Raw genomic sequence first — 57671 nt, forward strand, 5'->3', positions numbered from 1 at the left:
TCGGCCCCGGCTTCGGCCCTGGCCCCGGCTTCGGCCCCGGCTTCGGCCCTGGCCCCGGCTTCGGCCCCGGCTTCGGCCCTGGCCCCGGCTTCGGCCCCGGCTTCGGCCCTGGCCCCGGCTTGGGCCCCGACCCCGGCCCCGGCTTCGGCCTCGGCCGCGCCCCCGGCTTGGGCCCCGACCCCGGCCCCGGCTTCGGCCTCGGCCGCGCCCACACCCCCGGCCACATCCCCGCCCGTAGCCGAGGCCCTGGCTACGGCCCCGGCCGGGCCCGCGGCTGCCGTCTCGCCCCCGGCCACGGCCACACCCCCGCCCACGGCCACACCCCCGGCCCGAGCCCCCCAGGACCCCTCCTTCCCGCCCCCGCACGGCTGCCCCGCCGCCCCCGGCGACTTCACCGGCCGCGAGGCCGCACTGCAGGAGGTCCTCGCCGTGCTGGCCGCGGGCCAGGACGTGGTCGTGAGCGGCGCCCCCGGCACCGGCAAGTCCGCCCTGGCCCTGCGCGCCGCCGAACACGCCCGCCCCGCCTTCCCCGACGGCCAGCTCTACGCCGACCTGCGGGACGCGATCGGCATGCCGCGCCCGCCCCGCCAGGTCCTCGGCTGGTTCCTGCGCGCCCTCGGAGTGCACGAGCACCGCATCCCCGACGGCATCGACGAGCGCACCGCGCTCTACCGCACCCTCCTCGTCGGCCGCCGCATGCTCGTCGTCCTCGACAACGCCGCCGACGACACCCAGGTACGTTCCCTCCTGCCCGGCGGCGGCGACTCCCGTACCGTCGTCACCGGCATCCGCCCCGCCCTGGCCGGCCTCGCCGGCACCCGCCTGGTCCGCCTGGGCCCGATGACCCCGGCCGAGGCGACCCGCTTCCTCGCCCGGATCACCGGCCCCGACCGGCTGTCCGCGGACCCGGAATCCGTCGCCCGGGTCGCCGAGTACTGCGACCGCCTCCCCCTCGCCCTGCGCATCGCCGCGGCCCGGCTCGCCGACCGCCCCCACTGGCCCGTGGCCCGCCTCGCCGACCGGCTCGCCACCGAGGACCGCCGCCTGGCCGAACTCCGCATCGGCAGCCTCGACCTGGCCGACGCGATGCGCCCCGCCCTGGACGGCCTCGACGGCCCCACCGCGGCCGCCCTCGACGCGCTCGCCGCCACCGCCCCGCGGATCCTCACCCCGGCCGACGCGGCAGCCGTCCTCGACCTCCCGTACCAGGAGGCCGAGGACGTCCTCGACCGTCTCGCCGACGCCCGCCTCCTCGAACCCGGCCCGCACACCGACGGCGCCGTCCCCCGCTACCGCCTGCCCTCCCTGGTCAGGCTCTTCGCCCGGACCCGGGTGCCCGTCCTCTGACCTCACCCTCCCCACGTTCCTCCCGCGGCGGCCCGGTGGTTCCCACCGGGCCGCCGGCGCCGTGCCCCGGCCGCCGTCAGCCGCAGCCTCCGGCGTGCCCCTCGTCCAGCCCGTACGTCGCTATGTAGCCGTTCTCCGCGGTGCCCCGCGCGGCCAGTTCGTTCAGCGCGTCGACGTAGTCCGCGAGCAGATCGGCCCACGGCGTCCCACTGTCGCGCAGCAGCAGTTCCTGGTCGATCGCCGCGCTGTTCTCGATGTCGGTCAGAATGTCCAAGGGGTGCTGGACCTGGGGGGTCTCGAACATGTGCGTTTTCCTCCTGTCGGATCCGGGCCCCGTTCAGGTCCCGCACCAACAGATTCGGATCGGCCCCTATGGACGGTCTCCATTCCGGCCCGCACCGCGAATACAGCTGCGCCATAGAAGGAATATGGGGGACCGCCCCACCCTTCCCCCATGGACAAGAACGCGGACCGGAAAGCCCCCACCCCCCTCACGGACGTGGTGATCGCCGGCGGCACCCTCACCGCCTGGATCGCCGCGGCCCGGCTCGCCTCGGCGTTCCCCGACACGGTCCGCATCACCGTCCTGGAAACCGCCGACCGCCCGTCCATACAGGTCACAGCGCTGGCGCCGACCGCGCAGCGTGATCTCTTCGACCCGCTCGGCGTCTTCGAAGACGAATGGATGCGGGCCGCGGACGCCTCTTTCAGCGCCGCCGTCAAATACACCGACCGCTCCGCCCCGCACACCCACGTCTACGTTCCCCGCAGCAGCCCGCTCCCGGACTGCGAGGGATTTCCGCTTTCCGACGCATGGACCCTGCGCCGGGCCTGCGGACAGACCGTGGAACCCGCCGACCGCGCCTGTTTCCGTGAGCCCCCGCTCATGGACGCGAAGAAATCACCGCGCTGGCTGGACGGCCGGGCGGCAATTGCCTACGGCTGGCACGCGGACACCACGATGCTGACCCATTTCCTGCGCGTGAAAGCCGTCCGTACCCGCGGCGTCCGGCTGCTGACCGGCGACCTGCTCGGCGCCGACCGGGACGCACACGGCAGGGTGACGTCGCTGCACACCACCCGCGGCACCCTGGCCGCGGACCTCGTGCTGGACTGCACGGGCGAGTCCCGCCTGCTGATCGCCGGCGTGCTGGCCGAACCCTTCACCGACGAGACCGGCCTCGTCCCCGCCGACAGCACCGTCACCCTGACGGCCCCTCACGACAGCGCCCTGCACGGCGTCGAGCCGTACACCACCGCCACCGCCACCCCCGCCGGCTGGACGTGGCGCCTGCCCCTGCTCGGCCGCTACGGCGCGGGCCTGGCCTACGCGAGCGCCCGCACCACCCCCGACGAGGCGGCCCGTCAGCTGCTCGACACCCACGGCGCGCGCGACACACCCGCGCGAGCCGCCCACACCCGCCACCGCCCCGGCCGCCCCCGCCGCTCCTGGGTGCACAACTGCGTGGCCCTCGGCGCGGCCGCCGGCCTCACCGACCCCCTCGCCGAGGACCACGCGGCCACCCTGGACCTGCTGGACCGCCTGATCCGGGACTTCCCGTCCCCCGACCGCCCGGACGCCCCCGCGGCCCGCTTCAACCGGGCGGCCGCCGCGCACCACGAACGCGCCCTCGACCTCCTACGGCTGCGCCACCCGGCCCGGCACCCCCTGCCCCTCTCCGACACCGCCCGGGCCGCACTCGAAGCCCACCGCGCAGGCCTCTCACCGACCCCCGACGAGCAGCCGCTCCGCACCCTGCTGACCGCCTTCAGCCCCCGTACGGGCGGCCCCTCCCCGGCCCTCGCCCGCCACCCCGCCGCCCTGCGCGCCGCCGAGGAGCACTTCACCCGTATCAAGCGCCACCAGCACACCCTCCTGGAGACCCTCCCCACCGCGCACGACTACCTCGCCCGCCTGCACTCCCCGCGCACCCACCGCACGGCACGGTCAGCCGAACGCGGCCCCCTCCTCCTCGCCCTGCCCACGGCCGCCGACTAGGGCGCCCTGCGCGCCCGGTCGACTCCGCCGGGAAGGCCCCCGAACGGCCCCGCTCCGCCCCGGCCCGCCCCGGCCCGGACGCGCGAGCCCGACCGGACCTACAACCAGCCGCGTCTCGTGGCGTTCACGCCGGCCTGGAACCTGCTGGCCGCGTCGAGTCTTTCCATCAGGCTGGACATCATCCGGCTCACGGTGCGCGCCGAGATCCCGAGGTTGCGGGCCGCGGTCTCGTCGGTGTCCCCGGCGGCGACCATCTCCAGCAGGGCGCGTTCCGTGGGCGTGCACCCGTTGTCGTCGGAGGGTGGCTGTTCCCCGAAGGACGTCCCCGTCGACCAGCACAGCTCGAACAGCGCGCACAGGGCGGTGATGATGCCGGAGCTGTGCACTTCGAGCGCGCCCCTGCGCGGATCCTCCGGGTCCAGCGGCAGGATCGCGGCCCGCCGGTCCACGATGATCATCTGGATCGGGACGGTGGGCACGGTCCGCATCTGGCCGCCGTGCTCGATGAGCCACCGGGCGTAGGCGAGCGTGTCCGCGTCGTTGCGGAAGCTGTCACGGCACACCGCCCGGATCTTCACCCCGCGCTCCAGGGCCTGTTCGTTGAGCGGGGTCGCGGCGTTGCGGGCGTCGGGCCGGTGCGCGCCACCGGGGTTGAGGGACAGGCATTCGAACTCGGTGGTCCGCTGGAGTTCCTCCAGCCGCGTACGGACGGCATCGAGCCCTTCGAGCCGCGTGGCGCTGTCCGACATGCGCGTGCCCAGGTGCTCGGCGGCTATCGCGGCTATCTCCGCGCGCGTGGTCTCCACCTGGGCCAGCCGTGCCGCGAGGTCGGCCTCGGCGCCGGCCAGCAAGGTGGCCAGACCGACGTCGGGACTCACCGGACGCAGGCTGCCCCCGCGCTGGTCGGACGGCTTGAGCAGGGCGAGCGCCGCCAGTTCGTCGAACGCGGCGCGCACCACCTTCTCCGGGAGCCCGGTGTCGGCCGTCAGATCGGCGACACCGTGGTCGGGGTTCTGGAGCGTTGCCCGGTAAACGGTCTCGGCATGGGGTGTGAGTCCGAGTAACTGGAGCATGTGGTCTCCCTTCGGTCAGGACCACCGGTGGACGAAGGCTTTCGCATGGGCATGACGTCTTCAACCCCGCAATCCCCGTAATCCCCGCCAGGCCCAGCACTGCCCGGCCGCCCTGCCCGTCACGGTGATCACACCGTGCTCCCGCTCCGCGCCCTCCCGCCCACGGGACCCGCTGCCGACGGCTGCGGGAAGGGGACCTCGCCCGAGGTGGCGTCTCTCCGCCTGGCGATTTGACGCCGGTCTGTGCCTGGTGACACCGCCACCGCGGTGGGACAGGCTTATGCCATCGAACGCAACACCCCACGGACCGGGGTGAAAGCGACAGTCAAGGAAAAAGCTGCTTCTGAAGGGTGGAGTCCGTCATGTCCCGGGTCGCCGCAGTCCTCCTCTCGTCCGCCGCTCTCGTCGTGGCCGTCGCCACCTCGGGCGCCGTCGCCCAGGACGCATCGGGCGCCGGCCGTACGTCCGCCGGTGACGGATTCGGCTGGGGGACGAACCAGGCGGTCGTGGCCGACGACGGCTTCGGCTGGTGGACACGGCAGGCGGTGGCGCCGGGTGACGGGTTCGGCTGGGTATCGCCCCAGGACGGGACCGGTACCGAGCGGCCGGTCTGACACGGGCGCCGACGGCGGACCGACGGCGGGCCGATGGCGCGAGGGCCCGAGATCGCCATGCATATGATCACCATGCGACTGGTCGGCTCCCGGGGAGCGACAGCCGCCCCCGACGACCTCAGGGAACTGCTCACGGCCCAGTTCGACCCCGCGGACCGCATCGAGCACCTCTGGGCGCGCGCCGGCCACGACCAGATCGACCTGGTCCTCTTCGTCCTGGCCGACTGCGAGGCCGAGGCCCTGCTGACCGCCCGCGCCGCGTGCCTGCGCGCCGTCGAACGCGCACCACGACTCACCGCCTGGCACCTGTCGGACACCGCGGACGGAGACGGCCCCCTACCCCGGTGACCGCAGCCACCTCCACCACACCCGCCCCGCGGCCCGCGCGTCGGCCATCACCACGTTTGGCACGAGAGAGGAACCCACCATGCTCGAAACCGCTGACGCGGCGCCGCGTACGGCGCTCGACCGGACCACCGCCCGCCGCCACATCGGGACCTTCCAGGTGCCCGACGACGTCACCGCCACGGAGTTCTCCCTCCCGGGAGCCCGCCTGGAGACCACGAACGTGAGCGAGAGCGACGGCACCAACGGCGTCGTCCGGGTGACCCGCATCTCGAACGGCCCGGGCATCACCGACTACGTCACCCACGAGAAGGACTTCACCTACTCCTCCTACGGCATCCACGTGGGCCAGGACGACCGGCTCACCTTCTTCGGCGAAGGCCAGCGCATCACCGTGCACCTGATCGACTGCCGCGAGGACTCCCCGCAACTCGGCGACGAGATCACCATCGAGATGGCCGTCTCGCCCCACCGGGTCCTGATCATCCCCAAGGGCGTCGCCCACACCCTCGACGGTCTCGGCGGGGTCGTGACCCGCGACGAACCCGTCTGGTACGCCGACCAGAACCCGGACTGGGAACCGGACAACGACCTGGTCTCCTTCCTCCGCTCCTCCTCCCGGGCGCCCGTCGTACGGACCAACCGCCACGAGCTGCCGGTCGCCGCCCACCTGCTGCTCTCCCGGATGTCCCAGCAGACCAACTCCCAGGACCAGGGCGCCTACGCCGCCCGCTACCGCGTCTCCATCGGCGGCAGCACCACCTACGCCACCATCCGCCCGGCGTGGCGCGCCGCCGAGACCGCCGACGACGGCAACGAACTGACCTCCCGCAATAACTTCGTGCTGACCGGACCCGAATCCTTCACCGTCGTGCCCTCCACGGACAGCTGCACGTCGGACGTCCTGGAAGCGGACCTCGACGCCGGCCGCGGCGACGGGGAAACGACCGGCGGACGGTACGTCCGGCACGAGTACTCCCGCCGCCGCCTCACCTGGCTGGCCGGCAGCACCGACGCACGGATCGAGGTGGTGACCGCGGACGGCGAACACTCCGTGATCCCCCTCGGCGACCCCACCATCGGGGTCCGCGTCCCCCCTGGTACCTGGTACCGGTTCGCCGGAACCGGCCGCGTCTGGCTCCGCTCCGAGATGGAAGTCCTCGACCTCGAACCCTGGGTCCTGGACCACCCCCTCGGACGCGACGTCATCACGGCCGACCCCTCCGGAGCCGGTCCCAGCAGGCCCGAGCAGGACGGCGACCGCTACCTGCCCGGCCCGGCTCTCCACGCGCTGGCGCGCATGGAAGCCAAGGCAATGTCGCTCACCCGCTGAAGTCCGCTGCGGAACCCTCCGCAGAACCGTCCGCGCACGAGCACCCCGCGGACGCCACCGAAGGACCCAACGAAGGGAACGCACCATGTCGATCACCAGTGTCGAGACCACCGCGTGGAAGACCGAGCTCGCCGCCATGTCCGGTGACGTCACCGACCCCGCCGCCCGCGCCGCCCTGGAGAGCCTCACCTCCGCGCTGGAGCCCTACTTCGAGACCCCCGAGTACTTCCGCAGCATCCTCGGGAAGATCGCCCAGGCGATGATCGACGCGGACACCGAGGAGCAGATCACCTCGCGTGCCTACGGTGACCTGGAGGAGTTCAAGGCGGCCCTGCCCGAGGGCGTCGTCGTCACCACCGTCTGAGCACCGCAGTAGTCGTTGGGGGGCGGGCGCACCGGTCCGGTGTGCCCGCCCCCAGGCATCTTCGGAAAGGAACGCCGCCATGTCCGCTCTCCCCAAGCCGCACCTGATCATGACCAAGACGCGCACGACGGGCGAGGAGTCCGGCCTCCCGGGAGCGCGGCACATCCGGTCCTCCCGCAACGACCGTCCCTACCACTACATGGTGCACAGCCCGCACTTCGCCTACGAGGAGTACGCGGTGCACCTCGGCCAGTACGACCGGCTGTCCTTCTACGGCCCGGCCGGCGCCCCGCCCGTGACCGTCCACCTGTACGACTGCCGGTCGGACTCCCCGGAGTACGACCGCAAGCTGGAGATCGACGTGCCGGCCGACGGGTCGTGCGTCCTGGCCGTCCCGCCCGGCTACGCGCACTGGTTCGAACGCCTGGAGACCGTGACCACCCGCAACGACTACTCGCTCCACGCACCCGAGGACCCTTCCTCCGCGTGGTCGCCGTTCGACGACAACGCCACCTACGCCGTCACCGACATGAACCGCTCCCGCCCGCGGGCCGTCGCCAACACGGTCGAGCTGCCGACACCGGCCCAGTTCCTCGTCTCCAAGGTGGTGTCCCGCAGCTGGCTCGGCGGCGCCACCGAGCAGGGCGTCGTCGCCTCCGCGGAGATCGGCGGCGAACTCCACCGCTACTTCATCGACCGGGACCTCGCCGGGCAGCAGCCCGACCTGCCCCGGTCGCAGCTCGCCACGGTCAACGCCGCGGTCGGTTCCTACCAGTCCATCCGTGACGACTCGTACGGCATCGGCTCCAACGTGGAGAACGGCCTCGCCGACACCATGGTTCACGACATTCCCGAGGCCTGGCCGCCCTGTTTCAGCGCCCATCCCAATCTCACGCTGAAGCTGTCCCCCCTGCTGTACGACAATCCCGAGATGGAACTCCAACTCATCGACCGACGCGCGGACTCCCCCACCTTCGGGGCCTCCCAGGTCCTGCCCTTCCCGCGGGACGCCCGCGTCGTCCTGACGATCGAACCCGGCGTCCTCATGCGGGCCCGCGGCAACGGCACCCTCCACTACCGGGTGGAGTACGAGGTCCACGACAGCGGCGGCGCCCGCCTGCCCGAACTGTTCGTCCCCGTCCCCGCCGGCGGACCGCTCCCGACGTTCGAGGCGCCGGGCTCCGCGCTCCCGGGCGAGGTCGTCCGAGAGCTGGCCTACCGATGACCACGACGGAACAGGGCCCGAGGGCGGCCGGCCGCACCCCGCTCACCACCCCGTCACGCTGGCTGACGCTGCTGCTCGTCGTCTTCGCCTTACTCGTGCTGTCCCGCTCCATGAGCGAGGGCATCTACGACATCGCGTTCGCCAACCTCGCCCTCGACCTCTCCGGCCTGGTCAGCACGGTCGGCCTGGTCTACTGCGTGGGCTACGGCGTGGAAGTCGTCGCCTCCGTGGCCGCCGGCCCCCTCCTGGACCGGGGCAACCCGAAGTCCGTCCTCGTCACGGCCTATCTCGTCAAGATCGGCGTCTTCGTCCTCATCGGGATCGGCTCCACCTTCCTCTCCTCCCACCTGTGGGCGATCGTCGTGGCCGCCGCGACCGTGGACCTCGTCCACCACATCGGGGAAATGGCCCTGTTCGTGCTCCTGCCGAGGATCCTCGACGCCAAGACCCTCGTCCGGGTCCAGGGCATCGGCGGAACCATTCGTTCCGCGAGCGAGCTCCTCGCACCGGTGGTCGCCGGCCTCGTCATCGCCCTCATGCCCGGCTCCCGCGCCCTCCTGGTCGCCGCGGGCCTCCAGGTCCTCGCCCTGGCCGTCTTCGCCGCCTTCGTCGCCGTAGTGGCCCGCCGGCCCAAGGCTGCCGACCCCGACGGAACCGACGCGGCGAACCCCGCACCCGAACCGGACACCACGCCCGAGCCGCTCCCGTCCCGCCGCGTCGTCGCGAAGACCCTGGCCACCAGCCCCGCCTGGCGCCGCTTCCTCACCTTCCACGCCCTGACCGTGCTCGCCCTCTCGACGGTCATCCTCTCCCTGCTGTCCCTGATGAGGGAGACCTTCGACATGTCGCCGGCCCGCGCCGGCTCCTTCCTCGCCTTCTCCACGATCGGGGCGATCATCGGCGGCCTGGCCGTCGCCAAGGCCGGCCCCGACGGCATCTACACCAGCCTCCGCTGGGCCACCGCCCTGGCGGGCGCCGGCACCCTGACCGCGGCGCTGTTCGGCCGGACCCAGTGGATCCTCGCGGCCGCCCTGATCCTCTTCGGCATCGGCTTCACCGTCTACCTCAGGTCCGCCGGCCTCCTCGTCCAACTCCGCGCCCCCGCCAACCTCCTCGGCACCTGGCACGGCCTGCTCGACGCCGTCATCCGCATCGTCAGCGCCGCGGCGATCCTCGCGACGGGCTTCCTCTTCGACCGCTTCGGCGGCAAACCGGTCTACCTCGCCTTCGGCGCCCTCCTCCTCCTCACCGCCGCCCTCTGGTCCACCTTCGGCCCCCAAGACCGCCACCACCTCAGCACCACCCCCCTGCACTAGTTCCAGGTCTGCAGGCGGCTGTTGTCGCAGGGCTGCTGGACGGCGAGGGCCCCGTCGCCGTGGCCGTGGATGGTCAGGCACTTGCCGGAGTTCGCGTTGACCAGGCTCCACCCGCCTCCGGGCTGGGCCTGCCACCGCCAGCTCTGCGTGGCCGACCCGTTGCACGTCCACTGGTTCGCGGTGGCGCCGTTCGCCACGATGTCGCCCCGGATCTCCAGACATTTGCCGGAGTCCATGTGGACGATCGTCGTCCACCCGCCGGGGTTCGTGGTGGTCCACTTCTGGCTGGAGGAGTTGTTGCACGTCCACTGGTTCGCGGTCGCCCCGTCGTGGCCCAGGCTGCGGCGGATTTCCAGGCACATGTTCGTGGCGGCGTTCACCCACGTTCGCAGCCCGCCCCCCACCACGGGCGGCGGGGGCGTCGTCGGCTCCGGCTTGGGAGCCGGGCTTTTCGACGGGCTCACCGGAGCGGGGCTGGTCGGCTCCGGCTTCGTGGTCGGCTTGATGGCCGGCTTCGGCTTGGCCTGGGGCGTGCTGGTCTTCGTGGGCGCCGCTGAAGGGGCCGTCGTGGGTGTCGGCGCGGGTGCGGGAGTGTCGTCGGCAATCCGGTTGTAGCGCAAGGCCTTGTACGTGCCGGCGGGGATACCAGCGATCTTGGCGGCGTTGAGGCTGCCGGTCGATTTGTTCGTCGGGACGCGCTCGTTGCTCTCCTGGTAGAAGCTGAAGGTGCCCTTCTTCTGGTCGATCCAGTCGGCGAAGAGCACCACGTGGTCGGGCGAGTTCAGGATGTCGCCGGGGCGGAGCTCGGAGGTGGGTATCGGCGTCGTCAGGCGCGGCAGGGTCAGCGTGGTTTCGCTGTCCGGGAGCATCCAGGCCATGGAGACGAATCCGGAGCAGTCCGTCCTCCAGCCCGTGGTCGGGGGGAAGTACCTCTTCTGGCTGTACGGGACCCGCTGGTCGACCCAGGACTGGGCCCGCCGGATCACCTGCCCGCGGGTGACCGGGCCTCCGCCCTTCGAACGTTCCGAAGCCGCCGCCGTGCTGACGATGCCGCTGGTCTGTTCGCCGGGTCCGGTGGTCGGTGCCGTGACGAACGCGGCGATGAGGCAGGCCGGTACGACCGCCACCGCGACGGTCACGGGCATACGTATTTGAGACAACTGGACTCCCCCTGGTGGACGGCTGCTGCCGGGACCTGTTCTGTGTCGCCTGGAGCCGGTATCGCGCGCGGCAACGGTTCACGGACGGGCGTCGGGCCCGGTCCCTGGCGTCCCAGGTTGGGTAGCGGAGGGGATGACCGGTGTCCGGTACGGCATATGGGCAGGTCGCGTGCGTGCCGGGGGCGGACAAAGGGATTGTCCGCGGACAACACAAGGGGGAGAAGTGACCAAGGCAGGGCGCCCTCAAGGCGACCCGAGAGGGGCGACCGAGGCGGCCAACGATCTGGCGCGGTTCCTTCGGGATCTGACCGACGGCATGAGTCTGCGTGTGCTCGCCGAGCGCTACCCCGGCGGCAGGACCATGTGGGGTGACTACCGCTCCGGGGCCCAGATCATTCCGCTTCCCCGGCTCAACACCGTGATCAAGGACCGGGTGCCCGATGCCCGCGGGCAGCAGATCATGCTGGCCAAGGCCCGCGACCTCCACGCCCTGGCCTTGACCGCCGAGGCCGAGCGACCCGCAGTGGGACTGGACGAAGCACTGGAGCGGGCCAAGCAGGACATCGCCGAGATGGGCCGCCTGATCAAGGCACTTCTCGCCCGGATCGACGTGCTGGAGGAAGAAGCGGCACGCCAGCCGTCCGACGCGGGGCACACCGGCGTTTCCGGCCGCCCGGTGGCCGCGATCGCGGCGCAGCTCGACGTCCTGCGCGAGCACGTCGCCGAGGCCCGCCGGGTGCGGGACGCGACACTGGAGGCGTACGGGGCGGCCCAGTCCGAAGCCGGCGAGGAGCCCGGCGGCGAAGAGGGCGCCGGCGCGGGCGGCGAGCTCGTCGGCAGTCTCGCCGCGCTCCACGACACCGCCGCCCGCCGGCAGGACGCCTTCCGGGTATGGAACGCGGACAGCTCGTCATCGGACCCGGGAGCCGTTGGCGCCGACGCGTCGGCGGAGCCGTCCAGTGGCCCCGGTGGCGCGGGGGAGACCGAGGACGGCGGCGCGGACGCGGACGACCATCGTGGCGGGGCCGTTGCCACGGGTGGCCCGGCCCCCGGGGTCTCCGTGGAAACCCAGGACGGACCTCACGGTCAGGACGGGCCTGCGGGCACCCCGTCGGCCGGGAAGGACAGCGCCCAGGACTCCACCGAAGCGAAGGCGGAACCCGCCGGCACCGAACCGGTGCAGGAGGACACCAGGCGCAGCGGGCCGCGGCTGCCGGCCGGCATCGGCCTCGCCGTCCTGGTCGCCGCCTGCGTGATCGGCGGCATTACCATCGCCGCCTACCAGAAGGGGCACGCGGGGGAGCGCAGCCCCGAAGCCCGCCTCAACACCCCTGCCACGCCCGGCAAGGGCCCCAGCACACCGGCCATCGAGATCCCCGCGCCCCGAACCTCCGGGCCTTCAGCCGAAGCGACGACCACCCCGTCGCCGCCGGGCCCGACGGGAGAGGAGGCCACCCCGACCCCGAAGCCGGAGCCGCCGAGCCCCGCGCCTGGGGTGACGCCGAAGGAACAGACGCCGAAGGCGCAGACGCCGAAGCCGGCACCGCCGCCGGCCGTGGGGGGCGGGCTACGGACCTGGGCGAACGCGGGAACCCAGATGTGCCTGGAGATACGTCGCAGCGCGGGGGAGGACGGCGCGACGGCGAACCAGTGGACGTGCAACAACTCCTCCAGCCAGAAATGGACCACCACGAACCCGGGCGGGTGGACAACCCTGGTGCACATGGACTCGGGCAAGTGCCTGGAGATCCGAGGTGACTCCCGCGACGACGGGGCCAGCGCGAACCAGTGGACCTGCAACGGATCAAGCGGGCAGGCGTGGCGCTGGGCAGCACAGGCCGGTGGCGGCTGGAGCCTGGTCAACGCCTCGGAGAAATGCCTGACCATCCGGGGCCAGGGCGACGGCGCGCTCGCCGTCCAGGAACCCTGCGACGGCAGCCCCCTCCAGACCTGGAACTAGGCCGTCTCCAGGCGGGCCGGACCACCACTGCGGGCCTCCGTGTCCCCGGACAATACGCATTGTCCAGTCGCTGAGCTGGGGTTTCGCCGTCCGGACCCGTGGACAACGGGGGCTTCCCCGCACCTTGGCATCCAAGCCGTCAGACACACGACGCAGGAGGCCAAGAGAAATGAATTCCTTGTTCCGTCACCACGACACGGGTCGGGGCGCAAGCGCCCACCCTGTGCCGGCTGCTCGCCGCAGGCCCGCACGGATCGCCGTCTGGTCCCTGGTCGGCGCGCTGGCCGGCGGCCTGGGCTGGGCGACCGCCCTCGGCACCGGATCAGATGGACCTGAGGCCCGGAGCGACACCGTGGCCGTGGCGGCCGCCTCCGGGGAAAACGCGCCGGCCCTGGCGTTGGAGACGATCGTCGCCGCGGGAAAGGCCGTCTACGCCCTCTCCGCAGACCACCAGGGCGTCTACGAGTGGTCCTCCGACCGGGCCAACTGGCTCAAGGTGCGCGGCGCCACCAAGAACCTCTACGCGGGCGGTGACGGCGTCTACGCAACCGACCAGGCCACCGGCGACATCACCAAGTACGACGGCGAACCCGGCCGGTGGACCCGCATCGGCGACCCCGGCCACGCCTTCGTGGCCACGACCACCCACGTCTCCGGCGACAAGAGCTTCGACCGGCTCTTCGGCATCAGCCCCGACCGCTCCGGGGTCTGGGAGCACACGGGCAAGGGCGACGCGGCCTGGACCAGGATCGGCGAACAGGCGGCCAGCCTCTACACCATTCCCGCCGAAAAGGTCAGCCTGACCGGCATAAAGGCCGTGCAGGACCTCGAGAAGCGCCGCAAGAAGGGGACACTGTTCGCCACCGACCCGGTCACCGGCGACATCCGCAAGTACGACGACAAACCGGGCCAGTGGACCACGATCGGCGGACCGGGTGCCGCGTTCGCCGTGACCGACGAGAACCTCTACGGCCTGACTCCCGATGGCGGCGCGGTGGTCGAGTACGACGTCGACCGCAAGAAGTGGAACCCGGTCGGCGGGCCGGCCGGAACCATCCTCGCCAGTAACACCCTCTACTCCACCAACCGCGAAACCGGTGACCTCTACAAGTACAACGGCCGTCCCGGCCTCTGGAACCGAGTCAGCGGACCCGCCGCCGCCTTCGTCACCACCGGGGACCTCCTCTACCGCCTCGCCCCCGACAAGCGCTCCGTCCAGACCTACAGCGGCGACGGAAGCAACGACAAATGGCGCGACCTCCGCGCCCCGGCCGCCCCGGCCACGCGGGAGGAGAAGCTCGCGCGCCTCGACAGCCTGGTCCAGCCCGGAGACGCGGCCTTCAACGACTGGGCGCGGGCACTGGGCGCGCACCGCACCGGGGAGCCCGACCGGTACGAGTTCGACTGGACCACGAACAAGTGCAACGAGCCCGCCCCGAACATGATCAGCGACTTCGACTTCACCCTCGCCTGCATCCGGCACGACTTCGGCTACCGCAACTACAAGGACCTCCAGGGAGAAGACACCTTCAAGCACGGTCCGGACTGGAACGCCCCCAAGGACCGCGTCGACCGCATCTTCCAGCAAGACCTCCACACGATCTGCAACGCCGTGACCTTCCCCCGAAACCACACCGCCGCCGAGCGCAAGATCTGCAGGGAGACAGCCGACGCCTACTTCGCGGCAGTCGTAGCCGCCGGCTGACGAGGTCCGCGGTCCACCCCGAGCGGTGAACCGCGGCCCGCGTCGCCCAACGCCGGACGCGCGGGAACCACTACCCGGTCACACCTCAGGATCCAAGCCACCCACGGGTGGGGTTGCGGCCGGCGAGGTGAAAGCGGTTCATCGGCTGCTTCCAAACGGTCCTCGGACGCGCGAGAAGTTCTGTGGGGCCCGGCGCGGTGCGCCGGGCTCCAGCAGCCTGTGAAACGGCCCTTACGTCAGGACCGGCCGGGCTGTCGCTGGAGGTGACATCGACATCGCCCACGGCCTCCGGCACCCGTCAACGACCCGTAGTCTCAACCCCAGCAGCCGGCCCTACAGAGCCCCGACCCGATGCAGACGCTGCTCCTGGCCCTCGTTATCGCATTGGTCCTGGGCGGCACGAGCTACGCGTGCATGGCGCACCCGTCGTTTACGGCCTCGATCGCGGCGGTCGAAGGGGTCGGCTCCGCCCCGGCCACGGCATTCGCCGTCGCGATCCGCCGCCGTGACATGCCCCGGCCCACGCTGGGGATCCTGGGAGGCCGCCGCGGCACCGGGAGCTGGGGTACACGCGGATCCTGCTGAGCTCTTCCCGCTGTCGTCATCTCCGACGAGCGAACGATCACGACATCTCCGCCGGAACCAGCGGGCCCCCGCTGGAGGTCCGCGATCCGGCCTGGGACCGTAAGGTGTGCCGACTCGGGCAGGCGCTGCGGCTCACGCCAGGCGGCTTGTCCTCACAAGTCAGGCGAATCGACTGCTCAACGACTTGTGCGCCGCTTCATGCGCCCCCATGCCGCTCCTCAAATGCGCCTTTGTGCACCTTCGTTCAAGCGCGGAGGAAACTCGGGTGGAAGCGGTCCACCTCGTGCAGAAACCGCATGTGAGATGGGGTCCTCGCTCATCTTCCGGCAGCAAGTGACTCCGGGTGATACGGGTTTGGGGGAACAGGTCACCGCGAGTGAAGTCATGACGTTGACCGGTCCCGGCACCTGCACGGACATGCGAACCGGTAGGCTCATCCCATCTCTCTTCCGGCGGTGCTGCCGGTAGGCGACTTAAGGGCCAACCGGCCCTATTCCGCCTATGGAAGGGAGCGAGTCGGATGACCGACTCCGGATGGTCGAAGGACCGGGACGACGAAGTTCCGGACCCGCAGGGTCAGGGCGATCCCCCGGCTCCGACGGGCCGGGAGGACGATGAACCGAGCCGGGGCCCCTCGGAGCCGGAAGGTATCTCGTCGTCGCGCTGGTCCTGGATCCTCCGAGCTGCAGACATGCTTCAGCTTGTGAACCAGATACTCGACCTGCTCAACGGCAACGGCGGATGAGGTAGTAGCCTCACCCGCCGCCTGATGCCGAACCGGCGCGGACCCGCGTTCGAGATTCCCAGTCATGGACGCGGGTCATTCTCTTGTTCGGCAAGTAGTCACATTCCAACCAGGCGCTGCGAGGAACGTGTTCCCGCAAGCATCCCGCTGATGGGACGACCTTGCCGGTCGTACACCCCTCAATGGAACACGTTTTGACCCTAAGCGATACCCCAGCTGGTCCGTGACCAGGGCGAACGCTACCGATAGCACCTACGAGTGAATCCTAAGGCGCCGAGTTGCTCCTAAACGGTACCTTGGCCTCTCCGGCGGAGCCATAGGGGGGAGGCGTCGATGGCGCGTGGAACGGCCAAGTTCGCCCCAGACATCCTGAAACAGTTACGCGCGAGTAGGCAAGTGGACGGCCGGCTGCTCAGCGCCGCCGACCTCGCCGAGCGCCTGAAGACCTCCAAAGCCCGAGTGCTGGCCTACGAAGCCGGTACCTCGACCCCCGAACCCGGTCGCATCATTCAGATTGCCCAGGTATTCGCGGTACACCCTCGTGAGTTGTACGAGCCGAACAGAGTCCAGCGGGAGCAGATCAGAGATCTCCGCTGCTACGCCGGTCTCACCGCCGACGAACTGGCCAAGTGCCTGAACATCAGCCGCGCTGCCTACCGGGACATCGAACGCCATGCGACTCTCCCGGTCCGGGACGACGGCACCCTTCCCCTTCGCCTTGCCGAAGCGCTCAAGATCCCACTACCGATGATCCATCGCGCCCTGGACAACCACCCCGTGGCCCAGCAACGCCGCGAAGCCATAGCCGGACATCTCCAGGAGATCTTCGCCCGAGCTTCGGAGGCGTACAGGCCGGCTGTCGTCAACCCCGACGAAACCGCCCTTCTGGCCATCGCCGCTCTGCTGCGACGTCCGGCCAGCGTGGTCTGCCGCCTGGTGAACCATGAGCTCAACAACTACCGCTTTCGTCTGAAGCGCCTTGAGATCGCCCGCCTCGACGAGGCTTATGCGCAGACCCCTCGCTTCGCAGCCGACGCCAGGAAACGAGCCAGTAGGACGAAGGACATCATCAAGGCCCAGCCCCTTCACTCCGCCACCGTGCTTGTGCGCTTCCTCGCCGAGGCCATGACGAGCCAACAGTGGCGCATCATGGTGACTGTCCTGGAGCACGGACATGTGTGGGTGAACAGTTCCCCCTCTGACGAAGAGGCTGCGGAGGCGTGGAGAGGGCTCTCGGCCCGCGGATTCGTAGTTGCCGAACTGGAACGCCCTTCGGGCGAGCCTTCACGCATGTTGATTACCCAAGAAGGCTGGGACCGCTGTGTGGAGCACGCGGCTCGTTACGGCTGCCTCTACCCACGCATTGCCGCGCCCCCGCCGCTCCGAACCCCGCCCAGACACCTCGCCGTAGCCGCCGCTGCTCGCCGCCGTCAAAGATGACAACAGCACCCTGTGAAACGGACGGCGGCTCCCGCACCCAGGGACTTCGCGGAAGCCGAGTGGTTCGATGGGTGCGGGGCTTCTCCTGGGGCAGCGCCGCAGGCGCAAGGTGCCGTAGAGGGCTGCGGCGGCGCTGATGACGCCGATGAAACTGCTGTCTCCGACGGCGAGGTAGATGCTCGCGCAGGTGGCCAGGGCCGAGACGAGCTCAGACCTTGGCAGGGCCTGGTGCTGGTGGCACGGGATAGGTGTGCGTGGCCCCCGGCTCAAGCCCACCACTGTCGAGTGGTACGTGAAGGATCAGAGGAGCTGGCCCGCTCCACCCTGGGCTCGGCCAAGGCGTCGAGTTGCGCCGGGTGGAGCCGTTGGAGGTGCTGCTTCCGGCTGACGATCCCCACCCGGTCCGCACCGCCGGTAACAGAGGGTGGGCTGCGGGACGTGCTGAGTGCTGTTCGGGGGGTCATTGGATGAGGGTTCGTAGGGCGGCGGTGCTGGCGCCTGCGGTGGTGAGTCCGGCGATCACGGCGGTGGCGGGGTGGGTGCCGGTGAGGGCGGTGAGGCCGCCGATGATGAGCCCGAGCACGAGTGCGGTCAGCAGGACCACGGCCGTGCGCAGGGGGAGGAAGGCTCCGTTGTCGGCCGGGGGCGGGGTGGGCTGGTTGTTCTGGTGGGTTGTCATGCTTCGACCCTGGAGCCGTTGGAAGTGTTGGCCGGCACGGGGCGAACACAGCGGATGACAGTCGATCAGAGAGTGTTCACCGCGGTACATCTGGCTTGTTCCGCGGAACAGGGCCGCTCCCGGTCCGGGCTGTTCCGGGGTGTTCGCGAAAGTTCCCTACTGTTCCGTCGGCAGGCCTTTACCCTGCTGGACAGGCACCGGCAGGGGGGACACCGGCGTGATCGACAGCACCGACGCGGGACAAGGCACGGACACTTTCAAGGCCGCCCTCGCCGAGCAGGCACGGCACCTGCGCCGACTGAAGGTGGAACGCGGCAACCCCTCGCTACGCCGGATCGCGTTACGGGCGGCGCGGATCAGCAGCGGGACGGAGTTGCCGATCGCCACGCAGAGCACGGCCTTCGCCGGCACGCGGTTCGTAAGCGTCGACAAGATCATCCTGTTGGTTCGGACCCTGATGTCCTGGGACGCGGACGGCGAGGAGATCTCCGCCCCGGCCCGCACCGACCCCGTACTCGACGAATGGCGCAACCGGTGGCGCGCGACAGCGGAACTACGCCCGGGCCGCCGGAACGGCGCTGCCCCAGCCCCCGCACCCCGAGAGGGCGATCCGACTCTGGCCGGCGAGGTGCTGGCGGGCCCCACGGCGGCTGGCGTGCCCCGCCAGGGTGGCCCGCCGCCGCGGCCAGGATCATCGCTCGCGGTCAGAGCGCTCCTGCACGCGGCCCGGGCAGGAGCGCTGGCATTGCCGCCCCTGCGGACCGGTGTGGTGTTCTCGGTGGCGTTTTCGCCTGATGGCTCGCTGCTGGCGACCGCCACCTTCCACCCCAGCGGTAGCACGGTGCGGTTGTGGGACCCGGTTACCCGCACCCTCGTCCGAGGCTCGGTCACCGACCACAAGGCTGCGGGATTCTCGGTGGCGTTTTCGCCCGATGGCTCGCTTCTTGCGAGCACCGACTTCGAAGGCATGGTGCGGTTGTGGGACCCGGTCACGTGCACCCCTGTCGGAGACCCTCTCACCGGTCACACTGACTTTGTGCGCGGGCTGGCGTTCTCTCTTGACGGCTCGCTTCTTGCGAGCGGCGACAGCGATGGCATGGTGCGGTTGTGGGACCCGGTCACCCGCACCCCTGTCGGCGACCCCTTCGCTGGCTTCGACGGCATGGCGAACTCGCTCGCGTTCTCTCCTGATGGCTCGCTGCTGGCGATCGCCGGGGCAGATGACGACATGCGGTTGTGGGACCCGGTCACCCGCACCCCTGTCGGGGACCCTCTCACCGGCCACGTCGGTGAGGTGGTCGCGGCGTTCTCGCATGATGGCTCGCTGCTGGCGACCGCCGGCGCCGATGGCATGGTGCGGTTGTGGGATCCGGTCTCCCGCACCCTTGTCGGGGAACCTTTCACGGGCCACGACGGTGAGGTGGTCGCGGTGGCGTTCTCTCCTGATGGCTCGCTGCTGGCGACCGCTGGCGCCGAGGATGGCACGGTGCGGTTGTGGGATCCGGTCTCCCGCACCCCTGTCGGTGAACCCTTGGCCACCCGTCACAATGCGGCGGTTACGGTGTCGTTCTCACCTGATGGTTCCCTCCTCGCGGCCGCCAGCTTCGAAAAGAGGATCTTCGAATCCGAAGACAACCCAGAGATCGACAAGGACGCCATCGAGGATCTCGGCGTTGTGCAGCTGTGGGTGGTTCCCGGCGATACCCCGTAGGTGCCCGCAGCTGGCTGGCGTGAGCGGCCCGCCCCATGCTGAAGGCGGTCCGGGGCATCGAGCGCCCACGTACACGCGGATCCTGCTGAGCTCTGTCTCCAACGGCGAGGTAGATGCTCGCGAAGGTGCCAGGAGGGCGGAACCGGGTGCACCAGCGTCGCCGTCGGCGAACTCTAGGTCATGGGCGAGTACTAGCTCTGGCCCGTTTTCCCTATAACTCGCGATGTCATCAAGAGTGTGGCCTGGCCGCGCCACGATTGACGATCATGAAAGTGCCCCACGGTGTGGGACAGAAATGAGGGGGCAATGGGCATCGTCGGAGACAGCCTCGATCGGGCCGGACAAGCGCACAGCACCCGTCCGATCCCCAAGTCCGCGGGCGCGCAGATGCGGTACTTGGTCCGCCAGGAGTAGAACACCAAGGCCGTGGCCGCTCTCCTGGGGATCTCGCAGCGCACCGTCGAGCGGTACGTGAAGGACCAGATCAAGCAGCCCAAGCCAGCCCTTGGGGAGCGCATGGAGGTCGAGGTCCGGCGTCGCTGGCAGCCCCTGGTCCGCAGGCGCGCCCGGGAGCGGGCCGCGAAGTCCACGGGCCTGGTCATTGAGACCCGGGTCCGGTTCGGGTTCACCGCCGCCCCCGGAACCACCGACGACGGGCGGATGCGGCGGATCACCCAGCACCTCCCGCCGGAGTTCGCGGGCCGGCTCCTCGCCGCCCATGATGCCGGTGCCTCCGAGGCTGAGCTGCAACAGCTCGCCGCCGCAGGGCTGCAAGAGGTCTATTTCAAGGATGGTGGCGGCCGTGCGGATGGGCTGCTGGTCGAGTTCACGGACATCGACTACGTCGACGTGAGTCTGTGATCCACGACAAGGCTTGATCTCGGGGTGAACATCTTGCGTGCTCCACCCCATAACTGAAGGGGAGGGGGAGGGGCCGGTAGGCGCCTGCACTCTTGGTACACACCAGGGACATGCCGATCTCGACACGTTCGCCCTGTGCTCGGATGACCTCGATGACGAGAAGAACGACGTAATCATGACAGTCATGGCGGCATCGACTCCTTGGAGTCACCTTCGGCACTGTCTGTAGGCCGTCCCCATCTGCCCGCGTACGTAGCCTTTTGGCTACCCACTTGATGGAGATGTCTCGCCTTCTGGCAGGCAACGAAAGTTGCTTTCGAAAGGTGGCGCCAAACCCATGTTCGAGTGGATCGGCGCAGCCTGAGCGGCCGTCCGAGGCGCGTGACCTGGGCGTTACGGGCGAGGCGGTACGGAACGCAGAGGTCAGGGGCTGATGCCGTTCGGCGCGACACACCGAGTGGTGAAAATCCACCCCAACCCAAGATTTAGTGGTTGGTTGCCCTTCGCCGCCCACAAGTTGTGGTCCCCGGGCCGGTGGGGGACCCCAACTGCTCGTAGACTGTGGTTACTTCGAGGGCTCCCCCTCTCGCACCTTCACCGAGCGCGGTGTTGGGGTCCCAGCCATGGGACGTTTCGGGAGTACTCGGAGGTGCAGATGACGAATGCGGTGCAGGACAAGGAGCGGGACGAACGGCGGCTGTCGATCCGGCAGGCGTTGATCGACTGGTCGGCGGTCGTGCCGGTGCTCGTCAAGCTGGTGGAGTGGGTGGTGCAGAACGTCTGACGGCGTTGTGGACCGGACGTTGGCAGGGCTCAGCAGTGAGCCCGGCCGAGTGATAGACGGCCGGGCCCAGTAGCACTGCCACTGCGTGAAGGGGTTGGTCCGGTTGCACCCGGGCTGGCCCCTTCACTGCGTACTTGCTAGCTAGCAAGTACGCAGGTCTCCACTGTAGCGAGGTTGCCCACGAGGGTGGACACCCTGTCCGCCTTCGTGGACAGGTGCCGCAGCGCCGGCAGAGGCTGGCTGCGACGTCACCCAGAGCCTCAGGGTGGTGATTCCGCCCAGGTCTCGGGCCCGCCGCCGCGCCATTCCGTCAGCTCTCCCGTTAGGTCGAAGGCCTCGGGGTCCTCCATCCCCGCGTCGCGGAGGAAGTCGAGGATGTCCGATGGGCGGTGGGCGACGCCGATCGACTGGCCGTCCCAGCGGATGCGGCGCCAGCCGTTCTCGTCGGGCGGGTAGATGACCAGACGTGGCACGGGCATGCCCCCACCCTCAGCCGCCTTGCCAGCGAGGGCGCGCGGCCCAGTCCATACGGGTGAGGGTCGGCCCCGCAGAGCGGGACCGACCACATCAGGTTCGTTTCTTCCTCAGCTTTCCTAATGGAGCGACGGAGAGCTCTTTGATGACGCCTAAGGAGATGATGAGATTCGCGGCAAATTCAATTACTGTCACTAGAGTTGAGATATCCACTGGAATTCCTTTAGTCGATTCGATTTGCTGTTCTCTCATTTTATAGGTGAATGCGAGCGCCGCGATCGGCTACTCTGAAGATGGGAATGTAGCGACGTTCTGAATTTCTCGAAGGTGTCTGACTGACCGTCAGCTAGGTGTGTTTTCGTGGTGGGTGGAGTGTTGGGGGAGGACCGGAGGGCGCGTGGGGTTCTGTGCCGCCCGTTCGCCTCCCGGAACATCCACGGGTAATAACCCCAGTTCAGAGGCCTGGAGACGACCCGTCAGGACTGCTCAGGAGCCCTCCTAGTTGGGTCCCGTGCCCGCCGCGCGGGCCGCTGGCAGGAGCGGAGGGGCCGGGCGGGGTGGGCACGAGACCGGCCCGGGGCAGGGGAGCGCAGCGACCAGGCCCCCGCGGCCGCGCAGCGGCCCGCCCAGGGCGAAGCGCAGCGAAGCCCACGGGGGAACCCGCGAAGCGGATTCCCTACTCGTGGTCACGTTGGAGCACGACAAGTTCGGTGGCCGACTCCGAGTTCTACCCACCTGCATGGACGGCTTTCTCCTCGACACCATGCTGGCCTTGTCGAAGCTCCGTACCAAGGAGCCCGCACTGGAGAAGGCACTCCGCTCCCTGGAGGACGGCGTCGATGTTGTGATCGTCGACTGCCCCCCGTCGCTGGGAACGACGATGGACACCGCCCTCTACTACGCCCGTCGCCGCGACGGCGAGGAGCAGGGCGTTTCTGGCGTGATCATCCCCGTGCAGGCGGAGGACAGCTCGGCCAAGGCATTCATGATGCTCGAAGACCAGATCTCAGCTCTGGAGGAGGATCTCGCCCTGGAGGTCGACTACCTCGGTTTCGTCGTGAACATGTACGAAGCTCGCCGCGGCACCGTGGCCACAACCTCCCTTGAACGCTGGGAAAAGATGGAGCATCCCCCGCTCCTCGCCGTGATCGGCGACCTCACGGAACAACGCGAAGCAGTCCGTATGCAGCAGCCGCTACTCAGCCGGTCTCGGTCCCGGTCCCTCGGGACGGAGCAACCACCGCGGAGCAGCAGGCTGATAACTCAGTTATCACCAGCGGAGGCGAGGAGGGCCTCACCACCTCACCGCCGAGGGCCGGTGATAACTCAGTTATCACCACTCCGGCACAGGAGACGGTCGCCCGCCCGCCCACGTCGTCCACTCACGCCGTGCTCCTTCCGGCCTTGTGGAATCCCCTCCCTGATCTTTCGCAGCTGGCAGACCTCCTCCGAGAGAAGCTCGATGCCGATCAGCGGCTCATGCTGGCGAACCTCATCGTCGACTGACAACGGAGCACTTGCTTCCACGTGGTGCCCCGGGCAGACCCGGGGCACCACGCATGTTCAGCATCCCCAGACCCCTGCAAAGATCGGAACCATGGGACAGGTAGTCAGGCGGGACCACAGCCTTGAAGGATGGAGCCTCAGCCAGTGATCCAGCTGACACGTACGCACCGGATACTCATCGGCGTCGTCGTCATCGGCGCCGTGATCATCGCGGGCATCGGTTTCGCAGGTTCGTACGCGGCGGTGCGCGCCCTGGCCGTACAGAAGGGCTTCGGCGGCTTCTCGCTGGTGTTCCCGATCGGCATCGACGCGGGCATCTGCGTCCTGCTGGCGCTGGACCTGCTGCTCACCTGGATGCGAATCCCCTTCCCGCTACTGCGTCAGACCGCGTGGCTGTTGACCGCGGCGACGATCGCGTTCAACGGCGCGGCGGCCTGGCCGGACCCGCTCGGTGTCGGCATGCACGCCGTGATCCCGATCCTGTTCGTGGTCACCGTCGAGGCCGCCCGGCACGCCGTGGGCCGGATCGCGGACATCACCGCGGACCGGCACATGGAGGGCGTGCGCATCACACGCTGGCTGCTCTCCCCCGTCCCCACCTTCAAGCTGTGGCGCCGGATGAAGCTGTGGGAACTGCGCTCCTACGACCAGGCCGTCACCATGGAACAGGACCGGCTCATCTACCAGGCCCGCCTCCAGGCCCGATACGGACGGGCCTGGCGCCGCAAAGCTCCCGTGGAAGCGCTGATGCCGCTGCGCCTGGCCCGGATCGGGGTCCCGCTGTCGCAGACGGCCGCGACAGGTCTCGTTGCCGCGGGCCTGGAGCCCGTCCTCGTCCGGGAGCCGGCTGCGGTTCCACGGCACGAACTGACCATCGAGCGGGCTGACGTGTCGCCGGAGCACGCGGTCGGGACCGGGGCTTTGATCGACGGCCCGCAGCCGGCTCCAGCCGGCGCAGTGCAGACGATCGAAGGTATTCAGGCGCTGTCCCCGGAGGACATGTTCGAGGCCTACCGGTCCTTCGCCGCGGCAACCGGAGTCCTGCCGGACGCCGGAGCCTTCGCCCAGCACTTGGCCGACGCGTACGGAGTGCGCGACTCCGCCACGGGCGAACCCCTCCCGGCGGCTGAGGTCGAGCTGCTCCTGGCTCCGGCGGAATCAGCCGTGACCGATGACCGACAGGCCCGCGACCGGGTCGCCGAAGCGGTGGCCGATGCCTCGGTCGCGAACTTCGCCAGCGGTGGCCGACCGGCCGACGGATCGGCCACCGCCGCGGCGCCCGATGGGCGAGTGGCCGATGGGACGAGCACGGACTTCGGGGTCGGTGGCCGACCGGCCTATGGGCAGGCGATCGACGCGGTGGCCGATGGCGGGGAGGTGCCGCCGGTGGCCGATCGGCCATCGGCCACACCCCATCCGTTCTTCACCCCCCGAGCCTCCCTGACCGAATCAGCATCGGAGCCGGAGACCGAAGCCGCCACCGACACACCGTCGGCCACTCCGGCCGCTCCGGCGAACCCGGCCGTATCGGCCGGCGCTGCCGAGAGGCTGCCCCGACAGATCAGCCGGCCCGCGCCGGACCCGTTGCAGGATCAGCTGTGGGAAGCGACGTCCACCGATTCGGGTGCCACGGCGGCACGACTGCCGGCAGAACAGGTCGAGGACGAGGAGCTCACGGAGGCGGACCGCCAGATCCAGCTCGTGGTCACCTGGTTGACCGAGGCCGAAGCCGCGGGGGAGAAGCTCGCAGGGGCGGAGGTGGGCCGCCGGCTCGGCGTCCCGACCCGCACCGGGCTGCGCCGCCTCAAGAGCGCCGCGCAGCAACTCGAAGAACACCGGCGCCAAGCCGGCCGCGCACACCTGCGCTCGGTGAGCACGAACGCCTGACCGCACCCTGAGGCGGCGCCCGAACCTCCGATCGGCCACACCCTGACTCGGCTCACACGACGCAGGAGCGGGTGCGACGAACCCGGCTTCCGGTGGCCGATCGGCCATCGGCCACCACTCTCCATGGTCGGCCAACGGCCGGCCCGTGGCCGATCGGCCATCGGCCACGGCCGATCCCGTCGGCATCGGCCACCCCCGTCGGCCAACCCCGGCGACCGTCGAATGGCCGATGTCGACGCCGGTGGCCGATCGTCGGCTGGTGAGTTTGGCGGGTGGCCGGTGAGGTTCTTGGTGAGGTGGCCGTCGCCTGGCCGGTGAGGTTTTCGGTGAGGTCCCGGTGGCCGATCGCCGGCCGGTGAACTTGGGCCCGTGGCCGGTGAGGTTCTTGGTGAGGTGGCCGTCGTCTGGCCGGTGAGGTTTTCGGTGAGGTCCCGGTGGCCGATCGCCGGCCGGTGAACTTGGGCCCGTGGCCGGTGAGTACGTACCTCACCACCGACCGCCCGACGGACTTGTCCGATTCGGATCCAGCGGTGACCGCGTTCGACGATCATCGTCAGGGGCGTAAGTCGCCTCCTGCGAATGGGAAACGGGAGATCGGATCTGCATGGACACGGTGCTGCGAATCGACACGGACGGCGCGGCGGTCGCTCTGCCCTGGCCCGACGACGACAGCGAACGACGACAGACCGTGCGCGCGGCTGTCGGGGGCCCCTCGGATCGCGCTGTCTACCACCGGCGCGCCCACCTCCACGTCCACGGAAGCGGGCAGAGCGAATGCCCGATGAACCTGCCCGCGTGGGTCCTGGCCTCCCTCTGGCGGGGCATCGACATCCCCTACGGCCTGTACGGGGACGTTGTCGTGACCGGACCGGACATCGAGCCCCTCGACGCGGACATGGTCGACGAGGTGCTGTCCGTGTGCGCCGCGGTCGCGGAAGTACGCCAGGAATGGAGTTCGCGGCCGCCGGTGGGAGAGGCGCAGGCCCGCGCGGAACTCCTCGCGGCCGGACGGCATGTGCTGTCCCGCTGTCGTGCCGATGCGGGCCGTTAGGTCCGGGGTTCTCGTCTTCAACCGCAGTACGAGAGGGCCGAACCCCCGATGCCGGGGTCCGGCCCTCTCGCTTCGATCTGTGCTCTTGGTCGAGGTCTTGCGTCAGGCCACGGTGACCTGCCGTGCGGGCGACGGGACGGAAAGCACGTGCCTGATGGTGTCCTCGGTGATGTCGTCGAGGGTGATGTCGTAGGTCCGTGCCATCTTCTGGATCCGCGCGACCGTCTTGTGGACGGCCGCCGTGTTCTGCGCGGTCCAGTGGATAGTCAGGAGATCGCGGTAGAGGACCTCGGACGTCACCTCGACGCCGAGCGCCCGATCGACGGCGCGGCGGGCGGCGTCGAGATCGGGCTGCTTCCCGTCGGCGTGCCAGCAGGCCAGCGTGTGCGCGGTATCGGTGATCCGGGCCATCATCTCCTGGACGACGGGCTCGGCCCACGGCGGCGTACGCCCGTCGAACGGCGTGCCCCTGACCAGAGCCATGGCGGCCTCAAGGTCCGCGATACCGGTGCTCGGGCCGGCGGCGAGACCACGTGAGGCCAACGTCTTGAAGGCCTGCCAGTCGGAGATGACCGTGGGGTGGAAGGTGTAGCCGGCGCCACGCGTCGGCCGGGACAGCAACGGCTGGCCGTCGGCGGTCGTCCCGATCGCGCCGCGCAGCTCCGACAGACGGGAGTGCAGCGTACTGGTGCTCCAATGATTGACCGGGTCGATCATCTGGCACAGGGATTCGACGCCGCGACCGGGCCGCAGGTGGATCAGGGCGGCGACGGCGGCAGTGCGGGGGGAGTGCGCGGACACGGCGGTGCCCGTGATCCGCAGCGGCCCGAGCATCTCGATCCGCACGAAGTTCTCCGCCGCGGTGACGGGCGCCGGGGGAGTGGCCGGGGGAGCGGCGAGCCTACCGTCGGAGTGGCCGCCGCTCTGGTTCGGTACGGAGGTTCCGACCGCGGGTCCGGTCGCTTCGGGAGCGGACGTCTCGGTATCGGACGTCTCGGGATCTGACCCCTCGGACGGGTTCTCCGCTTCCTCGGTGGCCTGGGGTGCGGTCGGTGCTCCGGTGGGGGCCAGACCGGCGAGGAGCGCGGCGTAGGGCTTGCCCGGGTCCGTGGCGTCCTGGCTGGTGACTCGAATGGTGAGCGGCGTCCCGGAACCGGCGGCCTGGCCGTGGCTCTCGCTGAACTCCCACGCCCCGGTCGCCGGGGTGGCGGCCTCGGTGGTGACCTGGAGGGCGTGCACGTATTGCAGGTACTGCTCGTCGGAGACCCGCTGGAGCGTCACCAGCAGGTCGAGGGGGTCGAGGCGGGCGTCGGTGTCACGGGTGACGTCGAGGACCTCGGCGGCCGGGAACACGCGACGGGTGGCCGGGGTGGCGGGCAGGACCACGGCCGTGAACAGATCGCGGGCGGCGGCGAGGGCGTCGGCGAGTTGGGTCACGTGCTCCTCGTCGTGGTCCCCGGCACCGATCACCATCCAGGGGAGGGCCTGGCCGCCGTTCTGGTGGGCTTCGAGGAGGAGTTCGCCGAGGTCGGCGGCGACGGCGGGCAGGTGGGGCATCGTGCGGATCCGGCCCTGGGGCAGGAGCGCTGCGAGCCGGCTCCCGAGGCCTGCGGTGATGATCTCGCTGTAGTCGGTCCAGGCACACGTACCGAGCTCCAGGGCCAACGCCCGGGCAACTTCGAGGACCTCGTCCTCGGTCCCGTCCAGGAGCAGCACGCGGCAGGTGGTCAGGTCCGCCAGGAGCAGCCCGTCCTCACTCGCCCCGAGCGTGACCAGCCCGGGATACGGGGCGTGGACGTCGGCCAGATCATCAGCGGCCGGAAGAATCGCCTTGCCGTCCAGGACCCATGTGCGGGCGTCGGTTCCGGCGACGAACGGGGCGCACGGCGGTGCGGGCTCGTCGAGGAGCAGGGTGACGCCGCCGGCGGCGAGGTGGGCGCCCCGCAGGGTCGGGAGCTCGACGTCGGTCTCGGCGGCCTGGTGGGCCAGAGCGCGCAGCACCCGGTCGAGGAGTTCGACGCCCCGATGTTCCGCCGCGGCCGCCAGAACCTGCTCGGTCTCGGTGGGATCGGTGTCCTGGGCGATGGTCTGACCGGCACGACGGGCCCGCTGCTGAAGGATCCGACGCACACCGAGAGCCCCGGCGAGCGAAGCCGCCAGGAGAGTCCCGATCCCGCCGACCAGAACCCAGTTGACGCGATCGGCCGCGGGCAGCGCCTCGACCTGGGTGGCGGACGCGCTCGGCCGCGCCGGGGCCGGCTGCTTGGGTACCTGGGCGGTCGGTGACGTCGTCGGCGTGCGCTGAGGAGCGGACGACGCAGCCGGTGCGGTCGCGGTCGGTGCCGTGGTGGGCGCTGTGGTGGGCGAGGCCTTCGCCGGGGGCGTGGGGGAGGGAGCAGTCTGCTCCGGGGGTGTGGGTGCCGTCGCCGATGGGGTGACGGCGGGGGGCGGCGTGGGGACGGCGGGGGCCTCGACCCGTCCGGCCGGCGGGACGTCCTCGGGCTTGGCGGTGTCACCGGGCTTGGCCGTTTCCTGGGGCTTTGCTCCGTCGGGCAGGGTGAGTTGCTGGCCCGGGTAGATCAGGTCGGGGTCGGTGAAGACCCCGCCGTCGGGCAGGGCGGCGCCCTTGTTGAGCTCCCAGATTTCGGGGAAGCGGTCCCGATTGCCTAGCTGTCCTTCGGCGATGCTGGACAGGCTGTCGCCGTCGCGCACCGTGTACGCCGACGCCACCGACGCTTCACCGCGGGTGCCTTGGGCCGCGAGGCCGACCGTCGGCGCGGCAGAGGCCGCCGCCGGCACTTCGGTCCTGACGGCCGACGTCGGAGCCGGGGCCCTGGGCGTGGTGGCGGTGGGGGGCAGGTGCAGGATCCATCCGGGATGGATGGGCTGGTCCGCGTCGAAGACTTGGCCGTCTGTCATGGTCCGGCCGGCGTTGAGGGCGGCGATGTCCGTCCACTTCTCACCGTCACCGAGGCGCTGTTCGGCGATCGACCACAGGCTCTCGGCCGGTCGCGCGTCGCGCACCGTGTGGGTCACCTGCGCCTCGGCCGTCGTACCGCTCGTCTGTCGGGCTTCGCTCGGGGCGCCGGGGTTGCTGGTGGCGCTCACGCCGGCCGGTTGGGCGGTGGCGGGGGGTGCGAGGGTGGGGGCGGCGAGGGCTGTGCCGGTGGGCAGTGCGACGAAGATGGCGCCGACCAGGACGGCGGCGGCCCGCTGACCGACCAGACCCCGGATCTGCGGGGCGGCACGGCCGCGGAGCTGCGCGGGGATCTCCAGCAGGACCGCGACGGCGAAGCAACCCCAGCCGATCCACCCGGCGACGGCCAGAAGGAGGAGGAAGACCTGGCCGGAGTCGTCGGTCGACAGCAGGGAGGAGAGAGCGGCGAGGCCAGGCGGGCCGACGATGGTGGTTGCCCACCACAGCAGGGCGGGCAGGCCGACGATCAGGGCGGCGAGCACGGTGAGGCTGAGCACGGCTCGGAGCATCGCGGCGACGGTGCGGGCGCCGCTGCGGGCCGGCCGGGCCGGCGTGCGTGGGAGAGTGGGCTTCGGCATGGCCGGTCCTTCTCGCATCGAGGGGCAGGGGCTATTGAGGTTGGGTGATGCCGTGCAGAAGACGGGCGCCCGCGTGGCCGGTGACGTCCATGGACCCGATCCCGACGATCGCCAGGAACTTCGTCTGGTAGCTGCCGTTGACGGTGACGGTCAGGTGGGTGCCGTCCGGGGAGAGGGCGGCGCTGCCCCGGGTGCCGGCGGCCGCGAGGTAGGCCTGGGCGGCGGCCTGGGCGGCGGCGGGGTCGACGTGGACGCCGGTACCGGTGACGGCCGCGGCGGGGTCGATGGCCTGGCCGGCGGCGCGGGCCGCCTCCATCGCGACGGAGTCCGCGCGTTCGGTGGCGCGCAGCTTGCCTCCGCCGTCGATGGCCAGCCCGATGATGCCCAGCAGAGCGATGGCGACGATGGCGGTGAACACGGCGATCCCGCCGTCGTCGTCACCCGCCCGCAGCCGGGCCCACACCGATCGAGGCCCCGGTACTTCGGTCCCCTGCGGTGCTGGTGCTGGTGCTGGTGTTGCGGTCACGGCTCATCCCTCCCGGGATCGGTGGGCGTCCACCACGGAAGTGAACCGACTGGTCAGCGTCTTGGATCCGGGCACCCCGGGCAGGAGCAGGTCGGCCATCGCGACCGTGCACGAGATCGTCACCGTGACCGTGCCGACTTCACCGAGCGGCACCGCGAGTCCGGATGTGTCGACGCTCGTACTCGTCGAGGCGCAGTGGATGCCCTGATCGGCCAGGGACCGGGCGGCCGCGGAGCTCGCCTCGGCCTGTGCCCCGGAGTGGGTGCGTGAAATGGAGGCGGCGCGGGCGGCGTCCTCGGCGGCACCGTCGATCTTCGCCCCGGAGGTGACGATCCGGCCTCCGGCGATGGCCATGCACAGCAACATGATCAGCAGCGGCGTAACGATCGCCGCCGCGATCGTCTCGCTGCCCCGATCCTCCTGGAGCCGGCTCACCCAACGGGGTGCGTTCATGGGGTGGTCCACCGTTCACGGGGTGCGCCTGCCGACTGAGAGACGCTCAGTCCGGACAGGCCCGGGATGAGGGAGGGGGCGGTGCCGGTGACCGTCACCCGGACCTCGGTTGCGGTGCTCCCGGACGTGCTGACCGTGGGGTCGCTCAGGCTGTCGCCCGCGATCCGGCCGAGGGTCTCGCGGGCCCGTGCAGCGCCCGCGCTCTCCGGCGCCTGATAGACACGGGCGGCGGCCACACCCTCGCGCGCTGCGGTCAGCGCGATGTTGCGGGCGAAGAACCACATGGAGGCCTGCACGACCGCGACCGTGATCAGGATGACGAACGGGAACACGATCGCCATCTGAATGGACGCCTCCCCCCGGTCGCTCCGCTCCTGGTCGTCTGGGGGAGGTGCCTCCCCGGCTGTGGCTCGTTCTGTGTCCGACACCCCGCCCCCTTCTCCCATGGTTCTGCTGCCACGCTTCGTTGTGCCCTGCCGTGCAGTGCTCAGATGCCGGAGAGCTTGGTGTTGTACTTGGTGACCACGATCCCGATCGTCCCGGCGATGGCGAGGGCCCCGGCGACGGCGGCGACCCAGATGATGATCGTGGTGATGGAGATGTCTCCCCGGTCCTTGTCGCTGTGCTCCTTGATCTCCTCCCAGTGCGAACGCAGCGCGAGAGACAGACGGATGGCGAGCTTCATGAGTGGACTCCTTCTCAGGTGTGTCAGGTGTTGATCATGCGGATGACGCCGGGGAACGCGATGAGGAGCATGACCAGGACAGCCATCAGGGCGCCGGGGGCGGTCATCTTCTCCGAGTTGGCGTTCGCTGCGGCGGCTTGGGCGGCGAGCAGCTCGGTGCGCAGGTTCTTCGCGCGGGAGCGCAGGGTGGAGTAGACGGAGGCGCCGTCATCAGCGGACTGCCGCATGATGGCGGCGAGATCGTCGAGAACGGGCAGGTCGAGTTCGGCGGTGAGCCGGGCCAGGGATTCCCAGTGCGGGACCTTGTCGACACGGGAGCGGGCCAAAGCCTCCTGGATGCGCTGGAAGGCCCATCCCTTTCCCACTTGGGCGGCCTGTTCCATGGCCTGCTCGGCGGACACGTTCCCGGCCCGGCGCAGTGCGACGAGGTCGAGGTAGGCGGCCATGGCGTGCGCGAACTCGGCCCGTGCCCGCTTGGCCTTGTCCCGCAGGGCAAGGTCGGGGGCGAACCACAGCACGACGCCGGCGAGGATTCCCACGATCGCCGGGAGATACAGCGGCACCCCCAGCAGCAGGAGCGGGATCGTGGACAGTGGCGGAAGCAACAAACCGGCGCCCGCAAGCGCCACCTTCGTCAGCAGGAAACGGCCCGGGGTGGTGCCGACCAGGGCGAGGTCCTTGTAGGGGATCCGTACGCCCGGGGCTTCGGCGAGGCGCTCCAGCAGCCACTGTCCCCAGCGTTCGTCACGGTCGGCCTCCGCGTTCAGGACGCGGGGTTGGGCCGGCTCGTTGAGACGGCGCAGCGCCGGACCGAGGGCGGGGGCCGGGCGCAGGATCTCGCGGACCGCGAGGGCCACGCCCGCGCCGATGACAGCGCCGGTCAGGATCGCCGCGACGGGCGTGGTCATACGATCGCCTCCTCGTTCTCGGGTGCCTCGTCGAGGACGGGGGCGGGGCCGATGGCACTGCGCGGGTCGGCGATCAGGAACCGCGGGGTGGGCTTGGTGTCGGCGATCTGCCGCATGAGGGCGAGGACCCCGACGAAGCCGGCCGACAGAACACCCAACACCAGCTGCCCGAGCAGGGTGCCGTAGGGGGCGGTGTAGGAGGGAACGAGGAATCCGGCGCCGATGACGCCGAGGGTGATGATGGTCATCCACCGCATCGTCGTGCGGGGCTTGGCCCGGTCCGCCTCGATCACCCGACGTCGGGCGACCTCCTCGTGGACGGACTCCGCGAGGTCGTCGAGAGCCTGGGCGAGACCGGGGCCGCGGTCGGCCGCCGACATCACAAGCGCGGCCACCACCTTGTCGGCCGTCACATCGTCGAGGGCGTCGCCGAGTTCGCGCAGCGCGTCGGCGGGTCGCCATCCGACCTGGAGCCGGTCGACAAGATCGCCGACCTCGCCGGCGATCTCCTCCGGGCATCCCTTGCGGGACACCTGCAAGGCCTCGTCGAGGCCGCGACCGAGGCGCAGCACGTTGGCCAGGCGCTGCGTCCACTCGCCAAGGGCCTCCAGCTTCCCGATCCGGGCCGTGGCGGACTTGGTGGGGGAGAGCAGCCACGGCACGCCGATCACGGCGAGGAACACGAGCGCGGCGGCGATGAACACGCCGGTCACCAGCCACAGCAGGATCCCCGCCGCGGCTCCGACGGCCAGCCGGGTACGGCGGACCATCTTCTCGTCGCGGCCCGCGAGCCGGCGGCCCGCGCGCAGTCGGGCGGCGATCCCGGGTCCCTTGGGGGCGGTCGTACCGACCACACCGGCCACGACACCGACCACACCGGCCGCGATGGCGAGTCCGGCCAGCACCCACATCAGCAGCGTCGTCATACCGACACCTCCGGAACCAGCAACGGCAACGCCGTCCCCCAGGCCCCAGTGGGCGCGTCGAGGAGGGACATGTCGAAACCGGCACGCCGCAGATCGTTGACGCAGCGCGGGAGCATGAGGGGCACCGCCCGGTGCTCGCCCCACTCCGGGCGCGGCCCGAAGATGGTGTTCGTCTCCGGACGCCCGCCCTCGCCGATGCCGGTGACCTCCAGGACGTGGGAGATGAACCGGTGCCGGTGCCCGCCGATCCGCGTCTCGTCGATCTGCCCGACGAACACGATGAAGTCGAGTCCGTTCGCGGCCTGCCGGTAGGCGAGCGCCTCGGACATGTTCGCCTGTGCCAGCAGATACAGCTCCGCGATCCGGTCGAAGACCACCGACGGGCGGATGGCGTGCAAGGTGCACAGGTTGCCGCCCGCGCCGTTCGTCATCGCCTGGAGCATCGCCACGATCTCCGGCCCACGAACCTCACCGACCACGATCCGCGTCAGCGTCATACGCAGCGCCCGGTACATCAGATCCATCAGCGTGATCTCACCCGCCGCTACCCCGCCGACGACCTCGCCGTTCGACTCGCGGGCCTCCATCGGCACGACCTGCCGGTGGTATCCGTTCTCGTGGGCGAACAGCTCGTACTCCGTCTCCAGAGTCGCGAACCGCTCATCGGGATCAATCTCCCGCAGTAGTGCCCGCAGCAGGGTGGTCTTTCCCGCCGCCTGCCCGCCGACGACCATGATGTTCTTCTCCGCGCGCACGCACGCCCGCAGGAACTCCTCCAGCGTCGTATCGAGCATGCCCCTGGACACCAGCGCGGGCAGATCCGCGTCACGCATGCTGTGCCGGCGGATCGTCACATAGGTGCCGGGGGTGACCTCGGTGACGGCCTGAAGCCGCGATCCCTCCGACAACCGCAGCGCCAGGAACGGGTCCGCCGTCGACAGACTCCGCTCCGACTGGCCGGTCGTGCGCCGGGCCAGATCGTGCAGGAGCTCGCGCAGCTCCTCGTCGGAGTCCGCCACCTGCGGCACCTGGACCCGACGCCCATCGGTGAAGTCGAGCCACACCTCGGAGTACGAGTTGATGAAGATGTTCTCGACGAGCACATTGTCGAGATGCGCCTGGAGCCGGCCGGCACGGAACTGAAGGTCGAATACGGCCTGCGCGATGGCCGCGTCCTCGGCCCCACTGGTCGCCACGCCGCGCTTGATGGCCTCGGCGTCCGACCATATGGCGACCTGCTCGGCAATCAGATGACGACCCTGCTGCTCCCGCGAAGCCTCCGAAAGCCCCGGCCGGGCCCGCAGCAGGTCGGTCAGCCGCTCACCGACTTCCTTCTTGATCAGCCGCACCGCCGCATAGTCCAGCGGCGGAGCAAAAGCGCTCGGCGTGGGGGCGACGACCGCCGAGACCGCCGGAACGGCTGCCGCCGGGCGTACGGCATCCGGTCCCCAGCCCGCCGGCGGAACCGATGCGGGCGGGACCTGCCGGGTGGGTGAGGGACGCGCTTCGGCCAGCCGGGCGGCGAGGGAACCGCGGGGGTCGTGATGGATGGGGTTAGCGCGCATTGGTGACCGCCTGTCCCGCTGTCGGCGGGGCCAGACGCGAACGCCGGATCTCCACCATCTCCTGCACCCGCACCGCCGCCGACCGCGCCGACCGCATGAACGGACTCGCCTCAAACCGGCGAGGCTGCTCCGCCCCGTCCGACAACACCGCAGCCTCCTTCGGCCGCCACGGCATCACCGCCACCACCTCGACCTCCAACCGCTTGCGAACCTCGTCCCGGGAGAACGGCCCCTCATCGACCAGGACCATGGCGACATCCGCCCCCGCCCCCAGCTGCTCCCGCAACGCCTTCAGCCGCACCTGCGCGCTTTGCAGGCTCCTCAACGTGTTCCGCGCGACCAGCAGCACGACGTCGGCGCGCTGCGCCAGGACGCCCGACGCTCCGAAGGCTCCTCGACGCCCGAGGTCCACCAGGACATCGTGGCCGTGGTCCTCGATCCCGGCGAACAGGCCGGCGAGCGGCCGCCAGACCGGCTCCATCGCCGACGCGTGCGCCGGGTCGTACAGGCCGGGCAACACCAGCCGGTCACGGGTCTCGGCGTCGGTGATGTCCACCAACTGCCGCCAGAACGCATCACCCAACTGTCCCTGCCGGGAGGCGACGGCCAGATTCCGCAGACCGTGTGAGTTGTCCAGGGTGCCCTGGAGGGCACCGGGCAGGATCGCCCCGCCGTCGGGGTCCGCCTCGGCCAGGAGCACGCGGTGGCCCTCCGGCATCGGCCACGTCAACAGGAGCGCCATCGCGGTCGTGGTCACTCCCGGGGCGCCGAGCCCGCCCGCCAGCGCGATGACGGTCATCAGCCCTCCTGCGGCGCGATGATCAAAGCCACCGCACCCGTCGCCACCCGCGCGGCCAACGTCGGCCCATCACTGGCCGGCACCGCCACATCGATCACGACCACACCCGTCGCCGGAGCGGCCACACCCACCGCCACCACCGTCGCCGGCAACGTCTTCGGCGCCACCGCCGCCTCACCCGGCTTGCCACCGTTCGCGGCAGCTGCCTGGGCCGGGTCGGGAGTCGAGACGATCAACACCTTCGCCCCCGGCGCCAGCCGGCTCCCCGGGAGCTGCGACGGCTTCAACGCCACACCGACCAACTGCTCACCTGCCTTGACCAGGGACGTCGAGGTCACCTGTCCCGGCGACAGCAGGGAACCGGCCTTCAAGGCCACCGCCGCGCGCCGGCCGACGATCCCGCCCTTCTTCGCCACCGGGACGGCCTTCACCGCCGGATCCAGCGCCATCGACGCGGGCGCCAGATCCGCATCCGTGATCGCCGCGCCCACCTGCACATCACGCGCCACCACCAGCACACTCGACCGCTGCCCGGACGCGGTGAACAGCAACGCACCGGACAGACCCCCGGCCGCGATCAAAGCCACGGACAGAGCGATCAGCCCAGGCCGACGACGTCGCTGACGAACGACACGCGGCGCCGACGCCGGGCTACCGACAGGACCACCCGGACCGGGAACGGGAGCACGACCCTGCGCGGGCGTGACGGTGCTGCTCACGAGCGATGCCTCCAAGAAGAGGGGGGAGAAAGAGGAGAAAGAGAGGAGGGGGAGGGGTGGGGTTACTGGCCGACTACCTGGACTTCGCCCACGGCGATGTCCACTGCACTGGAGCGGACTTCCGTCAGCTGGCCGCTCTGTCCTCCACCGGTCCAGTCGATGGTCCAAGTCGAGGTGGCGGTCACGCGGTACTTCCCGGGGCTCGCGTAGCGGTGCCCACAGTCCGGCGACGGGTTCTTGCCGAACGAGGCGTTGTAGGGCGTGCCCGGGGTGGTGCAGACGACGGACTTCCCGTCACCCATCACCCACACGATCTTCGACACCTTCGCCGTCGCCGTAACCGTCACGGCACCGGCCGACGCCGACGCGACATTCGGCCCGTACGTCTCGGGGCCGGTCGCCGTCCACATGTAGACCGGCATCCCCACGACACCGACACCACCCGGCTTCGGCACGATGCCGATCGCCGGAGGAGACAGCAGCATCGAATCCACCGCACGCTGCGCCAGCACCGCGGGATCGACCGCCACCGCGCCCGGCGGATCCTGCGCCCAGAAGGCCCGCCCCGCACCTACCAGGGCTTCGCCCTGGAGACCGTTCCCGATGCCACAGGGGTCGAGGTAGATCGCGCCGTCACCAGGCGCATGCCCCTGCCACAGGGTGCTGTCGGCCGGTGGAGGGGGCTCCAGCAGACGGAAAGAGCAGTCCTCACCCATCCCGTCGACGTTGCTCCCGGACCCCTTCGAGGACCCGCCCGACTTCCCTCCCCCCGACCCGGCGGGCGGCCTGCCGCCGCTGTTGCCGCGGTCGTTGGCTTCGAGGCACACGCGTTTTCCGCAGTCGTCGACCTTGACCGGATCATCCGCGTAGGCGGTCGACATGCCGGCGGCGAGGAGGGCGACCGCGCCGAGCACGCACCCTCCTTTTCTCAGCACGCCTTCCCCTCTTGGTTGTCCTCCAGAACCATCCAGCCGTTCGGCCACTTCTCGACGATCACGGTGTTGACGTAGCGCAGCAGCCGGGACTCGGGCAGCTTCACCTCCGTCCCGCTGGACTTCTCCACGGGCTTCCACTGGCTGATGTCCAGACAGTCCGTGATGACGGCGGTCTTGAGCTTCGCCTCCGGCTTGAAGGTGACCACGATGTTCGAGTGCTGCGGCTTGCCCGCGAAGATCCGTCCGCCCTTGCGGTACTGCGCGAGATCCTGCTGGTTCTGCACGAGGGCCGTCCCCGTGACGACTTTGCCCAGCTCCGAGTGTTGGGGGTCGGCCGTCGAGTAGGCGGCGGTCAGTACGTCCCAGTACCTCGTGTACGCCGTCTGCACCTCCGCCTTGTCGGCGGCCTCGGGGTCGACGGACACGCTGGGGGCGGCCGACGGGGTGGGGGCGACGCTGCTGGCCGGGGCGCTCGGGGCGGCGGCCTTGTTGTCCTTGCTCTCGCCGGTGCAGCCGGCCGTAAGGGCTGTGGCCGCTGCGACGACGGCGACGGACGTCAGGAGTCGGCGGCGGGCGGTGCGGGTCTGGTGCGGTCGTGCCGTGGTCACGGAGTCTCCCCGGGTCACCTTGTCGGACGGGACTGAGAGCACCGGTCCGAACCATGTAAATCGCTGCTGCAACGTGTCTGCGCTGTCTTGTGATGTGTACCTATCCGGCACCCTACGACCTCAACGGTCCAGGACCTATGGGGTTCTTGAGGCTCAGATGATCGAACGTCACTTTTGCCCATGAATGCCGGTCGGTCGCCTGCGTGCAAGGCTGTGAGGTGCGACTTTCGTCTTCAGTCGTTCGCACGGGCGGATTTCGGAAGCTCCCCGCCTGGGTGTGGCCCGAACGCTTCGTTCTGGCTTGTTCTTTGCTGCTGATAATGGTTGCGGTCGGACCTCACCGGTCTCCTCACCACCGAAGCTCACCGACGTCACGATGCCGCTTCGGCGAAGTTCACCACTCACCGGGCCGGCCGTTCCAGCCGCCCCCGCCCCGCCGCCCTGCCCGACCTGGTTCGGGACGGGGCAGCGGGCAGGGGTTACAGCTGGGTCCAGCTGCGGGGTTCGGCGTCACCTGCCAGGGGAGTCCACACAGCCGCTTGGGGGCCGTTGGCCTCGATGTCTTCGAGGATGGTGGCGCCGAGGGGGACGTGGGTGGCGAGGCGGGTGACCAGGGGGTGGTTGGCGGTCATGCGGCGCAGGTCCGTGATCCGGTTGGTGAGGGTGGTGCGGGAGCCGCCGGTGAGGATGAACAGCACGCGCGGGAAGCGGGGGTAGCTCCGTTGCCAGGCGAGCAGGGCGGCCTGGTCGCCGACGGTGCCCCGGCGGCCGGGGGGCTGGGGCGTGTAGTCGTGGAAGCGGGCGTAGGCGATCAGCTTGCGGGCCAGACGCTCGCTGCTCATGGTGGTGCGGTCGATCTCCACGAACGCCCGGTACTGCAGGCGCGGCTGGGCACTGGTGTAGTGGAAGACGGCGTCGGCGATCAGCCGGTCCTCGCCCGCCGTGTCGGGGAGGTGGTGGGTGACCTCCGGAACCCAGTCCAGCGGTTCGTAGTCATCGCCGCGGGCGCGGGCATCGTCGAGGAAGGCCAGGTGGGCGCGGACCCCGGTGAGGATGTGGGCCGCGCGCAGGTTCGCGGTGTCCGGTGAGTGGATCGGGGTGGCGGCGCGGCCGCGGAGCTCGGGCCAGTTGCCGACCGTCTGGTGGCCCGTGGGGGTGAGGAAGTGGGCTTGGAGCCGGCTTCGGCCGCCGAGGGTGGTGTGGTCGATCAGTCCGTCCTTGCGGAGCGGCACCAGCACCTTGTGGATCTTGCGGGGCGGGGTGTGGGGGGTGAGCATCCGGTGGATCTGGGTGGTGGTCAGCAGTCTGTGCTGCGCGATCAGCGCGAGGGCACGGTGGGCGTGGGTGTCGCCGGTGCGCGAGGTGACGGGGGTCAGGGCCAGGCTCATGCGTACGTCTCTCCGGTCTCGGTCTGAGTGGTTAGTGCGGCTGTTGCTGCGGGCGGTGCGCTGTGGACGGTGAGGAATTCGAGGACCTTGCTCTCCTGGGCGAGTGCCAGTGCGGTCGCCTGGGCTAGTGGGCGGGCCCCGGTATTGGTGTGTGAGGCCCGAAGGAGTTCGCCGATCCTGCTGGGCTCGGCAAGGTCGGAGAACACCTCCTTGAGTTCGGGGCCGCGGATCAGCAGGGGGCCGATGCGCTTGCCCGCCACGGTGAAGGAGGCGTAGTGCCACCAGCGTTCGAGGCCGGCGACGTCGCCGGGGGTGACGACGGCGGGCCACTGGTCAGTGATCTGCGAGATCGCCTCCACGGACCCGGCGGTCGTGGAGAGGTTGGTGGCGTTCTGCATGAGGGCTGAGCGGGTCTCGGGGGACAGACGGTGCAGGAGCTGAGTCATGCCGTGCAGTCGGCATCCGAACTTCCGCAGCTGCTCGGTGATCTGGGCGAGCACGTGGGAGTCCCCTTGGTCCAGGGAGATCAGCTCGTCCAGGTAGAAGCGGAAGGCCTGGCGGTCCCTTTCGGGCAGGTCGCGGCGGGACAGGCCGGCGCGCAGGAAGTCGTGGACGATCAGGGAGATCAGCAGCCGGTTGGTGGGCCCGGTCCCTGGCGGGCAGATCCACATCACCTGACCGTCGTCCATCGCGCGCCGGATGTCGTAACCACTGACCGGACACCCCAGGAAGGCGCGGATGACCGGGGACGAACCCAGACGCTCCAGAGGGTTCAGGACGGTAGGAAGCGAGTCCCTGGGCAGGTCGGGGAAGCTGGAAGTCCACCAGCGCCGAGCCTCAGCATCGAGCAGGGCCAGCACGAGCCGGCGAAAGGCTGGCTCGGTCAGGAGCGTCCGGACCTGGAAGACCGTGGCCTGCCGCTCCGGCTCACCGGCCGCGACCGCCGCCGCATTGACGGCGAGGAGGGCTTCCACGGCCTTGGTCAGGATGGTCAGCGCCCGCGGAGCGCTGACGTCTCCCCATCCCATAGCGCCGGCGAACGCTTCGACGACGGCGGCGCAGACCTCGTGCGCTGGCTGGCCGCTGCTCATGTCGAGGAGGTTCCAGCAGCCGAGCATGTCGTCGCCCTTGCGGACGGTCAGGTCGAACAGGGCGACGCGGCTCATGATGTCGTCGTGCGCGAGGTAGCGGGCGACGTCCGCGAAGGAGTCCCCATGCGGGTCCACGAACGCCAGCCCCTGCCCGTTGTGGGCACTGGCCACGGCGTGGACCTGGGCCCGCATCGTCTTGCCCCATCCGGCCTTGCCCGACTGGACCTCGAAGAGAGTTTCGTCCTCGTGGGTCGCCAGCAGCCGCTCACCGCCGTCCGGGCTCTGGTACCAGCCCTGCGGAAGCAGCGCCTTACCCGGTTCGTAGGTCGGCATATCGCTCTCCAGCACCGGAATCCGCGCTGTGACGGTCGGCGGCTTGAGGAACCCAGCGAGTTCCTCGATCTGCGCCCACCCGCCCCGGGCCGGCCGCATCACCGCCGTCGACCACTGCTCGTCGAACCGTGTTCGCCAGGGCCGGTGGTCCGGGCCGAAGCGCACGGGTCCCAGGGACCAGCCGAGCGGGGACAGCCGGGAGACACCGGCGTACACGTCCATGGCCGCACCGATCCGGGCCAGCCTCTGCTCGGCCTGGCCTTCCGCGTTCGAGGCGCACCTCACCAGGATCTGTACCCGCACCAAGCCCGGCGTGTGGGCGAGCTTGCCCAGCACCTTGTCCCGCTCCATCCGGCGCGGGCGCGGTGAGATCACCATCTGCCCACGGGGCCGACCGCTCCATTCGGCCGGGTCGAGGAGCTTGCCCACGGCGACGGGCAGACTGTCGCCCGTGTCCTGGGTGAGCCACTGTGCATCTCGCCGGGCTTCGCGCTGAGCCTCTTGGCGGCCCTGGTGCGTGGTCGTCCAGCGGCGTGCGGCCAGTTGCCACCGCGACGCGGGCGAGATGTCCACGCACACCTCGGCGAGGTCACCCGCCGCCGTCTTCAATCCGGCGACCGCGTCGAGCAGGGGCTGGAGCGGGTCCGGGTCCTGGGGAACGTTCCGCAGTCGGGATCCGGGCTTGCCATGCAGGGTCAGGACGGCTCGCACCACATGGTCGCGCCGCTTGTCGGCGATCGGCGCCGCCCGTTTGACCTGGACACGGGGCCCGTAAGGGGTTTGTGCGATCAGGGCGTGGGCGCTCGCCGGGGCTTCGAGACGGTAGGTCAGCGCGCGCTCGCCGTCGGCGCGCAGCCGCATCCGCACGGTGCGGGCCCGGCGCGGAACCCACCACCGGCCCGACCCGGCCGCCCTCACCAGCTGCATCCCCTGACGCCAGATCTGTTCGGCGTCCGGGGCGAACTGCGAGGTAGGGGTGAGCTCGACAAACGTGCGCTCGGCCAAGGCCTTGGCGGTCAGGTGCCGCTGAACCATCTCGTACGCCAGGAGTCCGGCGGCTGCGATCAGCGCGAGCCACCAGCCGTTCGCACTCACCCATGAGGCGAGCGACAGCAGTCCCTCGACCGCCGCGGTGGCGGTGTCGAGGTCGGACGCGATCATGTGCGGTTCCATGTTCCGTCTCCGTTCGGGGTGAAGTGGACGGCCGCGGGGCGTCCGTCGAGGAAGGTCCCGGCCGGGTCGGCTCCCGCCCACACCAGCCGCACGACCGCCCGCCCCGCCTCCGGCCGGCCCGTGCCGGCGCTGGGGCTCGGCAAGGGAGCGGTGTCACGGCGGGCGGTGGCGGCCTGGATACGAACCTGCGTGTATCCGGCCGTCTCCTTCAGCCACTGCTCCCGGCCGAGGGTGAGCAGCTGGCGCTCGGCATCCGGCGGGAGGTCGGGGTGGGTGGCCTGGTCCAGAACTTGCTGAATCAGAGGGTCGGCCGACGGACCGGAGCCTGGCGGCGGAAGCTCCCCGGCCCCCGCCCGATCCGGCGACGCCGACGCGGTCGCGGAGTCCGTGACGGAGGCCGGCGCCGGTGAGCGCCCCGGCGGGCCGGACGACAGCGGCGAGGCAGGCTCGGGCCTAGCGGCTTCGACCGGCAAGACCTTGTCGGCCCGGGGGGCGGCAGCCCGGCTTGCACCGGAACGGGCCTGAGACTCGGCGGTGGGCTGGTCGTTGCTGCTGATGCCCACGCACAGCAGGAGCGTTCCGGTGGTGGCGAGGACGACGGCGCTGGCGAGGAGCCGGCCGCCGCCCGCTGGTGGGCGGGTCACAGCAGCCTCGCCCCGCCCGCGTAGTCGGGCATCGCGGTCACCGGGTCGATCCGCACGGGCTTGCCCGGCCGGGGCGCGTTGATCATCTTTCCGTCGCCGAGGTAGATGCCGACGTGGTGGATGGTGGAATCGGCGGTTGGGCTGTATCCGTAGAAGATGAGGTCACCCGGGCGCAGCGCGTTGTAGCCGGCCGAGGCGGGGATGCGCTGCCCGACACCGGCCTGCATGGCCGCGGTGCGGGGGAGGGTGATTCCGGCTTTGGCGTAGGCGTACTGGGTCAGGCCCGAGCAGTCGAAGCCGGTGACGGTGCGGCCGTCCTGTCCGCCGGGGGAGCAGCAGATTCCGGTGGTGGGCCCGCTGGGTCCGCCACCGCCCCAGGAGTAGGGGAGGCCCTGCTGGGCGAGGGCGGCCTGGACGACGGCGCCGACGTTCCCGGAGGGAAGGGAGGGAGTTCGGCCGAGGGAGTCGTAGCGGTCGATGCCCGACATGACGTCGTCCACGTACGCCCAGGACAGGTTGTAGGTGTGGATGGCCTTGCGCAGCTCTTCCCGGTCGCCGAGGTTGCGGCCCTTCCCGCACAGGTAGACGGCCGCCGACGCGGCGGCGTCGTCCGCGTTGTGGGGGTTGATCACCCCGTCCTTGTTGCCGTCCTTCCCGTACGCTCGGAACGTCTCGGGCAGGAACTGGAACGGGCCGACCGCCCGCTCGAACTCGGTGTCGTTGTCCCAGTGCCCGCCGTCGGTGTCCCGGATCGCGGTCGTGTTACCGCCGGCCCCGGACCCGTCCAGCCGCGGGCCCATGATGAGCGGCTGGATGTCCCCGCTCACCCCGACCAGACGGCCGGACGCGTGATCGGACTCCACCCGTGCGATCCCTGCCAGGACCTGCCACCGCATCCCCTTGCATGCGGGGACATGTGTCCCGATCTGCGCGGCACCGGTGAGGTAAGCGGCCATCATCCGCTCGGGGATTCCGGCCTCGGCCGCACTGACCGCCTCGCCGGCTGTCCCGCCGACGCGGTTCTTGGCCAAGGCTGTCGCGAGCACTGCCGGCCCGGCGCAGCACACGGCCGCGACCATTACGAGCACTCCGAGACACCCCAGCTTCTTCCACCGCTTCACCCTTCACCTCCCTCGCCGCGCGGCCGCTCCCCGCCCTCACGGCGCCGCTTGCGCGCCTCGGCGGCGAACTTCTCGACGTTCGCGCGGTACCGCTCCAGCTCCACCGCCCGTTGTTCGGGGGTCGGCCGCTGCGGCGGCTCCGGCGGAGGTGTCGACGGCTGCTGAGCGCGTTGCGCCACCCGGCGTGGCTGTGGCCGCGGCCTTTCCTCGGGCAGATCCCGGCGACGCTCGGGCGGCGCTTGGCGAGCCGGAGGAGCCGGAGGAGCCGGAGGGGGCGGAGGGGGCGTCGGCTGAGACCGGCGCCGAGCCGGGCTGACCGAGACAGCGGAGGGAACCCTCCCCCCAGCCTCGAAACCCCCGCCGGAGCCGGCGTCCCCGCCGGGGCTGGGTGCAGGCCTACGCACGGGTCGTTGCCGCGGTGGACGAATGGAGGATGTCGACGGCGTGGGGCCGTCGGGGCCGGGGGAGTCCTGGCGACTGATCGCGCCCCGCCCGCCGGGTCGAGGTCCGGAAGCTCCCGCGGGCGAGGAGGTGTAGATGACGGCGCCCACCGCCCCGGTCCCCACCGCGCGCCTCGTGCGGTTGATGCCGGTTCCCACCGCGCGCCCCGTGCGGCTGACGCCCGCTCCCACGGCGATCCCGGTGTTGTGGATGCTGTCGACGACGGGCATCCACTCGGCCGCGTCCTCGCGTACCCGGTGGGCCGCAACCCGCAGCTGCGTGTGCGCGTCGTCGGTGAATTCTGACGTGGCCTCCTTGGCCCTCCGGACATTGCGGGGCAGTCCGAGGGTCGCGCCGTAGGCGAGGCGGGCGGTACGCGATGCGATGCGATAGCCCCGCAGCCGTGAGGCGCCCTGGTGGATGCGCGACCCGAGCAACGGCCGATCGGTGTCCGGATCGTGCAGGATCTCGCCCGTCCACTCGTCGGTCACCATCGCGCCCCGCTTCCCGGGCACGATGCCGTTCGCGGCCGCCTGCAACAGGCCGGCCACCGGGTGCTGGCGGGGCTTGGGACCGATCAGGGCCGTATGCACACCGCGCAGCGCCATCGCGAGCGGGGCGATACCGCGTCGTCCTTCGGCGACCGCGTCGCCGAGCAGCCGGCCCGGGGACATCGGCATGCCCGCACCGTCCCCGAGGGCGGCGAGACTGCCGAGCTGCCGCAGCCGGGACCCGAACGCCCCGTGCACCACCGAGGGCCCCCCGCCCAGCCCGGCGCCGAAGCCGCCGCGATTCAGGGCGAGCGCGGCGCCCAGGTCGGAGCTGCTGCCGCGCAGGCTGCCGCCGCCGATCTTCGCGTACTGCATCCGCAGGGCCATGCGCTGCCCGAACCCGGCGGTCGCGGTCAGGATCCGGCGGTGCATGACCAGGAACGCCAGGGCAAGGGCGTCGACCAGGAGCAGCCGCTCCATCATCTGGTCAGGGCCGCTGTCGGAGAGCAGGGCATCCACGGCGATCCCGAACAGGGGCAGGCACATCGCGGCCACGAACGAAACCAGGGCGGAGACCACGAACACGCCCCACCAGCGCCACAGCAGCATCCGGGAGGGCCCGGGCAGCATCGCCCACACCCACACCACCGGCCCCACGGCCGCGGTCGCGGCGTCCGCGCCCTGGGAGCCGAGCATCACCACGGCCATCGACATGACCATCAGCGCCACGATCAGCACGGCGACCAGCAGGGCGATGACCGCCCACACCCGGTCCCAGGACGGCTCCTTCGCGTACTCGGCGCAGGCCCGGCCAGCCGGTCCCGCCTCCTCCAGATCACTGATGAGCTGTGAGAAGGGGTCCGGCGTGTAGTCGCCGGTGCTGGTGCCGGCCTCGCAGTAGTTCCTGGAGGCCCCGTCCAGCTTCGAGCACGGGTTCGCCTTCTCCGGGTTCTCGCAGTAGTCGTCAGCCGATCCGATCAGCCCTTCGCAGTCTTCGTTGGCCCGCCTCGGGGTGCTGGATTCGGAGGCGGCGCCTTCCGCCGGCTTCTCGCCTTCAGCGACGTCTTTCTTGCAGGATTCCTTCAGGGGCCCGATGACGCCTTCGCAATTGCTGTCCGGGCCGGGGGCCGGGGCCGTGCCGCGAGGTGCCTTTCCCTTGGGCAGGCCGCTCTTGACCCACTTCACATGGGCCTTGTAGGCGGCCTCTTGACCGGCCTTCCTCGGGTCCAGAACGCGGCCGTACTGGACCAGCATGTAGGGCTTGACGACCAGGGCGTCGGTGAGCGCGTGCTGGATCGGGGTGATGACGGTCCGGGCCTCGGCGCGCTCCTTCACGCACGCCTCATGGGCGGGCCCGACCGCGGTGTCGCAGGGCCGGCCGCCTCGTGCCGGGGTGTCGAAGTAGGAGGAGGTGGTGATGGACGCGACCTCCAGGGCAGCCTGGTGGGTCTGGTCCAGGGGGCCGTCTTTGCCGAGGAGGTAGTCCGGGCGCACGAAGGCACTGGCGGCCAGGGCGGCGATGACCAGCGTCACCACGATCTCACCGAGGCCTTTGCCGACGCGGCCGCGGACGAAGAGGATCAGGCCGAAGGCGAAGGCCCAGGCCAGCATGAGACCTTCGAGGCCCAGAGCGCCGACCACGTGCCGCTCGTAGGCGTCGGCGAGACGCTGCGCGGGCTGGATCAGCAGGGTGTGCAGGGGGAAGCGGAACACGAAGCCGATCAGCCAGCAGCACAGCCCGACCAGCAGCCGCACCAGCGTGAACAGGCCGCCCATGACAAGCCGCTGGGTCTCGCGGGCAATCCCGAGGTCGGGAGTCTGACCTGTCGCGACCGCCTCAACGATCGGCGCCGAGCCCGTCCGGGTGGGTTTCGGCCCGGCCGCCGCCTCCAGCCGATAGCCGCTCAGCGGAGCACCCTCGCTGGTCAGTACATCCAGCGGCCCCAGAAGTCCGCCGCCGGCCGACCCGTCGGCTGCCATCGCGACCGACGTGTTCGTCACCAGGAACACGACCGTCAGCAGTCCGACGAACCCGGCCGCCCGCAGGGTTCCCCGGTCCATCACCAACCGCCCGGCCCTCATGCCGTCCCCCCGGCGGCGGGCCGTGCGGTGCGGCCGGGCGTGGTGAAGATCGCTTCCCTGAGGCGGGGGACCGGCGGCACGACGACCTTGATCCGCCCGATCTGCATCCGCGGGTCACGCAGCAGCATCTCCCCTTCCCGTCCGGCCTGCCCGACCGGCGAAAGACCGCTGGTCACCAGCCGGACAAGGTCCTCGTCCTCGCCGTCCAAGCCCAGGAAACGCAAGGCCTTCGCCGCGCGAACGCCGTCCGCCGTGCGGGATACATACCGGTAGGCGATCAGACCGGCGTCCTTGCCGAGCTCCTCGACGGCATGGGCGCCCATCAACGCGCCGGCGCCGTGCTTGCGGCCGTCGTGCAGCATCTCGTGGATCAGCGCGGCACCCTCCGCGGAGGAGGTCAGCCAGTACACCTCATCCAGGGAGACCAGGCAGAACCGCCCCGGGTCGGTGAAAGCCGCCTGCCGGGCGATGGCCGCGATCAGATACAGCACCGCCCGCCCGATCAGAGCCTCCAACGGCTGCTGCCGCAGGACCTCGACGTCCGCGAAAGCCTCCTTCGGCGGAAGCGTCAGACCAGTGGTCGTGACCACGACCATGTCCGCACCCAGGTCCCCGGCAAGGTTCACCGGCGGCAGAGCGGGGTCGAACACCATGGCCGCCAACGGGTTAGCACGGACGATCTTCAAGAGGTCGGCCATGGTCGTCGCCGCCTCGGCACGGCCGCCGCTCCCGCCTGCCGCGAGGGAGGCCAGCACGTTCAGGACCTTGCCCATCGACGGGTCCGGACCGCCGGCCACTTCCTCGACCGCGTGGTGCAAAACCGCACCGGCGGCCGTCATCGCCCCCACCCCCAGCTGCAGCGTCAGATACGACAGGGCGTAATGCGCGCCCACGGCCCCGCCGAACACCCGCAACGGGTCGATGCTGATGCGCGCTTCGGCGGCGTCGATGATCTGGGCCCGTTCACCCATCGACGCGCGGGCGAAGGACGCCCACTCACGGATCGGGGTCCGGTCGATCACGATCGCCCGCCCGCCACGGTCCACCACACCCGCCGTGATCAGCTTCGCCAGCACACTCTTGCCGCTGCCCAGGTCACCGATCACCGCACTGGACGCGGACGCGTTGACCTGCGGCGCGTCGGCCGGGTTCAGCAGAACGGGCCGGATCGTGCCGCTGTCCAGGTCATGGGCGATCATCATCCCCGTCGGGTCACCCACCCGCGACAACGTGAACGCCCCCGCCGCCGCCCAGTCCTCCGACAGCTGATGCTGCGCGAACTGCCCCAGCTTCGGCGCCCGCACCGTACCCGGCAGACCGAGGGCGAAGAGTTCCTCCTGCGCGCCGTAGGGGCGCACCACCCGGTAGTCGCCACCGGACAAGGCCGCCGACAGCTCGCGGGCACGGGCGTCACAGGTGAGCGCGTCAGCGGCCCACACCGTCAGCACGGTCACCGCCTGGACCTCGACCTCCACCGAAGTCCGCGCCATCCGCGCGTCCTGCTCCGCCAGATCCTCCGCGGCGTCCGGCAGCGAATGCGGCAGACCGGTGGGCTGCGCACCGTACTGGTCGGCCTGGTCCAGCAGTTCGCGCTTCTTGCGCTGGACCTGCGCGCGGGCCTTCTTCGCCGGGACCACCCGCATGTCCACCGTCACGTCGACGGGGAACGGCAGTCCCTCCAGCTGGGCCAGGACATCGGCTGCCTCCACCACCACCGCCGGCGGGAGCTCCGCCAGCACGAGATGCGCCTGGTAGCCGGTACCGGCCTCGGACTCGACCTGAAGCCACCGCCTCCCCACCGGCGACGACGCCCCCGCCTTGCGCCACCACGGCGCTTTCGCCGCGGACTTTCGATCCTCGCGTATCCCCTGCCCGCCCTCGGCGAGACGGATCTCCCCGAGGTCCGCGTAGGAGGAGGACCGAAGCCGGCCCTCGCGGACACGGCTCCCGTACAGGGGGCTGTGCTCGGCGTCCGACAGGAGCGGCTCCTGCGCAAGGCCGCGGTGCGCGGCGTGCTGAAGCATCCACACGATCTCGGCCGGGGCGGCGGGCCGCAGCCCGAGTCCACCGCCCAGGGAGGTCTGTATCCGGGCGGCCTGCGCGCGAGCGGCCTTCACCTCCGCCTCGGGCACCGGCACCGGAGCAATCCCCAATGCCGCCGACAGCTCCCCGTACAGCGCGGACAGCGACGCGGCCGCCGCCGAACCGTTCGTGGCGACGGGCACCGTCAGCCACAGGGTCCGCTCGTGCATCTCCTCACCGGCCAGCAGGTCGACCGATGCCGCGCACGTCTCGGCCCACTCGGGCAGCCGCCTCCAGTCCACATCGGCCACCATCCGCTCGGCGACCTCACCCGGATCGGTACGGGCCGCCAGAACGAACAACCGCGGCTCCATGCCCGGCATCGACCGCACCAAAGACGTGACCCGCCCGAGCAGCTCCTGCCGGACAGGGGCGGGCAGGTAGCCGCCCGGGAGCGGGTCCATCCGCCACACCGCCCACACCCGGCCCGACTCCGACCACAGCAGATGACCGGCGATATGCCGCAACGGCGTCCTCATGCCGCACTCCCCTGGGCCGCGACATCACCGGCGACGAGCCGGGAGAGCCCCGAACCGGCCGCCGCCCGCGCCACCACACGGCGCGGACCAGCCGCCGGCACGACCGCGAGGGCGGGAGCCGCCTCGATGACGAACCGCGGCCGCCACACCGACGGGGCCCGGTCGCGAGCCACACGGCCCCCGACCCGGCCCGCCGGGTGCCGCAGCAGCAACGACAGCACCCCGAACAGGGCGGTGAACGGGTTCTGCCCGCCGATCTGCGCACCGCGCACCGCCCACACCGACACCAGCCACAGCACGATCGGCACCGGCCCGGCCCACGCCCACCAGTCGAACCCCTTGACCAGCGCGAACGCGCCGCCACCCAACACCACAAGCTGCGCGGGGGTGTAGGGGCCGAACGGGACCGTCCAGTCCCCGAGCTTTCCCAGCACCCACGGATGCCGGCGCGCACTCGTATACGCCCGCGCGATGCGCGGCTGCCCGCTCACAGGGTTCCGTCCGGCGAACCGTGGGCGGGCCGGTCCGGGTCGACGATGACGGTGACCGTGCCGGCGCTCTTGGCCGGGTTCTCGACTTCGTCCTTGACCTTCCCCGAGAGAGAGTCGCGGGCGCTGTAGATGCCCAGGGCCAGCACCATCGCCAACAGGGCTCCGATGCCCGCCTTGAGGCTGAACCGTCGGACGATGGTCACCAGGACCACGGCCGCTAGGGCGACCTTCAGGCCGGAGTCCGTCCACCCGGCGAGCGTGCCGATGATCGAATCCCCGAGCGCGTCGAGCTGGCCGGCCAGCACGTAAGTCTTCATCGCGCACCGCCCACGAACGCCGCAGACGACGGCGAGGCAGCGGGCGCCGGCTCGGCGGCCGGACCGGTGCCGCTCTCCAGAGCGCTGACCTCCCACCGGCCCGCGCGCGCCGTCACCTCCACCCGGTACACCAGCGGCCACCGCACCCCGGCCCGGTCCTCACCCACCACCCGCACCCGCGCCCGCGCCTTCGTCCCGTCCGCCGGCACCGCCGCGGCGGCCGACCCCGTATCCGCGACCACGCCCTCGACGTCCACCCGCGCGTACGAGGACGCCGACGGCGCCGCCACCCGAACACCGGGAGACAGGTACCGCTCCAGCCCGGCACTCTGCCCGCCGCCCAGGTAGGCACGGACGAACTCGGCCAAGGTCGTCGCCAACGGAGCCCCGGAGGACACCGCATGCGTGAACCGGGAAGCGGGAGCGGTGCCCGCCGCAGGGGCGGCCACCTCCGCCGGAGCACCGGAAATGACAACCGCGCTGCTCCCGCTGCCACCTGTGCCGGGCACCGCGAAATAGCGGACCAAAGGGGTCCCCCCGGTCGCGCCCGGGACGCCAGCCGGGCTCGGCGTCGACTGCGCGGGCGCCTCGCGGTCGGCGATTGCCGCGACCACGACCGTCCACCCCTCGCCCGTACGGGACGTGCGCACCGCCACGGTGCGGGTCGTCGACGGCACGCTCCCCTCGGCTCGGGGACGCTTGGGCAACTCGATGTCCGGCGCGAGGGAACGGACGGCACCCGCAGCACCGGAGTCAGTCGACGACGCGTCGGCGCGAAGCCACAGCTCGACGAACAGTGCGGCGGCCCCCGCCGGGTCGACGGTGGGCTGGACGGAACGCTCGACGCTCGGCGTGGGCGCGGCCTGCGCGGGTGTGCTGCGGGGGAGCACGAGGGCGACGGCCAGAGCGAGGGGTCCCGCCGCCAGAGCCGTCCAGAGACCGACCCTGGTCAACGAGGGGCCACGGGAAACCGATCGGGTCCGGTCCACCGGGACCGTCTCAGGCCGCTCCTTGCGCAGCGGCCCGGATACACGAGGCGCCCGGACAGCCCTATCGGGAGATGGCCGCCGTCGGCCGACAGAAGGAGAAGGAGAGGGGCTCATGTGAGGCCTTCCCGAGGAGAGGGAATGTTGTCTGACTCAGGAAACGGGCGCCCGCTCACCGGTCGACTCACCACTGTCAGCCCCTTACCATCACGAGCCGACAACGCTTGCGCTGGTGAGGTCGCGGTACCTCACCAGCGGCACGCCAGAACATCCCCACCGCAGGTCAGCGACTTCCCCGGCCCGACAACTGCATCGCTTGCCCAAGCCGAGCTGTGCGCGCACGCACAAAATGTCACCGGATCACTCCGTGCCCGGTGAACTTCGGTAGCGCTGAATATCCCCACCGCAGGTCAGGACCGTGCAGTGCCCCAGATGGTGACTGGGCGGCCGCACGTGAGGTCCTGCTGCGCTCGCAGGGGCGGCGAGGCGGCTTCGAGGCCTTTCAGGTGCGTGCGGCTCGCGCGTCTCGAACGGCTGCTCGCGGTCCTCATCGCCGCCGTCCCCGGCCGCCATCTCCCGGCCGCCGCCACCGTTCTCGCCGGACTCGGCGTGGCCAGCCTCGCCGCCGCGATGCTCCTGGTCCTCGCGATCGTTCTGCCCCGCCTCGGCGGAGACGCCCGCGGCTCGTACCTCCACTGGGCTACCTGCACGCCCGAGGAGGTGACCGCCGACCTCGCCGTCGACCGCAGCGCCGAGCGGCTCGTGGTCCTCTCCAAGATCGCCCTCAAGAAGATGCGCGCCCTGCGCACCGCGATCTTCGTCACGGCGGGCGCGCTCGCCGCCCTCGCTCTGGCCTCGTCGTCACCCTCGTCTGACCGTCCAGCCCGCTCCGCGAAGAAGGAAGGCCTGTCCATGACCGAGGTCATCACCACCAACACTCCGGCGCCCGCGCCCCGCAGCATCGGCTTGCGCATCCGCTACGCCGCCGTGATCGGCGCCGAGCTGGTGTGCCCGATCCTCGCCGGTGTCGCCGCCCTGCTCGCCGCAAACGCCTACCTCCACCACTCCGGGCCGGAGGCCGGACGGCTCGCCCTCCTGGGCGGCCTCGCCGTCGCCGCCGGAATCGTCGCCCAGACGTTCTTCGGTGACGCCCTGCGCCGGGCCACCGCCCGCCTCAACGGGCAGCTGCGCGGCGGCCGTACCTGGTCCTGCGCCTCCTGCGGGACTTCCATCCGCGCGGACCGGTGGTCCGACCACGACACCGACACCGCCGAGCGGCTCCTCGGAGACCCCGACGCCCACGGCTGCACCGGCCCGCGGACCTGATGCACGGGGCGGTCGGCCCCCCGGCTACCAACCTTGACGCCGACCGCCCCGCGTCCCAGCCCGCTCTAACCGGAGCAGGGGGCAGCCACATCGTCCCTCACGCCCGAGACGGAGCCCGATCCCATGACCCCCACCCGACCCGACACCGACGAGACCACCGCCGCCAAGGCCCGCCTCGACGCGGCCGCCGCCGCGCGGGACCAGACCATCGATAACGCCCAGCGCACCTACTGGCAGGCGGTCAAGGCCGAGATGGAGGCCAAGAACCTCACCCAGGCCGCCGTCGCCGCGCACCTCGACTTCAGCCGCGAGCACGTACGCAAGCAGCTCAAGCGCTACACCGCCGACCAGTAGGCCGGCGCAAATCCCGGGCGACCGCAGCATCGGCCAGAGGCGCGCGGCCGCCCGGGCTCCCCGTCACGACCTGCTGCACGACGAAGGCCCCCGCTCCGCCGGATCATCCGGGACGGAGCGGGGGCTTTTTGCCGTCCCCCGTCAGGGGCAACTGCACGTGGGCGACGAGGCACCGCGCTGATGCAAGGAAGATCGGCGCGGCAGCAGGGTGCAGCGCCGACACACCAAGCCCTTGCGGGCTCTCAGGGCCGCCCGGCGGAAGAAGGACCCGACCAGGGCAAGGAGCAGAGTCGCCAGGACGTTTCCAAGGACTTCGTGGAGCAGGAAGCTCAGGATGTTCTCCGCGATGAGGTTCATGCGGCACATCGTCGAGCGGGAGCCGGGAGGGTTCGCAGCCGTGAGCAGTTCCGCGAAACATGCAATCAGGCAGCGGCAGCCTTGGGATGATCTGGGGCAGTTGTCGACGGTAATGGAAAGTTCTGAGAGGTGGTCGACGTGGCACGTGGGCGGGCGGGGGACCTGAAGATGCCGGACCTCCCCGCGGGCGCAGTCCGCATGTTCAAGGAGCACCTGCACGCGCTTCTCCTACGAGCCGGTTCGCCCTCGATCGCAACCATTCGCAGGGAGATCCAGCCCATCCAGAGGTGTGGTCGGAGCACTGTCTGGAACATGTTCAGCAGCCCCCACGTAGGCGGCCGCGACCCCGTGATGGCAGTAGCCGACGTGCTGGTGGTCCGGCTCCGTGGCGCGGACGAAGCGGCCGAACTGGATTGCGTTGCCGCACTGTGGCAGGCGGGCTGGCTGGAGAGTGCCGGGCGGGTACCACCGGCGGCACAGCCGCCACACACCGATGTCTGGGCACGACTGGGAACCTTCGGACCCGTTCTTCCCGCAGAGCCGGAAGTGCCCGACCTCAAGGAGTACGTCTCGGCAGAGGTGTGCGCCGTATGCACGGCTCCCCTCATCGTGCCGGGATCGGTGGCGCGGACCCTTCCGCTCTACTGCTCCACACGCTGCGCCAACGCAGCCGCGCGGTGCGCCAGCGCCAGCACTCCTTCGCTGCACCGCGCGCCTGAAGTTCGGGCAGGAGACAGCGACCCTCCCCTGATCTGAGGGGTGTCATCCGAGCTTTCCGCGAAGGCCCCTTCCCCCCGGATGGTCCGGGGGGAAGGGGCCTTCTGCGTTTCGGTCGCTGCTCCGAGTCTGGGTACGTGGTGGGATCCGGCCCGCCAGGCGGATCGGGTTCCAAGATTCTTGCCCGCCCGGCGGGAGCGGACGAAGTTGCCTGCACCATCGCCGTCCGGGATGACGTAAGCCGGGGGAGGCTGCGTGATCACACAGCCCTGCGACCCTGCGATTCGTGCTCTGGATGGCCCCGCGACGGACACGCGCACGCCGACGACGGCCCCCGGAGTGACCTCTGTCACATGCGAACGGCAATCGGACCACAGGTCGCCCTGATGGAAGAGCAGAGAGGGTTGCACGTCGGAGCCGTGCACGAAAATGAAGACCCTGGTGGGAAGGCTAGAAGTGTGACGCGCATGCAACCCTGAGCACTCCGAATTGAAGAACACGCTGGTCGGACACGGTGTACACCCTTCCATGCTGGACGAGTTCAGCCTCAGCAGAGCCCAACTCCGCGCGTAGGATGGGCAATGTCCAACAGCCCGCGCGGGTGCTGGGTCAGCCGGGGTTTGTGGACCGCGGTCTCGGCCGGCCGTCCCAGCCGCGAGCGGTCCGGACAAGGATCAATCCGATGACCCGAGGAACCGCCGACTCCGAGCCCGTCGAACCGGAAGACCCGCGAGGGTCGGAAGGCGAGCCGAAGGAAGAGGCCCCCGGGGAAGAGGACCGTTCGACGCGTAGGAAGAGCATCGGCACGGAGGCAATCAGGTTCGCCCTGAACGGTTTCGCGGACGATGTCGCTGACGGACTCGTATGGGCCGCTCAGCAGGCGTACGACCTCGGCGCCAGCTTCCTGTAAACACGCAACGCCCCCCAGGTGGTCGCACACCTGAAGGGCGTCAGAGCGGGATCTTGCTCCCAACGGTTGCCCTCGCCCCGGCCTCTGCAGCTTGGTGCGGGGGCTTCCGTGTTTCCCCCGGCTTCACTGGACCAGGGGAGACTGTGTATCGGTGATCGGGATGGAACTGTCCACGCCCAGTGACACTTTTAAGTACTACGGCGAGCATACCCGCCGACCCCGCCGACTTGCGTCCTGCGACCGAGCCCTCCCTCGCGCCCCGGTGAGTGGTATCTAGCAAGTCTGGCCGCTCGTGGGGGGCTGGCCGGGGCCGCCCGCTCGTTCATTGTTCGGGCTCCGCCGGGCCGTCAAGGGCGCCGTCGGCGTCGCTGCGCGATGCGCGTTGCGCACCCTTGACTGCCCGCCGCGTCCCTGGTGCTGGCTGGGCTATCGGGCGGCCCCTCCGCTGTGGCGGCCCCGCGAGCCGCTGCCCGTCGCCGGACTGTCGGACATGCCGCGAAAATTCTTGGAAGTCGGTGTCGTCCGAAGGGACGGCTGCAGGCACGAGCGGGGTGAAGAGCCGACCACAGGATGGTCGGTCCCACCCCAAGGGGGAGTGTGTGAACGTCAACAATCCGCCGTACTGCCTCGGCTGCTCCGACGAGTCCGACCGCCAGCGCGTGGTGTTCCCGACGGCCCCGGACGGCAGTCGCGTCGAGACGCCGACCGGTCTGTACGGGGACCAGGACCGTTGGTGCAAGCCCTGCTGGATCTTCAAAGACCCCTTCGAGCGGTTCGAGTTCCTGTACGGCCGGCGCCTGCGGAGCTACACCCGAGGCCGTCTGCGCCACGTGCCCGGCGGCGCCCGGGAGATGGCGGTGGACGACGTCACCTGAGAGGCCGGCCTCGAAGGGCAAGCCCCGCCGGAGCGCTTGAGCCGGTCGATCGTCGTGACGCCCGGGTCGGATCCGGCGTTGTTCCGGGCATGGACAACGACCTGCTGGAGGTGCTCCTCGACGGGCTCACGGAGCCGCGCCTGAAGCTGATCAGCGAGGACGAGGCGCGGGCCCTGATGATGTTGCTTGGGCTGCTCGACGACACCGAGCAGCCCGAAGATATCCGCCACGCGGCCGGAGAGCTGCGCTTCCGCATCGGCTCCCGCCTGGCCATGCCCCTGTAAGAAGGGCGGCACTGGAGCCTGCTGCAGGGCGGGGCCGGACACGTCGAATGGAAGGGTGGGGCCGCGCCCCGTACGGCTACGACGCGGCCACCCTGTACCTGTACGCGCTGCTGGCCCCCGAGACGGCCGCCTGCATCCGCACCGAGCTCGCCCCCGTCCCCCGAGGCACGCACCGGCCTGCTGACCGTGTGCGCGCAGATCCTCCAGGCCCAGGACCGGATCGACTTCTACGCCGAGCTCGCCGGGCCCGTGCGTGAGCGGCTGGCCCGTCTCTAGGCGCTCCTGTTCACACCCGGTTGGTCCCGTTAGACCCAACGGGACCAACCGGTGAACCTGCGACCCCATGAGGGACGACACGTACGAAGTTGCTGCGCCCGATGACCGGGTTCAGCACCGCCACGTGGCCCTGCGGGCCCGTCACGCCGCCCACCGTTGACCTGTCCGCCGGAGGTGGTCCCTGCTGGACAACGAGGGTGTCCTGAAGGGGGGTTGAGATCGCCCGTAGACCACAAAATCACAGTGATCTGCATCACATGATTGTCGGCAGGGGCTGACAGGCGGGTTATCCACAGAGACGCCCCTGAGCAGGGTTTTCCCCTGTGGATAGATTGCTTCGCAATCCTCGCCTCTCGTGGTAGGCGGACGGGGAAAAGAGCGCCCGGCGGACTGTGCGGAGGTGCTGTCCGCCCTGACGCAGGCCCAGGGCACCCCAGTGCTACCAGTAACGTGGTTGGGCACTGAAGACCCTTCAGAAAGACGAAGGGAGACCACCTTTGCGGAGCCGATGCTTGCCGGCCTGGCTCCGCTGGGATCTCCCACTCGCCTGCTGTCGGGTGCCCGCTCACTGTGAGGAGACCGGAACCCTTGACGACCATTGACCGTACCCCAAACGACTCGCCGAGCTCCAACCCGCTGGCGTGGGTGATCGCCGTCACCGCACTTGCCTCGATCGTGGCGGTGGTCGTCTTGGCGCTGACGCACAACCCGGAGGCGGCAACTGCCGTGGGAACCATCGGCGGCGCGGTAACCGCTCTCGGCGGCTCCTGGGCGAACCTCCGCACCCGCAAGTAGCTGAGGCGGCCGACTCTTCTTCAGCGCTGGGTCGGGGCGGCCCTGGCGCCCGGCCGGTGCCTGCCCCCGGGCGGGGGCGCGAAGTGCCGGTGAACCTTCCCGCCCAAGAAGCAGCCAGCCCCCGTCAGACCCAACGGGACTGACGGGGGCTGAGCTGTGTTCACACCTTCCCGGCCCGCTTACCCATGCCCTTGTGTCCATGTGCCGGTGCCGATCCCGGACGTCAGGGAAGGGCACGGGAGGATCGGATGTCGAACAGGCGGAAGGCCAGGGTCAGAAGCACTTGCGGTGTACTACCTCGGGGCCTTCCTTCTCGTAGTCCCGCGCGGGTGATCCACATGTCTGCGGTAGAGGCACCCCGGCGCGATGGATGCTTCTGTTTCATAGGTGGTCGCCTATGGAACACGGCGCCGCGGGATGGTCCACCTGCAGCGATCGTGTTTCATGAGGCGTTGCAAACGGTGGGACGCCTGAAACACCCCCATGAACGGCGGCGGTCTCCCCGGGGGACGGCTGTCCGGCTCGGTCGGGGACGTGCTGTTGTCCGGGCTACAGTCACGCGAAGGGGCCCGGAACCACTTGCACTGGCTCCGGGCCCCTGCTGTCAGTGGGGTCGGTACGGGTCAGGCGGTCTTCGCCGGCGCGAGGAGGGTGAAGAAGGTCTTCCGGTCCTCGTCGCTCATCTTGCCGTCCATGGAGACGGCCGTGCGCAGCGTGCGGATGGTCTCCTCCGCCGGGATCTCCCACCGCCGGTGGGCCTCGCGCGTGATGTCGCCGATGTAGTGGTGGGCGGATTCGGGGTGGTGGCGGATGAA

The 57671-nt window shown here is 70.5% G+C and carries 50 protein-coding genes and 1 pseudogene (1 of these 51 running past the window's edge); 24 read left to right on the forward strand and 27 right to left on the reverse strand.

What is annotated here, in order from left to right; translation table 11 throughout:
- Positions 1-1347: ATP-binding protein (locus ABZZ17_RS18290; protein WP_356877163.1), on the forward strand; the 1347-nt coding region annotated here is incomplete at its 5' end.
- A gap of 76 nt (positions 1348-1423) precedes the next feature.
- Here the strand turns inward: ABZZ17_RS18290 and ABZZ17_RS18295 are convergent.
- On the reverse strand, positions 1424-1651 hold the full coding sequence (locus tag ABZZ17_RS18295) for a DUF6269 family protein (RefSeq protein ID WP_356877165.1): 228 nt from the start codon (positions 1649-1651) through the stop codon (positions 1424-1426).
- 150 nt (positions 1652-1801) lie between these two features.
- Between ABZZ17_RS18295 and ABZZ17_RS18300 the strand changes: the two genes are divergently transcribed.
- Complete coding sequence (locus ABZZ17_RS18300; protein WP_356877167.1) at positions 1802-3346, forward strand: tryptophan 7-halogenase; 1545 nt, start codon at positions 1802-1804, stop codon at positions 3344-3346.
- 98 nt (positions 3347-3444) lie between these two features.
- Here ABZZ17_RS18300 and ABZZ17_RS18305 read toward each other — a convergent pair whose 3' ends face one another.
- On the reverse strand, positions 3445-4419 hold the full coding sequence (locus ABZZ17_RS18305; protein WP_356877169.1) for a helix-turn-helix transcriptional regulator: 975 nt from the start codon (positions 4417-4419) through the stop codon (positions 3445-3447).
- Positions 4420-4781: 362 nt separating this feature from the next.
- Between ABZZ17_RS18305 and ABZZ17_RS18310 the strand changes: the two genes are divergently transcribed.
- The 6 genes from ABZZ17_RS18310 to ABZZ17_RS18335 all read left to right on the forward strand — a co-directional run bounded on the left by ABZZ17_RS18310 (position 4782) and on the right by ABZZ17_RS18335 (position 9616).
- A complete protein-coding gene (locus ABZZ17_RS18310) occupies positions 4782-5033 on the forward strand; it encodes a hypothetical protein (RefSeq protein ID WP_356877171.1) in 252 nt (83 codons plus the stop codon).
- A gap of 63 nt (positions 5034-5096) precedes the next feature.
- Entirely contained in the window at positions 5097-5381 is a 285-nt protein-coding gene (locus ABZZ17_RS18315) for a hypothetical protein (RefSeq protein WP_356877173.1), read from the forward strand.
- A gap of 79 nt (positions 5382-5460) precedes the next feature.
- A complete protein-coding gene (locus ABZZ17_RS18320; RefSeq protein ID WP_356877175.1) occupies positions 5461-6711 on the forward strand; it encodes a hypothetical protein in 1251 nt (416 codons plus the stop codon).
- 85 nt (positions 6712-6796) lie between these two features.
- Positions 6797-7075: a hypothetical protein gene (locus ABZZ17_RS18325; protein ID WP_356877177.1), complete on the forward strand. Its 279-nt coding sequence runs from the start codon at positions 6797-6799 to the stop codon at positions 7073-7075.
- 79 nt (positions 7076-7154) lie between these two features.
- Positions 7155-8300: a hypothetical protein gene (locus tag ABZZ17_RS18330; RefSeq protein ID WP_356877179.1), complete on the forward strand. Its 1146-nt coding sequence runs from the start codon at positions 7155-7157 to the stop codon at positions 8298-8300.
- Positions 8297-9616 (forward strand): MFS transporter, encoded by a 1320-nt coding sequence (locus ABZZ17_RS18335; RefSeq protein WP_356877181.1) that lies wholly within the window; start codon positions 8297-8299, stop codon positions 9614-9616. Before ABZZ17_RS18330 ends, ABZZ17_RS18335 begins: the two co-directional genes overlap by 4 nt.
- Here ABZZ17_RS18335 and ABZZ17_RS18340 read toward each other — a convergent pair.
- On the reverse strand, positions 9613-10776 hold the full coding sequence (locus ABZZ17_RS18340; RefSeq protein ID WP_356877183.1) for an RICIN domain-containing protein: 1164 nt from the start codon (positions 10774-10776) through the stop codon (positions 9613-9615). The two genes, ABZZ17_RS18335 and ABZZ17_RS18340, sit on opposite strands and share 4 nt — an antisense overlap.
- Positions 10777-11092: 316 nt before the next feature.
- Between ABZZ17_RS18340 and ABZZ17_RS18345 the strand changes: the two genes are divergently transcribed.
- The 4 genes from ABZZ17_RS18345 (at position 11093) to ABZZ17_RS18360 (ending at position 17211) form a co-directional block, all read left to right on the forward strand.
- Entirely contained in the window at positions 11093-12736 is a 1644-nt protein-coding gene (locus tag ABZZ17_RS18345; RefSeq protein ID WP_356877185.1) for an RICIN domain-containing protein, read from the forward strand.
- 223 nt (positions 12737-12959) lie between these two features.
- Positions 12960-14441, forward strand: a complete 1482-nt coding sequence (locus ABZZ17_RS18350) for a phospholipase A2 (protein ID WP_356877187.1) — start codon at positions 12960-12962, stop codon at positions 14439-14441.
- 1105 nt (positions 14442-15546) lie between these two features.
- Positions 15547-15771, forward strand: coding sequence for a hypothetical protein (locus ABZZ17_RS18355; protein ID WP_356877189.1), 225 nt, complete (start codon positions 15547-15549; stop codon positions 15769-15771).
- A gap of 333 nt (positions 15772-16104) precedes the next feature.
- Positions 16105-17211 carry a helix-turn-helix transcriptional regulator gene (locus ABZZ17_RS18360; protein WP_356877191.1) on the forward strand — a complete coding sequence of 369 codons (1107 nt, stop codon included), beginning with the start codon at positions 16105-16107 and terminating at the stop codon, positions 17209-17211.
- Positions 17212-17671: 460 nt separating this feature from the next.
- Here ABZZ17_RS18360 and ABZZ17_RS18365 read toward each other — a convergent pair whose 3' ends face one another.
- Positions 17672-17890: a hypothetical protein gene (locus ABZZ17_RS18365; RefSeq protein ID WP_356877193.1), complete on the reverse strand. Its 219-nt coding sequence runs from the start codon at positions 17888-17890 to the stop codon at positions 17672-17674.
- A 217-nt stretch (positions 17891-18107) separates the two neighbouring features.
- Here ABZZ17_RS18365 and ABZZ17_RS18370 point away from each other — a divergent pair, with 217 nt between their 5' ends.
- The 3 genes and pseudogenes from ABZZ17_RS18370 (at position 18108) to ABZZ17_RS18380 (ending at position 21246) form a co-directional block, all read left to right on the forward strand.
- Entirely contained in the window at positions 18108-19601 is a 1494-nt protein-coding gene (locus ABZZ17_RS18370) for a WD40 repeat domain-containing protein (RefSeq protein WP_356877195.1), read from the forward strand.
- 306 nt (positions 19602-19907) lie between these two features.
- Positions 19908-20462 (forward strand): annotated as a pseudogene (locus tag ABZZ17_RS18375) (XRE family transcriptional regulator).
- A 655-nt stretch (positions 20463-21117) separates the two neighbouring features.
- Positions 21118-21246 carry a hypothetical protein gene (locus tag ABZZ17_RS18380; protein ID WP_356877197.1) on the forward strand — a complete coding sequence of 43 codons (129 nt, stop codon included), beginning with the start codon at positions 21118-21120 and terminating at the stop codon, positions 21244-21246.
- A 260-nt stretch (positions 21247-21506) separates the two neighbouring features.
- Here the strand turns inward: ABZZ17_RS18380 and ABZZ17_RS18385 are convergent, their stop codons facing one another.
- The gene (locus ABZZ17_RS18385; RefSeq protein ID WP_356877199.1) at positions 21507-21725 is read right to left on the reverse strand and encodes a hypothetical protein; all 219 of its coding nucleotides are present in this window, start codon (positions 21723-21725) and stop codon (positions 21507-21509) included.
- A gap of 677 nt (positions 21726-22402) precedes the next feature.
- On the opposite strand from ABZZ17_RS18385, the gene ABZZ17_RS18390 reads away from it, so the two are divergent.
- The 3 genes from ABZZ17_RS18390 to ABZZ17_RS18400 all read left to right on the forward strand — a co-directional run bounded on the left by ABZZ17_RS18390 (position 22403) and on the right by ABZZ17_RS18400 (position 26164).
- Entirely contained in the window at positions 22403-23374 is a 972-nt protein-coding gene (locus ABZZ17_RS18390; RefSeq protein ID WP_356877201.1) for a ParA family protein, read from the forward strand.
- On the forward strand, positions 23356-25113 hold the full coding sequence (locus ABZZ17_RS18395) for a DUF2637 domain-containing protein (protein WP_356877203.1): 1758 nt from the start codon (positions 23356-23358) through the stop codon (positions 25111-25113). The genes ABZZ17_RS18390 and ABZZ17_RS18395 overlap by 19 nt, the downstream gene beginning before the upstream one ends.
- 604 nt (positions 25114-25717) lie before the next feature.
- On the forward strand, positions 25718-26164 hold the full coding sequence (locus ABZZ17_RS18400; protein WP_356877205.1) for a hypothetical protein: 447 nt from the start codon (positions 25718-25720) through the stop codon (positions 26162-26164).
- A gap of 102 nt (positions 26165-26266) precedes the next feature.
- Here the strand turns inward: ABZZ17_RS18400 and ABZZ17_RS18405 are convergent, their stop codons facing one another.
- The 21 genes from ABZZ17_RS18405 to ABZZ17_RS18505 all read right to left on the reverse strand — a co-directional run bounded on the left by ABZZ17_RS18405 (position 26267) and on the right by ABZZ17_RS18505 (position 50929).
- Positions 26267-29719 (reverse strand): LysM peptidoglycan-binding domain-containing protein, encoded by a 3453-nt coding sequence (locus ABZZ17_RS18405; RefSeq protein WP_356877207.1) that lies wholly within the window; start codon positions 29717-29719, stop codon positions 26267-26269.
- A 31-nt stretch (positions 29720-29750) separates the two neighbouring features.
- The gene (locus ABZZ17_RS18410) at positions 29751-30170 is read right to left on the reverse strand and encodes a pilus assembly protein TadG-related protein (protein ID WP_356877338.1); all 420 of its coding nucleotides are present in this window, start codon (positions 30168-30170) and stop codon (positions 29751-29753) included.
- Positions 30171-30248: 78 nt separating this feature from the next.
- A complete protein-coding gene (locus ABZZ17_RS18415) occupies positions 30249-30698 on the reverse strand; it encodes a TadE/TadG family type IV pilus assembly protein (RefSeq protein ID WP_356877208.1) in 450 nt (149 codons plus the stop codon).
- Positions 30695-31045 carry a TadE family protein gene (locus ABZZ17_RS18420; protein WP_356877340.1) on the reverse strand — a complete coding sequence of 117 codons (351 nt, stop codon included), beginning with the start codon at positions 31043-31045 and terminating at the stop codon, positions 30695-30697. The genes ABZZ17_RS18415 and ABZZ17_RS18420 overlap by 4 nt, the downstream gene beginning before the upstream one ends.
- A gap of 140 nt (positions 31046-31185) precedes the next feature.
- Positions 31186-31383, reverse strand: coding sequence for a hypothetical protein (locus tag ABZZ17_RS18425; protein WP_356877210.1), 198 nt, complete (start codon positions 31381-31383; stop codon positions 31186-31188).
- 23 nt (positions 31384-31406) lie between these two features.
- Positions 31407-32291 (reverse strand): type II secretion system F family protein, encoded by an 885-nt coding sequence (locus ABZZ17_RS18430; RefSeq protein ID WP_356877212.1) that lies wholly within the window; start codon positions 32289-32291, stop codon positions 31407-31409.
- The gene (locus ABZZ17_RS18435) at positions 32288-33217 is read right to left on the reverse strand and encodes a type II secretion system F family protein (protein WP_356877214.1); all 930 of its coding nucleotides are present in this window, start codon (positions 33215-33217) and stop codon (positions 32288-32290) included. The genes ABZZ17_RS18430 and ABZZ17_RS18435 overlap by 4 nt, the downstream gene beginning before the upstream one ends.
- A complete protein-coding gene (locus tag ABZZ17_RS18440; RefSeq protein WP_356877216.1) occupies positions 33214-34782 on the reverse strand; it encodes a CpaF/VirB11 family protein in 1569 nt (522 codons plus the stop codon). Before ABZZ17_RS18440 ends, ABZZ17_RS18435 begins: the two co-directional genes overlap by 4 nt.
- Complete coding sequence (locus ABZZ17_RS18445) at positions 34772-35581, reverse strand: hypothetical protein (protein WP_356877218.1); 810 nt, start codon at positions 35579-35581, stop codon at positions 34772-34774. Before ABZZ17_RS18445 ends, ABZZ17_RS18440 begins: the two co-directional genes overlap by 11 nt.
- The gene (locus ABZZ17_RS18450) at positions 35581-36168 is read right to left on the reverse strand and encodes an SAF domain-containing protein (protein WP_356877220.1); all 588 of its coding nucleotides are present in this window, start codon (positions 36166-36168) and stop codon (positions 35581-35583) included. Before ABZZ17_RS18450 ends, ABZZ17_RS18445 begins: the two co-directional genes overlap by 1 nt.
- 194 nt (positions 36169-36362) lie before the next feature.
- Positions 36363-37214, reverse strand: coding sequence for an ATP/GTP-binding protein (locus tag ABZZ17_RS18455; RefSeq protein WP_356877222.1), 852 nt, complete (start codon positions 37212-37214; stop codon positions 36363-36365).
- 14 nt (positions 37215-37228) lie between these two features.
- Positions 37229-37843, reverse strand: a complete 615-nt coding sequence (locus tag ABZZ17_RS18460; protein ID WP_356877224.1) for a hypothetical protein — start codon at positions 37841-37843, stop codon at positions 37229-37231.
- 479 nt (positions 37844-38322) lie between these two features.
- Complete coding sequence (locus ABZZ17_RS18465) at positions 38323-39231, reverse strand: replication-relaxation family protein (RefSeq protein WP_356877226.1); 909 nt, start codon at positions 39229-39231, stop codon at positions 38323-38325.
- Complete coding sequence (locus ABZZ17_RS18470; protein WP_356877228.1) at positions 39228-41828, reverse strand: ATP/GTP-binding protein; 2601 nt, start codon at positions 41826-41828, stop codon at positions 39228-39230. The genes ABZZ17_RS18465 and ABZZ17_RS18470 overlap by 4 nt, the downstream gene beginning before the upstream one ends.
- Positions 41813-42472: a hypothetical protein gene (locus ABZZ17_RS18475; protein ID WP_356877230.1), complete on the reverse strand. Its 660-nt coding sequence runs from the start codon at positions 42470-42472 to the stop codon at positions 41813-41815. Before ABZZ17_RS18475 ends, ABZZ17_RS18470 begins: the two co-directional genes overlap by 16 nt.
- Positions 42469-43335 (reverse strand): C40 family peptidase, encoded by an 867-nt coding sequence (locus ABZZ17_RS18480; RefSeq protein WP_356877232.1) that lies wholly within the window; start codon positions 43333-43335, stop codon positions 42469-42471. The genes ABZZ17_RS18475 and ABZZ17_RS18480 overlap by 4 nt, the downstream gene beginning before the upstream one ends.
- Before the next feature lie 254 nt (positions 43336-43589).
- Positions 43590-46586, reverse strand: coding sequence for a hypothetical protein (locus tag ABZZ17_RS18485; protein ID WP_356877234.1), 2997 nt, complete (start codon positions 46584-46586; stop codon positions 43590-43592).
- A 17-nt stretch (positions 46587-46603) separates the two neighbouring features.
- Positions 46604-49168 (reverse strand): ATP-binding protein, encoded by a 2565-nt coding sequence (locus ABZZ17_RS18490; RefSeq protein ID WP_356877236.1) that lies wholly within the window; start codon positions 49166-49168, stop codon positions 46604-46606.
- Positions 49165-49602 (reverse strand): hypothetical protein, encoded by a 438-nt coding sequence (locus ABZZ17_RS18495; RefSeq protein ID WP_356877238.1) that lies wholly within the window; start codon positions 49600-49602, stop codon positions 49165-49167. Before ABZZ17_RS18495 ends, ABZZ17_RS18490 begins: the two co-directional genes overlap by 4 nt.
- 53 nt (positions 49603-49655) lie before the next feature.
- Positions 49656-49976 carry a hypothetical protein gene (locus tag ABZZ17_RS18500; protein ID WP_356877240.1) on the reverse strand — a complete coding sequence of 107 codons (321 nt, stop codon included), beginning with the start codon at positions 49974-49976 and terminating at the stop codon, positions 49656-49658.
- Positions 49973-50929: a conjugal transfer protein gene (locus ABZZ17_RS18505; RefSeq protein WP_356877242.1), complete on the reverse strand. Its 957-nt coding sequence runs from the start codon at positions 50927-50929 to the stop codon at positions 49973-49975. Before ABZZ17_RS18505 ends, ABZZ17_RS18500 begins: the two co-directional genes overlap by 4 nt.
- Positions 50930-51472: 543 nt before the next feature.
- Here ABZZ17_RS18505 and ABZZ17_RS18510 point away from each other — a divergent pair.
- The 6 genes from ABZZ17_RS18510 (at position 51473) to ABZZ17_RS18535 (ending at position 56856) form a co-directional block, all read left to right on the forward strand.
- Complete coding sequence (locus ABZZ17_RS18510) at positions 51473-52288, forward strand: Pycsar system effector family protein (protein ID WP_356877244.1); 816 nt, start codon at positions 51473-51475, stop codon at positions 52286-52288.
- A gap of 123 nt (positions 52289-52411) precedes the next feature.
- Entirely contained in the window at positions 52412-52642 is a 231-nt protein-coding gene (locus tag ABZZ17_RS18515) for a hypothetical protein (protein WP_356877246.1), read from the forward strand.
- A 1756-nt stretch (positions 52643-54398) separates the two neighbouring features.
- The gene (locus ABZZ17_RS18520) at positions 54399-54626 is read left to right on the forward strand and encodes a hypothetical protein (RefSeq protein WP_356877248.1); all 228 of its coding nucleotides are present in this window, start codon (positions 54399-54401) and stop codon (positions 54624-54626) included.
- Positions 54627-55225: 599 nt separating this feature from the next.
- A complete protein-coding gene (locus ABZZ17_RS18525) occupies positions 55226-55501 on the forward strand; it encodes a hypothetical protein (protein ID WP_356877250.1) in 276 nt (91 codons plus the stop codon).
- Positions 55502-55590: 89 nt separating this feature from the next.
- Positions 55591-55785 carry a hypothetical protein gene (locus tag ABZZ17_RS18530; RefSeq protein ID WP_356877252.1) on the forward strand — a complete coding sequence of 65 codons (195 nt, stop codon included), beginning with the start codon at positions 55591-55593 and terminating at the stop codon, positions 55783-55785.
- Between the two features lie 864 nt (positions 55786-56649).
- Positions 56650-56856, forward strand: coding sequence for a hypothetical protein (locus tag ABZZ17_RS18535; protein WP_356877254.1), 207 nt, complete (start codon positions 56650-56652; stop codon positions 56854-56856).
- A 623-nt stretch (positions 56857-57479) separates the two neighbouring features.
- On the opposite strand, the gene ABZZ17_RS18540 is transcribed toward ABZZ17_RS18535, so the two are convergent.
- Positions 57480-57671 carry the 3' end of a hypothetical protein gene (locus ABZZ17_RS18540; protein WP_356877256.1) on the reverse strand. It continues 1200 nt past the right edge of the window, so only the last 192 of its 1392 coding nucleotides appear in the window; its start codon lies beyond the right edge, outside the window; the stop codon is at positions 57480-57482.

Origin of the sequence: Streptomyces sp. NPDC006512 (assembly GCF_040611935.1) — a bacterium.
Taxonomy (GTDB): Bacteria; Actinomycetota; Actinomycetes; order Streptomycetales; family Streptomycetaceae; genus Streptomyces.

What these genes read in the sequence shown, in the direction of transcription:
- ABZZ17_RS18295 (WP_356877165.1), bottom strand. Translation starts at nt 1,651, where the DNA reads ATGTTCGAGACCCCCCAGGTCCAGCACCCCTTGGACATTCTGACCGAC.
- ABZZ17_RS18300 (WP_356877167.1), top strand. Translation starts at nt 1,802, where the DNA reads ATGGACAAGAACGCGGACCGGAAAGCCCCCACCCCCCTCACGGACGTG.
- ABZZ17_RS18305 (WP_356877169.1), bottom strand. Translation starts at nt 4,419, where the DNA reads ATGCTCCAGTTACTCGGACTCACACCCCATGCCGAGACCGTTTACCGG.
- ABZZ17_RS18310 (WP_356877171.1), top strand. Translation starts at nt 4,782, where the DNA reads ATGTCCCGGGTCGCCGCAGTCCTCCTCTCGTCCGCCGCTCTCGTCGTG.
- ABZZ17_RS18315 (WP_356877173.1), top strand. Translation starts at nt 5,097, where the DNA reads ATGATCACCATGCGACTGGTCGGCTCCCGGGGAGCGACAGCCGCCCCC.
- ABZZ17_RS18320 (WP_356877175.1), top strand. Translation starts at nt 5,461, where the DNA reads ATGCTCGAAACCGCTGACGCGGCGCCGCGTACGGCGCTCGACCGGACC.
- ABZZ17_RS18325 (WP_356877177.1), top strand. Translation starts at nt 6,797, where the DNA reads ATGTCGATCACCAGTGTCGAGACCACCGCGTGGAAGACCGAGCTCGCC.
- ABZZ17_RS18330 (WP_356877179.1), top strand. Translation starts at nt 7,155, where the DNA reads ATGTCCGCTCTCCCCAAGCCGCACCTGATCATGACCAAGACGCGCACG.
- ABZZ17_RS18335 (WP_356877181.1), top strand. Translation starts at nt 8,297, where the DNA reads ATGACCACGACGGAACAGGGCCCGAGGGCGGCCGGCCGCACCCCGCTC.
- ABZZ17_RS18345 (WP_356877185.1), top strand. Translation starts at nt 11,093, where the DNA reads ATGAGTCTGCGTGTGCTCGCCGAGCGCTACCCCGGCGGCAGGACCATG.
- ABZZ17_RS18355 (WP_356877189.1), top strand. Translation starts at nt 15,547, where the DNA reads ATGACCGACTCCGGATGGTCGAAGGACCGGGACGACGAAGTTCCGGAC.
- ABZZ17_RS18360 (WP_356877191.1), top strand. Translation starts at nt 16,105, where the DNA reads ATGGCGCGTGGAACGGCCAAGTTCGCCCCAGACATCCTGAAACAGTTA.
- ABZZ17_RS18365 (WP_356877193.1), bottom strand. Translation starts at nt 17,890, where the DNA reads ATGACAACCCACCAGAACAACCAGCCCACCCCGCCCCCGGCCGACAAC.
- ABZZ17_RS18380 (WP_356877197.1), top strand. Translation starts at nt 21,118, where the DNA reads ATGACGAATGCGGTGCAGGACAAGGAGCGGGACGAACGGCGGCTGTCG.
- ABZZ17_RS18385 (WP_356877199.1), bottom strand. Translation starts at nt 21,725, where the DNA reads ATGCCCGTGCCACGTCTGGTCATCTACCCGCCCGACGAGAACGGCTGG.
- ABZZ17_RS18395 (WP_356877203.1), top strand. Translation starts at nt 23,356, where the DNA reads ATGGAGCCTCAGCCAGTGATCCAGCTGACACGTACGCACCGGATACTC.
- ABZZ17_RS18400 (WP_356877205.1), top strand. Translation starts at nt 25,718, where the DNA reads ATGGACACGGTGCTGCGAATCGACACGGACGGCGCGGCGGTCGCTCTG.
- ABZZ17_RS18405 (WP_356877207.1), bottom strand. Translation starts at nt 29,719, where the DNA reads ATGCCGAAGCCCACTCTCCCACGCACGCCGGCCCGGCCGGCCCGCAGC.
- ABZZ17_RS18415 (WP_356877208.1), bottom strand. Translation starts at nt 30,698, where the DNA reads ATGAACGCACCCCGTTGGGTGAGCCGGCTCCAGGAGGATCGGGGCAGC.
- ABZZ17_RS18425 (WP_356877210.1), bottom strand. Translation starts at nt 31,383, where the DNA reads ATGAAGCTCGCCATCCGTCTGTCTCTCGCGCTGCGTTCGCACTGGGAG.
- ABZZ17_RS18430 (WP_356877212.1), bottom strand. Translation starts at nt 32,291, where the DNA reads ATGACCACGCCCGTCGCGGCGATCCTGACCGGCGCTGTCATCGGCGCG.
- ABZZ17_RS18435 (WP_356877214.1), bottom strand. Translation starts at nt 33,217, where the DNA reads ATGACGACGCTGCTGATGTGGGTGCTGGCCGGACTCGCCATCGCGGCC.
- ABZZ17_RS18440 (WP_356877216.1), bottom strand. Translation starts at nt 34,782, where the DNA reads ATGCGCGCTAACCCCATCCATCACGACCCCCGCGGTTCCCTCGCCGCC.
- ABZZ17_RS18445 (WP_356877218.1), bottom strand. Translation starts at nt 35,581, where the DNA reads ATGACCGTCATCGCGCTGGCGGGCGGGCTCGGCGCCCCGGGAGTGACC.
- ABZZ17_RS18465 (WP_356877226.1), bottom strand. Translation starts at nt 39,231, where the DNA reads ATGAGCCTGGCCCTGACCCCCGTCACCTCGCGCACCGGCGACACCCAC.
- ABZZ17_RS18470 (WP_356877228.1), bottom strand. Translation starts at nt 41,828, where the DNA reads ATGGAACCGCACATGATCGCGTCCGACCTCGACACCGCCACCGCGGCG.
- ABZZ17_RS18485 (WP_356877234.1), bottom strand. Translation starts at nt 46,586, where the DNA reads ATGGACCGGGGAACCCTGCGGGCGGCCGGGTTCGTCGGACTGCTGACG.
- ABZZ17_RS18490 (WP_356877236.1), bottom strand. Translation starts at nt 49,168, where the DNA reads ATGAGGACGCCGTTGCGGCATATCGCCGGTCATCTGCTGTGGTCGGAG.
- ABZZ17_RS18500 (WP_356877240.1), bottom strand. Translation starts at nt 49,976, where the DNA reads ATGAAGACTTACGTGCTGGCCGGCCAGCTCGACGCGCTCGGGGATTCG.
- ABZZ17_RS18515 (WP_356877246.1), top strand. Translation starts at nt 52,412, where the DNA reads ATGACCCCCACCCGACCCGACACCGACGAGACCACCGCCGCCAAGGCC.
- ABZZ17_RS18520 (WP_356877248.1), top strand. Translation starts at nt 54,399, where the DNA reads ATGACCCGAGGAACCGCCGACTCCGAGCCCGTCGAACCGGAAGACCCG.
- ABZZ17_RS18530 (WP_356877252.1), top strand. Translation starts at nt 55,591, where the DNA reads ATGGACAACGACCTGCTGGAGGTGCTCCTCGACGGGCTCACGGAGCCG.